This is a genomic window from Lactiplantibacillus plajomi (assembly GCF_005405405.1).
In the GTDB taxonomy this organism is placed as follows: Bacteria; Bacillota; Bacilli; order Lactobacillales; family Lactobacillaceae; genus Lactiplantibacillus; species Lactiplantibacillus plajomi.
The window spans coordinates 57,672-115,342 of record NZ_BJDZ01000002.1; the positions used below are offsets into that span (position 1 = coordinate 57,672).

A 57,671-nucleotide genomic window follows, 5' to 3' on the forward strand; every position below is an offset into this window, starting at 1 on the left:
AGAACACAAAAAGGCCGTGACTTTGGTCACAGCCTTGGGTCTTCGTCTGATAAAAAATGAAACGTGTCGTTCTTAAACTGAATTATTTAAACCCGTCCGAAAAAACGTCGCGGTTTTGAACGAAGTAGTCAATCCCGGAGTAAATAACGAAGAACAGGCAGATGTAGAGCATGATCAACGCAAACGGCACGTTGATTGCTGCAAACAAGACGTTGTTCAATAACAAGAAGATAATGGCGATCATTTGGGTCGTCGTCTTAATCTTCCCGGGCATGGCAGCCGCCATCACCTGTCCGTTATTTTCCACAATTAGCAGCCGTAAGCCGGTCACCGCCAGCTCACGGCACATAATAATGGCCACGACCCAGTCCGGCGCGGCGTTCATCCGCACCAAGATAATGAAGGCCGTCATGACCAACATCTTATCCGCCAACGGGTCAGCAAACTTACCAAAGTTGGTCACCAAGTGTTGTGAACGTGCGATTTTTCCGTCCGCTAAGTCGGTCAAGGAGGCGACCGTAAAAATAATGGCCGCAACTAGTTGGGTCACCGGAATCGTCGTCCCCGCCCACACGACCTGGCCCCATGACAGTGGTAAGACCATCACCAGGATAAATACGGGAATCAAAATAATCCGAAATACAGTTAATTTATTAGGTAAATTCAAAAGCCTACTCCTCCGAACCGTCTATTTAATGGTCAGCGTAATCGTCCGGACCTGCGACGTCGAATTCTTCGGGTTGAAGTTGAACGTCTTGCCGTTGATCGTAACCGACGTTGCAGTCGCGTTCCCAAACTGGAACTTAACGGTGGCCGCGTTACTTGGTAAGGTCAACTCGTGGGACCCGTTGGCAGTCAAAGTTCCCTGCCAAGTTTGACTGCCGTCGGTCGTAACCGATGTCCAGGCCGCCTTGGTCGACTTGATCACGACTTTATTCTTATCGGTACCGTTCGTCAAAGTATAGGCCGTATCACTATCGCCATCCGCTTTAATCGTTTGCTTCTTGGTACCCTTTTTAGCGCTAGTTGAAGCCGCTTTTTTAGAACTAGCCTTCGAACGCGCGGAACTGGACGACTGCTTTGAGCTGGATACTTCTACCGAGGTACTCGACGTGGCGGTTGCCGACGAAGAATTCGTATGCGTCCGGACCGCCATTAGCCAGATGAATAGCAGGATAATCACCACAATCGCGGTGACGATGATTGTTGGTAAATAATTTCGAACCTTACCGGCCGCAGTTGTCGGCTGTTCACGACTCGCACTGCGGGTCGGCTGAACGTCATCAACGTTTTGTACGTAAGCCTCCGCGTGCGTTTCCGGTAATTCATCGTGATATTCTTCCAGCAAGGCGTTACCATCTAAATCAACGGTATCCGCGTACTGTTTAACGAACGCGCGGACGTAGAAATCGCCCGGCAACTCGTCGAATTTTTCGTCTTCAATCGCAATTAAATAACGTTTTTGGATTTTGGTGATTTGTTGTAAATCATCAATGGTTAACCCTTTGGCGATCCGGGCGGCTTTTAAGCGTGCCCCGATTGCACCTTTTTCTTCACTATTCTCACTCATTGACCTTTTCTCCACCCTAAGTCTAGTTTCGTAATCTTACGCATCTTAGTATAGCACAGCCATTTATCGAAACGGGTGCCGTGCAACTAACTTTCAGCTTTCTTTAACTCTTCGTGTTGTGGTCGAATCTGGTACTCACTGATCGCCTGGGACTGCAAAAGCTGGTCGGCAACGGCGGCAACGTCTGCCAAGGTCAACTGCTGAATAATACCCGGTTCGTCAAATAAAGTGACCGAACCAAATAAGCGTTGGTCGTAGCGGTTCGCAATGCCTTCAAGTGAATTAGACATAAAGACGACCCGACCGATCATTTCCTTCTTCACTAACTCTAAGAGGGCGTCTTGACCGTCAAGGCTCGCGTGCCAGTTTTCCAACACGTCAATAATGGCCGCGTCAAACTGTGCCGGATCATCGCTCTCCCCACTAAAGGTCAGAAAGTTAAAGCCGGACTGTAATTCAAAGTCGTAGCCGAACGTATCATCGATAACGCCCTGGTCGTAAAGCCGTAAGTAGTTCGCCGAGGTGTCGCCAAAAAGCATTTCCAGCAAGACGTTCACGGTCGCCCGGTACTTCAAGGCTTCCGTACCGGCCTTGATTGGCGTTAACCCCTTTACGCCGACAATCGACTTAGCACGGCTGACCGGCATTTCAATTGAGCGGTACGGCATAATATCGTGGCCGTCTTCGACCGTCGCTGGGATTTTGCGCTCAATCGGTTGAAAATCTGCGAAGGTCTTTGCCGCCTGGTTTTCGGTGATCCAGGCTAAAACTTCGTCCGGATCAAGCTTACCAACGACAAATAGCGTCATGTTTTCCGGGTGATAGAACGTCCGGTACGCTGCGTAAAGGTCGTCGGCCGTAATTTTAGCAATCGAATCGGTCGTGCCGGCAATGTCGTATTGTAACGGGTGGTTCGGGTAAAGGTTACCGATCATTCCAAAATAGAGTCGCCAGCTCGGATCATCGTTATACATTTCGATTTCCTGACCGATGATTCCCTTTTCCTTATCGACCGTTTCCGGTGTGAAATACGGGTCCTGGACAAAGTCCAATAACGTCGTCAGGTTATCCTTCAAGCGCCGAGTCGCTGAGAACAAGTAACTCGTCTTCGTAAAGCTCGTAAAGGCGTTGGCACTAGCCCCGTACTCGCCAAAAGTTTGAAACGCATCGTGATCCGCTTTTTCAAACATTTTATGTTCCAAAAAGTGGGCGATTCCGTCCGGGTAGCGGTGTAATTCGTCACCGCCAGCCGGAACAAAGGTGTTGTCAATCGACCCGTAATTGGTCGTAAAGGTCGCGTAAGTTTTATGAAACCCGGCCTTTGGCAACAACGAAACGGTCAGACCGTTCGCCAGCTTGGCCTGGTAAAGGGTTTCGTTAAATTGATCGTATTTTTTTATTTGCATGTTTGCGCCCCACTCAAAAAGAATCCGTTGTTCAGGGTCACCAGCTTAGCCACCGCCATGATCTGCTCACGGGTGACCGCCTGCACGTTTGCTAACCACTCGTCATCGCTGACCGGCTGCTGCGTCAAATCATCGATTAAAGCTTGAATGGCAAACGTCCGTTGACTATCTAAACTGGACTCGAAATCGTTGATCAGCCCCAACTTTAATTGGGCAACGAGGTCGTCACTAAAGTCACCACGTTGAATGGCGGTTAACTGCTCACCGATAATTTTAACCACCTGATCGTAGTTGGCACTATCGATCCCGGCCGATACCTTAAGGACCCCCCTAAACGTGTCCAGCGCGCTGCTGGCGTAGTAAGCCAGGCTTGCCTTTTCGCGGACATTCATGAAGAGCTTCGATAATGGTGAACCGCCGAACAATTCGTTAAAAACGAGCGCGGCGTAGTAGTGCTCCCCGCGGTAAAAGACCGGTAAATCATAGCCTAAGTTCAACTTGGCCTGACTCAGCGTCTGGTATTCGGTCTGTTCAACAAAGTGCTGATTATTATGGTGATGGTAAAACGGGCGTGGGCGCGGCGTCAATCGGTCACTGAAGCCGACTGCCCGCCACTGATCCGCCACGGCCTGTTCATCCACGTCGCCGACCACGATGATGTCAATCTGATCATCAGCCAACACGGACTGGTAATACGTCCATAAATCGCGGGCGTTGAGGTCGTCTAAATCAGCAGCCGTCCCAAAACTAGGAATTTGTTGGGCCGGATCGCCCTGGAACAGGGCCACGTTCAGCTGTTGGGCCGCGTAATACTGCTTATCATCGGCCACCGACTGAATCGCGGCTTTCAAGTTGAGCACTTGGCGGTCAAAAGTTGCTTGGTCGAACTGGTGGTCACACCCTAACGGCTTAAAAATAATTGATTGTAAAAATTGAATGGCTTGCTGGGTCAACGGCTGGTCACTGGCTAAAAAGCGTTCGTTGGCCACCGTTAACGCGAGCCGTAAGTTATGCGTCGGTCCCTTGCGACTAACGCCAGCCCCAAAGGCCGCCCCGTACATTTTGGCCAGCGCATTGGCCAGCGCGCGTTGATCCGGGTACGCTTCGGAACTTGTTTCTAATAAATTGGACAGTAATGCCCGTTTCGTCACGTCTTCGCGCCGTAGTGGTGCCCGAAAATTGACGATAATTTGATTGGTTTTAAATTGACGACTCGGAACCGTCGTTAATTGAACCCCATTTGCTAACTGAGTTTGCAACCTGTTTCCTCCTTGCATATGTAATAAATAATAAGCGAAAGCCTAGTTTGGCGCAACTTTCCGTCTTAGCAATTTAAAATTTTAATAATAAATTGGTGCTTTAAGTCAAAAATTAAATTCCTATGAGGAGTGGTAGTCATTGCAAACTCGGCGTTTGTCTGCTATTCTTTTCATTATTGATAAAATTGAGGAGCGAATTAATGTGAAAGTAATTAAATTTGGTGGCAGTTCCTTAGCCAGTAGTAGCCAGTTGCAAAAAGTCTTGGCAATCGTCGAGGCCGATGACCAGCGTAAGTACGTCATCGTGTCCGCACCAGGGAAACGCTTCGATGGCGATACTAAGGTCACCGATTTGCTGATCCAGTACGCTCGTCAAACGATTCATCATCAGGATACGACCGCGATCAGCACGGCGATTTGCGACCGCTACGCTGAAATCGGCCACGGCTTTAACGTGCCCGCAGCGCAGCTCGAACCGATTTTCGCTACCATTCGCGACTTACCGAAGCAGGAATATGCGGATAACAGCTACTTAATGGCCGCGTTTAAAGCCCACGGCGAACGCCTGAACGCCCAGTTAGTGGCCGCCGTTTTCCAACAATCCGGCTTAAACGCCCGCTACCTTGACCCGCACGATGCCGGGATGGTCGTCACCGACGTTCCCGATGACGCCCAAATTATTGACAGTAGTTACGACCGGCTCGCTAAGTGGGCCGACAGCGATCAGATTCTCGTGATTCCTGGATTCTTCGCTTATAACCGTAACGGTCAAATTTGCACTTTTTCGCGTGGTGGTTCGGACATCACTGGGGCCATTGTTGCCCGCGGGGTTCACGCCGAACGCTACGAAAACTTTACCGACGTTGACGCCATTTACGCGGTCAACCCGTCGTTGGTGCCACAACCGGCGGCCATCACCGAAATGACCTTCCGGGAAATGCGAGAACTTTCCTACGCCGGCTTTTCGGTCTTCCATGACGAGGCCCTAATTCCGGCAATTCAAGGGAACATCACGGTGAACGTTAAGAACACCAACCACCCTGAGGCTCCCGGGACGTTAATCAAGTCGACCCGCCAACCTAATCCGGACTACCCGGTCACCGGGATTGCCAGTTCTTCTAGCTTTTGCTCCCTGTACCTGCGTAAATACTTACTAAATAAAGAGGTCGGTTTAGGCCGTAAGATTTTAACGATTTTAGAAAATCATCACATCAGTTACGAACACATGCCGTCCGGGATCGACGACTTAACGATCATCTTTGACGAACACCAGCTCAATCCCGACCTGGAACAAACACTGATCGATGAAATCTCCGCGGCCATCCACCCGGATGAAATTCACTTTAACCACGACTACTCGATTTTAATGTTAGTCGGTGAAAACATGCGCAACCGCGTCGGCATCATGTCACGGGCCGCAACCGCGTTAGCTGACCACAACATTAAGTTGATCATGGTCAACCAAGGTGCCAGTGAAATCTCCATCATGTTTGGGATTCACGACCGCGATGCGGACCAGGCCGTCATCGCCCTGTATAACGAATTTTTTCAAACCGCAAAGTTAATGGCTGAAAACTAAATCGTCAAAAATGGCTGTCAGAATAACATCTTCTGACAGCCATTTTTTATCGGTCAAATTATTAGTTAATGACCTTTTGATCACCAAACCACTTCTTGTTAATCTTATCGAGGGTCCCGTTAGCCTTTAACGTTTGGATGCCCTTATCGATTTTCCGCTTCATGGTCTTATCACCCTTACGCATCCCGACCGCGAAATCTTCGGACGGGAAGTTACCGACCGTTTCGGTATAGTCCGACGAGTTACTTTCGTGCTTAATGTAGTAGTTGGCGTAAACACTGTCGATGAGTAGCCCCTGAATCCGACCGGCATTTAAGTCGAGGAAGGCGTTGGTAAAAGTATCGTATTGGACCGGCGTCTTCTTGGCAATTTTATTTTTCAAAATCTTGGGGTTATCGATCAGTGACTGGTACCCCGATGATCCGGATTGGGCCCCCAGCGTTTTACCGGTCATGTCGTCAAATGAATTGATTTTATTCTTCTTTAACGAAACTAAAATTTGTTGATTTTTTAAATACGGCTTGCTGAAGGCCACGACTTTCGCCCGTTGCGGGTTCTTAGTGTAGCCATTCCAAATCAAGTCGATCGTTCCGTTACGCAATTCGGTCGCGTTCATCGACCAGTCGATCGTTTGAAAACTGATCTTAATGCCGTAAAGTTTGAAAACGGCGCGCGCCAGGTCAATATCGTAGCCGACCAATTTACCGGATTTTTCGCGGAATCCCATGGGTACGAAACTATCGTCTAAGCCAACGACGACCGTCCCGCGTTTCTTAATTTTCGACCAAGTATCCTGGGTATCGGCTTTCTGGGTGACGTTTTGACCACAGCCACTCAGGGTGGTCGTCAGGCCCATCAGCATCACGAAGATGAGTCCTAATGAAATGAGTCGTTTTCTAATTTTCAATCGCCGCACCCCCTACTTGCTCTTATTCGGTTCAACGTGGAACATTTCGTCCGCAATATTTTCCGCAAACGTCAAATCGTGGGTCACGACAATTTGCGTCATGCCGTCCGCCTTCAAGCCCAAAATCAGCTTTTCAACTTCTTGACGGAGGTTCGGGTCAAGTGCCGACGTCGGTTCGTCATAGCACAAGATGTTCGGCTTCATTGCCAAGGCGCGGGCGATGGCGACCCGTTGCTTTTGACCACCGGATAACTCGTACGGGTACTGGTCAGCGTGATCCGCTAAGGCTAAGCGGGTCAGTAGCGTGGTGGCGTCCTGCTTGGCTTCCGCCGCGGACTTTTTCAGCACCAGCGTTGGCGCTAAGGTAATGTTTTCCATCACCGTTAAGTTCGGGAAAAGTTCGAAACCTTGGAAGACCACCCCGATAACACTTTCATTCGTGCGGTTAGTGTACGGTTCAAAGGGCTGACCGTCAATGAAGAACTGGCCGCCGTTGACCTTTTCCAAACCGGTGATGCAGCGTAGTAACGTCGTTTTTCCGGCACCGGAAGGCCCCACGATGCTTAGGATTTCCCCGTCCTTAACGGTTAAATTTAAATTATTGATAATCGTTTTGTCGCCAAAGCGTTTGGTAATATTTTTAAGTTCTAACATAGTGTGACCTCCCTATTTCCAATAACTATAGTGTTTCTCGATCCGGCCGAGAATGAACGTCGTCACGGCGGTCAACAGTAAGTAGATGACGCCGACCAACACTAACGGAATCAACGTGACGTCACGGGCCGTGGCCACGTTACCAGCTCGTAACAGGTCCCCTAAGCCGATGACGTAAACTAACGATGAATCCTTAACTAAGTTGATAACTTCGTTCCCGACTGACGGCAACACGATTTTGATCACTTGCGGAATCACGATTTTACGAATCGTTTGCCCGTAGCTCAACCGTAACACCCGCGCGCTTTCGTACTGCCCGTTGTCAATTGATTGTAACCCGCCACGGAAGATTTCGGCAAAGTAAGCGGCGTAGTTCAAAATAAAGGCGAACAACGCGGCGTAGTAACGGGGGAAGACGATACCGATTAACGGTAAGCCGTAGAACACGAAAATTAATTGTAGTAGTAACGGCGTGCCCCGCATCAACCAAACGTAAAAGTGGAGTAACCACTGTAACGGTTTAATGTTGGAAATTAGACCTAACCCCACGACTAACCCCAACGGTAGCGACCCGATCAACGTCCAAATAAAAATCTTCAGCGTCATTCCGGCGCCGGAAACTAATGATGGCAAAATTTCTAAAATATAGTGCATGTGCGTTCCCTCCTAGTTTTGAGCAACAAAAAAGTCCCCTTGAGAAAAATCTCAAGAGGACGTCTACGCGCGGTGCCACCTCACTTCGCAGCAACTTCACAGTTACTGCCTCAGGGAGTTTAGTGATAAAAAAAATCGTCCTTAGGCCTACAGCCTAAGAGGACGATTTCATCGCGGTACCACCTCATGTTCATCAATGGCTCACACCATTGAACTCAACGAGTTTATCACTAAACTCCGCCGCTAACGAGGCCAACCGAAACGGCTTACTCACTTTCAGCCGTTCAACTCGCAGATGTGGTTCACTAACGCTAAGGATCGTCTTTCCACCACCGACGACTCGCTGGACAGCTTAACGTTAACTACTCTTCTGTTCCTTGTTTTTTAATGTTGTTCTCATAATAATCGAATTCTTCGTCACCGTCAAGCCCTTTTTACTTTTTGTGATGAAAAATTCCGGTGATTCGGGCCCAAACGCCGGGTTTCTGAACTTCTAAGTTCATTAACGGTACCGTTTCACCCAACAACCGCCGGGCAATGTTGCGGTAGCCTTGTGACGCCGCGTTCTTCGGGTCCAACACGATTGGTTCACCGTTGTTCGAAGTCCGAATGACGGCATCGTCATCGAAGACGATCCCCAACAAGTCAATTGACAAGTGGTGGGTAATTTCATCGATGTCCATGGTTTCACCGTCCTGCATCATCCGCCGGCGAATCCGGTTGATCACTAACTTAGGTGCTTCGGCCAGCGGGTACTGTTCAAGTAGTCCCACCACGCGGTCAGCATCGCGAATCGCCGAAATTTCCGGCGTTGATACGATAATGGCGGCATCGGCCCCCGCAATCGCGTTCATGAAGCCCTGTTCGATCCCCGCGGGGCAGTCTAACAAGACGTAGTCAAAGTCGGGCTTTAATTCTTCCACTAACGCCCGGACTTGGTCCGGTTGCAGTGAATCTTTGTCGGCATTTTGCGCTGCCGGTAACAGGAACAATAAGTCGTCAAAGCGCTTGTCCTTGACTAGTGCTTGCCGTAATTGCGCCCGCCCACGCGTCACGTCCACAATATCGTACAGGATACGGTTATCCAAGCCCAAGATGACGTCTAAGTTACGTAAACCGATATCTAAATCGACTAAACAAACCTTTTTCCCCATTAGGGCCAACGCCGTTCCTAAATTGGCCGTGGTGGTTGTTTTACCAACACCACCCTTGCCAGAAGTGATGACAATTGCTTTTCCCATCAAATATGTCCTCCATTCCGAGTAAATAACTTCGGTCGTACCCGTTTTAACTGATTCAAGGGCTGGAAGTCTAACGCCTGAATATCATTAATATACACCACGTTAGTCCCAGCCACCGTTTTGTCGGGATCCACAAGTTCTAACAATTCACCGACCCGCACCCGCGGGACCGTGGCTAAAGCACTGACAATAACAGCGTCATTATGATCCGGATAGCCAGCTTCCAAAATACCAGCAACTTCGCCCATCACAAAAATACTACCGGTTGCGCGCAAAACGCCGCCCTCGTGAATTTTGCCGAAAAAGAGCACGTCACCCGTAATGGAAACGACCTGGCCGTTCCGGATAATTTGATTAACTAAGTGGACCGTACTGCGTTCGATCATCGCCACCGCGTCCGCGGCCAAAATGACGTCCGCAGCCAGCTTATGAATGCTGAACAGCGGATAGCGCTGGACCAACTGGGTCACCCGTTGCGTCTGTTCCGCCGTCAACAGGCGACTCTGCGTATCCATATCAAAGGAAATGCGCTTATCAGTCGTATTATCCGCTTGGAGTCGGTCCAGCAAAGTTTTTAAATCAACCATAATGGTCTCGAAACTAGCCGCCTGTCGAAAGACCAGTTCGTAACCGTCGTTGCTTGCTTTTAATACCACACTTTGCTGCATGTTAGAATTCCTTTCTGCCAACTAATTGACGCTGAAGTATAATCGCCGGACCGGGTAGTATAAAATAACGAAGATTGCCAAGTTCAACGCAATCGTTGGTCCCAGCGTGTAAACGGCGAAATCCGCTAACCCACTGTTGACCACGTCACATAATGAATACCAGGTATAAGCGAAGGCTTCAACGATTGTCAAATTAATAATATACACCATCAGGAGGGTCAAAAAGTTCAAATCCAACCACGGCTTAACTTGCCGGCAAAGGTAGACGATCAACGGTAAACTGATCAGGTAAACCCCGATAATTCCAGTGTAGTACCAGTCAAAGACTAAACCGACAAACGCCGCCCAAATTCCAGTCGCCAAGTCGTCACGGTCATCCAAGAAGACGGCGAAGACTAACCATAGTAGAACCAAGTGTAACACGCTGGTATATGGGTAGGTGAACAGCCGCCCCGCAAAAACGTTCGACAACGAGCCGTCAAGAAACAGGGCCACGAATAACCCGATTGGAAAAATGATTTTTAAACGTGAGTATCGCACCGTTGCGCCCCCTTACTGTTCGGCAACCGTCACGACCGTCAAATCGCTTAGGTCCGCCGCGGGTGTAATTTCAACTTCGGAAGCCAGACCGTAATCGTCGGTCTTAATGGCGGCGACCGTCCCCACGTAAAGGCCCTTCGGAATCGTGCCGCCCAAACCAGACGTCACGACCTTGTCACCCTTCTTAACCTTAACGTTTGAAGTCACCGACCCCATTTCTAACTGATTACTGCCCTTATCGTAGCCAGAAATGATACCGTTGACCGTCTTACCCGCCTTGTTCGTAATTTGAATGGCAAAGCGGTTGGCCGTTGAACTCGTACTGGAGATCAATTCAACCTTTGCGTTCGTTTGGTTAACTTCCACGATGCGGCCAATCAAGCCGGACTGCGACATCACCGGCATATTCTTCTTGATGCCGGCCGTCGCCCCCTTCGAAATCACGATTTGATTCATCCAGGAAGACGGGGTCCGGGTCAAGACGTTAGCCGTCACGCTCGTATAGTCCGACAAGGAATCGTTTAATTTTAATTCCTTACGCAGCTGCTTATTTTCCGCACTCATCGTTTGGGCGTTGACCTTCGCTTGGGCTAACTGATCAACTTGTTTCTTTAACTTCTTATTCTCTTGGTAAGTATTCAGTAGATCTGAAACCGAATTGGTGGCACTTTGTAAGCCGTTCGTCGGCCAAGCCACGACCCGGTCCACCGCCCCCGCCACGTCATTTCCAAATTGCTGGATGAGTGGTGGCGTTGACTTACGATCCCGAATCGCTACCGAGACACTGACCAAACCAAAACTGATGATTAAAACCACGATCGTAATAACCAGTTTTCGGTTAGAAAAAAACTTTTGCATAATGGACCCCCGGTCGAAAATTCAAAGTTTCAACAATAAATAAGCGGGAAGTCATCTTCCCGCTCACCTGTTATCGCTTTTTCATAACATCGATGCTTTTAAGTGATTCACCGGTTCCGACCGCAACGCAATCGAGCGGTTCGTTGGCGATGAACACGGGAACTTTCGTTTCGTCCGCAATCACTTCGGAAAGGTTCTTCAAAAGCGCCCCGCCACCGGTCAACACGATCCCGTGATCGATAACGTCGGCAGCGATTTCTGGGGAAGTTTCTTCCAAGGTTTCCTTAATCGCTGAAATGACTTCGGCCACAATTTCTTGAATGGCTTCGGCCACGTCCACGGCTGAGATTTCAACCGTCTTCGGTAACCCTGAAAGTAAGTCGCGTCCGCGAATCGTTGAACTTTCAATGTCTTTTGCCGCTTCCACTGAAGCTGAACCAACGTCGATCTTCAATTGTTCCGCGGTTCGTTCCCCAATCAGCAAGTTAAACTTCTGGCGAACGTGGTAAATAATCGAATCGTCGATTTTGTCACCGGCCATCCGAATTGAACGGCTCGAGACGATCCCACCCAGTGAAATCGTCGCAACGTCGGTGGTCCCACCACCAATGTCAACGACCATGCTCCCGGTTGGATCCATAACGGGCAACCCGGCACCGATGGCCGCTGCAAATGGTTCTTCAATGACGTAGGCGTCACGCGCACCGGCTACCCGGGTTGCATCAATGACGGCCCGCTTTTCAACTTCGGTCACACCACTAGGTACGCAAACCATCACGTACGGCTTGCCGTTTGACCGGCCTAATGTCTTCTGAATAAAATACTTCATCATCGCAACGGTGGTATCGTAGTCGGCGATGACCCCGTCTTTCATTGGGCGGATTGCCACAATGCTTGCTGGTGTACGTCCAATCATATCGCGAGCGTCTGAACCAACCGATACGATTTCACCAGTCTTCGTGTTCTTCGCAACCACGGATGGTTCTCGTAATACGATGCCCTTGCCATCAACGTAAACTATCGTGTTGGCCGTACCGAGATCGATCCCGATATTCTTTGTCCCAAATCCGAACACTACATTCATCCCTTCATTAAATACAAATTTATTTTTTTATTTAGTCATAATAGTAAGTATTATAGCATAATCGCCCAGCATAAAAAATCTGCTTGACCCCTAGCATACCGTAATTTGTTAAAAAATACAGTCCCACTATTCAACTTAGATAAAATTTAACAAAAAACGCGGTTCGGACAGATGAACATCCGTCCTAACCCCGTTATTTTACCACATTCTACTCAGAATCCGTATTACAATTTATTAAGCCCTGCTCCGCAAAGCTAAAGTAATCGTTTGCACCGATAACAAAACTATCTAACAAAGGAATCCCCACGATTTCACCGGCCATTTGCAGGCGCTTGGTGAAGGCCACGTCCTTCTTGCTAGGCGTCACGTCGCCGCTCGGATGGTTATGGGCAATCACGATTCGGGCGGTTGCCGTACTGAGTGCGTCCTGTAAGATCTCGCGCGGGTGGGCCGGGCAACTATTGAGGGTCCCCTGGAAAACGACTCGCCGGCGAATGATCTGGTTCTTGGTGTCTAAGCACAGCAATAATAACCGTTCCTGCTCAAACGTGGCAAAGTCGTTGGCCAACCCGGTCCCAATCTGTTCACTACCATAGATTTGCCCCAGCACGATTCGGGAACGGTGCGGTAGTAACTGGCCGCACCGCAGGGCAATCAGCAACCCGTTCCAAAGCGGATCCTTGGCGCTTTGATCTAACCAGCGGTGCGCCTCACCGGGCGGAAAGGCCCGTTCAAACGCCTGGGCCGCCGCTTGGACCGCGTCTTTTGCCAGAAAGGTCGCAAAGTATTGTTCAGTCAATTCATGAATCCGGGTCATCGGCAAGTTTTGTTCGGATAAACACGTCATTTTAACCACCCCTTCAGCTAATAATTGCGTAAACGGGGTGGCGCGCCATTTTATTTTTCCGCTTTAAAGTACGCCCGCACCTCGGAGATGAAGTACAGTGAGCCGGTCAATAACAGTACGTCCTCACTCGACATTTCATTCGTCGCTTGGAGTAACGCTTCCTGCCAAGACCCAAATTGTTCCGCTTGCCGGCCCCGCGGTAGTTCGGTTTCGAGTTGCTGGGGGTCAGTCGCCGGCCGCTTGGTGTTAGGACCCGTGAACTGGGTTAATAATAACCGCACGTTGGGAAGTTGAGCTAACGTTTTGATCATTTGACCGTGTTGCTTATCCGCCAAGACCGCAAAGATGATGAACACCGTTTGTTGATTAAAGCGTTCCTGGATGGTCTTAGCTAACTCGGTCACCGCCGGTTCGTTGTGGGCACCGTCAATCATAATCAACGGTTCCGCGTTCAGCCGTTCGAAACGTCCCGGCCACTGAACGTTGGCTAGGGCCTGCTTAACGTCCCGGTTTTGGACCGGGACCTGGGTCTGCTGGTGCCAATCCAAGTAGGCTGCTAGCGCGACCGCCGCGTTAGCCACTTGGTAGTCGCCCAGCAACGGCGTCGTCAAATCCTTAAAATGGTGGCGCTCGTCGTCGTAATTAAAGCGTTCCTGCCAACCTTGGGGCGCTAATAACCGCGTCGCGAAGTCCCGTCCCAGGGTCCGCAATTCGGCGTGCTGGTCAGCCGCCGTTTTTACCATGACCGCTTGGGCTTCATCCGGTAAGTCACCAACCACGACCGGCACCCCGGGCTTAATAATACCGGCCTTTTGGGTCGCGATGGCGGTCAGGGTATTTCCCAATAACTGCATGTGGTCGTAGCCGATTGTCGTTATGACACTGACTTGCGGTGTCCAAACGTTGGTCGAGTCAAACAAGCCACCGAGTCCGACTTCAATCACCGCCACGTCAATGTCGGCGTAGGCAAAGTAGTAAAACATCATCGCCGTAATAATCTCAAATTCAGTTGGCCCGCCTTCCGGTAACAGCTTGTCGAGCTTGGCCACTACCGGCCGAACCACTGCCACTAACTCAACGAGCTCGTCGTCACTAATTGGTTGGCCGTCCACGCTGATGCGTTCATTGAACCGCACAATAAACGGCGAGGTAAAGGTGCCGACCGTCAGCCCATCCGCCATCAACAGCTCCCGCAGATCCGCCACCGTCGAACCCTTGCCGTTCGTCCCCGCCACGTGAATACCGTGAACTTGTAGCTGCGGATCGCCCAGTTCGGCTAAAAACCGCCGCATCCGGGTTAACGTTGGAATCTTCTTAAACTTGGTGCGGCCGTGGATAAACGCCAGGGCCGCTTCGTACGCCGTGCTCACCATCAATTCCTCCCTTTGCAAAAAGAAGCTGTGACCAACGTCACGGCTTCTTTTAAGTTTCCATCCAATAATCGTCAAAAGGTGCGCTAAAAGTCAGCTAGCACCGCGCAATGCCGTCGGGCCAACCATCCAAGCTAAGGCTGATTGACCTGACACCGTTAACGCTCACCAACGACGCGCCCTTGTGACTAAGCTTGTGCTTGAATATCAGCTAACCGTTGTTTCGTTGCGGCCAGCTTCGATTCGTTATCCGCTAACTTTTCCTTTTCGCTGTTAACGACCGCTTCCGGTGCGTTGGCAACGAAGCGTTCGTTACCTAGCTTCTTGGTAGCACGCGCGACTTCGCTTTCGAACTTCGCCCGTTCCTTTTCCAACTTCTTAACTTCGTCGTTCAAATCAACTAATTCGGCTAACGGAATGTAAACTTCCGCGTCGCTGATCACCTGGGTCATCGATAACTTCGGTGCGGTCACGTCCGCGCCAATCGACAAGGTCTTCGGGTGGGCGAACCGTTGAATGTAATCTTCGTTGGTCTTAAAGACCGTTTGCAACCGCTGGCTGTCGGTCTTGATCAGTAAGTCGACCGCTGACGACATCTTAGCGTTGGCTTCCGCCCGAATACTCCGAACGGCAGTGATCAATTCGATCAGTGACGCCATGTCGCTTTCAGCGGCGGCATCGTCAAATTCTGGGTGGTCGACTGGGTAGTCGGCAACGACCAGCGATTTTCCAACGTGTGGCATTGATAACCAAATCTTTTCGGTTACGAACGGCATGATTGGGTGCAATAAGCGTAAGGTTTGATCAAGAACGTACGCCAACACGTTTTGCGTGTTCTGCTTAGCGTGAGCGTCGTCGCCCGTCAAGATTTCCTTACTCATTTCAATGTACCAGTCACAGAAGTCGTTCCAGATAAAGTTATACAGGGCCCGACCAGCTTCACCGAAGTCAAACTTATCAAAGGTGGTAGTGACCTGCTTAACCGTTGCGTTCAAGCGGCTCAAAATCCACTTGTCAGCGAGCGTCCATTCCGACTTGGCAGGTAAGCTTGGTTGCGTCATTTCACCTAAGTTCATGATAACGTAGCGACTAGCGTTCCAAATCTTATTAATAAAGTTCCAGGCCGCGTCCATCTTCGTGTAACTGAAACGGACGTCTTGGCCGGCAGTTGAGCCGTTCGATAAGAACCACCGCAACGCGTCGGCCCCGTATTTTTGAATAACGTCCATCGGGTCAATCCCGTTGCCTAGGGACTTACTCATCTTGCGGCCCTGTTCGTCACGGATCAACCCGTGTAGTAGGACGTGCTTAAACGGCCGTTTACCGGTAAATTCAAGGCTTTGGAACATCATCCGTGATACCCAGAAGAAGATGATGTCGTAACCGGTGACCAACGTGTCGGTTGGGAAGTAGCGCTTAAAGTCGGCGGCGTCTTCGTCCGGCCAACCCATCGTTGAAAATGGCCACAGGGCGCTTGAGAACCAGGTATCCAAAACGTCCGGATCCTGTTCCCAATTTTCAATGTCCTTCGGTGGTTCAACGTCAACGTAAGTTTCGCCGGTCTTCTTGTTATACCAGGCTGGGATCTGATGGCCCCACCAGAGTTGCCGCGAAATGACCCAGTCGTGGACGTTTTCCATCCACTGGTTGAAGGTTTCTTCAAACCGTTCTGGGACGAAGTCAACCTTGCCGTCAGTTTGTTGATTCTTCAAAGCTTGTTCGGCGAGTGGCTTCATCTTGACGAACCACTGCGTTGACAAGCGGGCTTCAACTTGAACCCCGGTCCGTTCCGAATGACCAACACTGTGGACGATTGGGTCAATCTTGATCATCAAGTCCTGATCCTGCAAGTCCTTGACCATCGCTTTACGAGCAGCGAACCGGTCTAAGCCTTCGTACTTACCCGCGCGGGCGTTCATCGTCGCGTCTTCGTTCATCGTGTTGATGCGTTCCAAGTCGTGGCGGTTCCCAACCTTAAAGTCGTTCGGGTCGTGGGCCGGCGTAATCTTAACCATCCCGGTCCCGAATTCAGGGTCAACGTAGGCGTCGGCAATGATCGGAATCTCACGGTTAGCCAGCGGTAAAATCACCTTTTGGCCGACTAATTCCTTGTAACGGTCGTCGCTTGGATTAACGGCAACCGCGGTGTCACCCATCATAGTTTCCGGCCGGGTCGTTGCGATTTCAATGTAGTGCTGACCGTTAAACGTGAAGTTCTTATCGGCGAACGGGTACTTAACGTGGTAGAAGGCCCCCTGGTCATCCTTATGAATCACTTCGATATCGGATAACGCGGTCCGCGCCTGTGGATCCCAGTTGATGATGTATTCGCCACGGTAAATCAAGCCCTTCTTGTAAAGGGTGACGAACACCTTCTTAACGGCGTCGGATAATCCTTTATCCATCGTGAACCGTTCGCGTGAGTAGTCGAGTGACAAGCCCAACTTTGCCCACTGTTGCTTAATGATCGACGCGTATTCGTCCTTCCAGTCCCAAACTTGTTGGATGAACTTTTCGCGGCCCAAATCGTAGCGACTGATGCCCTGTTCGCGTAGCTTGGCTTCAACTTTCGCCTGAGTAGCGATCCCGGCGTGGTCCATCCCGGGTAACCAGAGCGTATCAAAGCCCTGCATCCGTTTTTGACGAATGATAATATCTTGCAAGGTCGTGTCCCACGCGTGACCGAGGTGTAATTTCCCGGTAACGTTCGGTGGCGGTAACACGATTGAATACGGCTTAGCTTGCTTATCGCCCGAAGGCTTAAATAAATCTTGGTCTAACCAGGTTTGATAACGACCCTTTTCAACGGCGGTCGGGTCAAACTTAGTTGGCATATCAGTGGTTGGTTCTGACATATGGACACGTCCTTTCGGTGGCGATACAAAAAAGTCCACTCGTCCTAAGAGTTAGGACGAATGGACTTCGCGGTACCACCTAATTTTAAAGCTAGTACCGAAGTACCGCTTTACAACTTAAACATCATTGTTAACGAACGGTGTATCCCGTCCGGTCACCCCTACTGTCGTTCAAGGTGACAGCTCGCAAGCTACCTTCGCTTCAAGTGCGCCGAAAACTTTCCAGTCCCGTTTTCTTCCTGTGGACGCGGCTTGAAGCTACTCTCTTGCTCATTGCTGAATAGCCCTATTGTAATGAATTTACCTGGGCACGTCAATCATTATTCAAATTGTTTGAGGGCGTCCAGGGCCGCCACGTAGTTTGGTTCGTGGCTGAGGTCCGGCACGATTTCATGATAAACGACCTTACCGGCGGCGTCGACCACGTAAATCGCTCGCGTCAAGGTTCCGTTATTCGGTAAGTATAAGTTAGTGGCGTAGCCGAACGACAATTCCTCGTCAGAAACGACCGTTAAGTTCTTAACGCCTTCCTTAGCGCACCAGCCCGCTTGATCCGCCACCGAATTATTAGAAACGGCTAGGAACTGAACGTGCGGGTACTGGTCAGCTTGTTGGTTAAACTTGCGGGTTTGAATCGAGCAGACCCGCGTATCGATATCGGGCATCACGCTGATCAACACCGGTTTGCCCAGTAGGTCCTTGGTCTTCAACTTCTGATTATGGGTCGTGAATACCTTAAACTTCGGTAACGCGGCGCCATCTGTAAGTGGTTCACCAACTAAATCTAACTTCTGATCATGAAATAATACTTGCACAGCAAACACCCCTTCGATAACTTAAATCCAGCTAATCAATTGCTCTTTGATGAGTATGATTTAAACTTACCGCAATCCGGCGACGGTCGCAAATAATTTTCCTGACTTTGGACCGATTAACGGTTAAAATCGCACCCGGGCGTGGTGCCGGGCCAGCGCCAGTGCCAGTTTAGTCGGCTGGTGCTGGCAATCCCGCAACCAGCGGGCCGCTGGCGTTTGTTCCGGGTGAGCCAGGCGACTGCGAACGACCCAACTGGCGGTCTGAAACGCCGGCACCCCCAACTGGACGACCAGCTGATCAAATTGTGCTAACAACCAGCGGCCCTCCGCCAACTGTGCCGTTTCGGCTGTGGGTCGTTCAAGGGCAACTTGGCGGTTCAGTTGCTCACCGTAGTGGATGGCCGCCGCTACGTTTTGCGGGGCCGGTAAACTTAACATCAATAAAATAAAACCGTGCAAAAAATCGAGTTGCACCTGGTCGACCCCCAGTGGATCAAACGGATTGAGGTCAAAGTTTCGTAGTTCGAGGTAGTCGATGCCGGTAGCGGCTAAATCCGTGACCGCGTGACCACCGCGCAAGCTTACCTGGCCGTAAAAGGCCTTTTCCGCGCCCAGTTGCCCGGTCGCAACCAGGTGCTTGAGGTCGGTAACGTAAGCCGCCACCGAGCAATACGAAACCTGAAGCCGGCTTAAATTCGTGTAACCAAAGGGACTGTTCCGAATACTGCGCACTGGCTCGGCTGGTCCGGTGTGCGTTAACAAGCGCGGCCAACGCGTCGGACTGGCCCCGAAAGCGTAGGTCAGTAACCACCGGTAACGCAAATAATTTTGGGCAACGTGCAAATAAAGTTGGTTCTGGAACTCGCGCCGGTTCATCGGGCCCGCCTGCTGAGCAAACAATTGGTCTAATAACGCCGCACTAAAACCAACGTTGACGTGCAAGCCACTGATCATTTGCCGGCGACGGCCGCCGCGCCTAGCCAGTTGCTGACGGTACGCGAACGCTTGCGGACTCAACTTGGCAATCACAATGGCTTCACTCGCCCGCGGTAACGTGGGCGGCATACTCAGCGGCCAAATTAGTTCCGTCGGTCTTAACTGGCTACTGACGCCGTGTTGAATCCGTGCCAACGCGGCTAAGGCAGCGTTCGTACTCGTCATTGTGGGGGTGACTAGTTCTAACTGGGTCTCAGCAAAGTCGCGGGTAAGTCCGCGAACCGGTCGGGGCACGGCCGTTGCTAAGTCGCGCCGCGCCAGTTGCCCCGTGGACGTCACCCGTTGCCCTTCACGCTCGATTCCAATTGTTAACCCAGTCACCGGTGTGCGGTGTGCCGCCCTCAATAAAGCTGCCTGATAATCCGTACTCGTCACCCCCGATAAATAACATGCCGTTATCTTAGCATATTCCGGCAGCCAACCGAACCTCCAAGCCCACGTAAATTTCAGTGGCTTACCAACCCAAAAAACGCCGCTCCCAGAATTAGTCCGGGAACGGCGCCACTAAAGCTTAATTCAGCTAAATTTTATAGTAATTCGGCGAAGACGTCTTCCTGGGAGTTCATGTAATTTTCGCCCGGTTTGATTTCCGTCATCTTAACGCCGGCTAACGCCCGTTGCATTAAACCGTCAACGTCGATGCGTTGTTCATAGGCGCGTGCCCGGTCCAGTTTCGGGTGGGTCTTCGGTGCCGGTGGCGCAAAGATCGTACAGCAGTCTTCGAACGGCATGATCGACAAGTCGTACGTATCAATGTCTTCCGCAATCTTAATGATTTCGGTTTTATCCATCGAAATGACTGGCCGTAAGACCGGCAAGCTGGTGACGTCGTTAATCGCCACCATGCTGTCCATCGTCTGCGACGCCACTTGACCAAGTGATTCCCCGTTGAAAATGGCCTTACCGTTGCGTTTACGGGTCATCGCGTCCATCAAGCGCATCATTAAGCGCCGTTGAACCGTCATCAGATACCCTTCCGGCACCTTCTCCTTGATTTCTTCTTGGATTTCGGTGAACGGAATCTGAATGAACTTCACACTACCGGAGAAGCTGGCGAGGGTTGATGCCAACTGCTTGGCCTTAGCCAACGCCTGTTCACTGGTATATGGCGGACTGAAGAAGTGCACCATTTCCATATTAACGCCGCGCTTCATCCCGAGGTAGCCGGCAACCGGTGAGTCAATCCCGCCGGAAAGCATCAACATCCCCTTACCAGCCGTACCAACCGGTAACCCGCCGGCACCCTGGATCGTTTCGGAAGACAGGAAAATCCCGTTCATCCGGACTTCAACGCGTAAGACGATGTCTGGTTGCTTCATTTTGACTTTAATACCAGGAACGTGGTCTAAGATTTGGCCCCCGACCATGTCGTTAATTTCGTTCGTATCGTATTCGAACTTGTGGTCCGAACGACGGGTGTTGATCTTAAAAGTCATTCCCGCTTTGAACTGAGCCTTAACCATTTCAATGGACGTGGCGTAAACCGCGTCCATGTCTTGGTCGACCCGAATACTTGGTGAGAAATTTTGAATCCCAAAGACCAGCTTCAAGCGGTCCATGACTTTACTCGAATCCTCACCATTCAACATAATGTGCATCCGGTCACGGTTAGCGTGAACCTTCAACTCGGGAAAATCGTGCAAAGCTTTGCGAACGTTACGGCCCAAACTGTCGATAAAGTTCCGCCGGTTTTTCCCTTTGGTCGACAGTTCGCCGTAACGCACCATGATTTCAGTGTATTGCATGAAAGGTCATTCCTTCTTTCTTAAAAGCTGCCGTCATTAAGCGTCCGCATTAATTTTTGAAAACTTCTGGTAAAGGTCGTCAAAAACTTTAATAAATTGGTCGGCTTCAGCCAGGGTGTTGTTTTCATCCAAACTGATCCGCACCGCGCTGGTCGCCACGTTTTCTTGAATGTGCATCGCCATCAAGGTGCTGGACGCCAAGTGTTTCTTTGATGAGCAGGCACTGGTCGTCGAAATAAAGATGTCGCGGTCTTCAAAGGCGTGGACGATGGTCTCACCGCGAACACCGTTGATCGTAAAACACAGGATGTGCGGCGCAAAGCCGGCATTCGTTTGGCTAAAAATCGTGACCTTCGGGAAGGTCTTGATGTGGTCGTAAATCCGCTGCTTAATTGCGCGTTCACGCGCCACCTTATCCGCTTCATCGGTTAAGAGTAGCCGTAATGCCTTGGCCATCCCCGCAATCGCCGGTAAGTTCTCGGTCCCCGAACGGGCGTTACTTTCCTGACCACCACCAGTCATCAGTGGTGCTAACTTGCGGCCTTGACGGGCGTAAATAAAGCCGATGCCGCGCGGGGCGTGGAATTTGTGGCCGGAAAAGGTGACAAAGTCGACCCGGTCGTTCATGATCATGTCCTGAATACCCTTACCGATGCCCTGGACAGCGTCGATGTGAAAGTGGATTTTCGGGTACTGCTTCAACACGTCAGCAACTTCTAGCAACGGTTGGATCGTCCCGATTTCATTATTGACCGCCATCGTGGAAACCAGGATGGTGTCGGGCCGAATCGCCGCCTTTAAATCCGCCGCGCTAATGCGCCCCTCGGCGTCGACCGGCAAGTAGGTGACCTCGTAGCCGAGCGTCTTTAACTGTTCCATTGAATTATGGATTGCCGGGTGTTCGACCGCGGTCGTGATTAGGTGCTTACCAAACGACCGTTTTTCCATCGCCGTCCCCTTCACGACCCAGTTATCACCCTCGGTCCCCCCAGAGGTGAAGAAGATTTCGTTGGGTTTGGCCCCAATCAAAGTGGCAATTTGTTGCCGCGATTGTTCCAGCAAATGGTAGGCGTTTTCGCCGAACCGGTGCAAACTGGACGGGTTACCCCAAATTTGCTGGGAAACCTTCGTATACGTATCTAGTACGGCCGGTGCCGCTTGGGTGGTCGCACTATTGTCAAAATAAATCATTTCTGTGCCTTCACTTTCTAACAAAGCAGTGCCACGCACTTACTTCCAATAAGAATTCTTTGCAATTATACCAAATAATACCTACGAAACAAGTTCTTTTGTTCGCCGGCAATCAAAAACAGCCCTTCAAGCGACCCGCTCGAGGGACTGTTTTAAAACAACCGGTCAGCCTTCCTGCTTAACCCGTTCCGCCTGTTTTTGGGCGTAATAACTGTCTTCAATGCGTTTATAAGCGCCCTGATCGACCTTATCGATCGCGGTGGCAATCGTCTCTAAACTCCCGGCGTAATCGAACTTTTCGTTGAAGAGCCGTTGAGCCGCTTCACTGGCTTGCTTAACGTCTTCGTTATTGGTCTTATAACGGTTCGCATATTGCAACAGCTGTTCAGCCATCAACGCGGCGTCGGTCAGATCAGCGGTCTTTTCCTTCAAGGTCGCCATGTCGGCCTGAATAACAATCAGTTGCTTGGTGATATCGTCCATGTTGATGACCAACTTATTAATATCGTGGTCCAACCGTTCAATTTCTTTCGACACCACTTGGAAATAATCCAGGTAATCCTTTGGCAAGCCCGGCAGGTTCAAATTCTCAACCTGCCGCTTAACGGCGTGAATTTCGAAGTCAAAGCGTTGCAAGGTCTCGTGGGCCTTGGATTCTTCAGCCGTCAAGTTAGCTACGCCGTCGTTAATGGCTACCTGTTCTTCTTCGATTCCCTTTAACTGCTTATCTTGGTCTTCGAAGTGGGCGGCGATTTCACTGTAAACCGCCTGCTTGCTAGTCAGGGCCGTCGTATCTTCCTGATAAACCGACTCGATGCCCTTCAACTGTTCATTCAGTTCACGGGTCCGTTCGACTTCGTGGTCGTTCAAAGTGTAACTCTGTGCCAGCCGATCCAGTTCGATTTGGAGGCGGTGATTTTGATTAGTCGCATGGGTCAGAAACTGGCTAATCTCATCGCGCCGCTTATCCACGACCTGCTTAGCATCCAGTTCAACTTGCATCACGTCGTAGAGGTGGTCGATCCGCTTTTCAATCGCGTGGTTGCCATTTTCAGCGTCGGAAACCTTCAACTCACCCAACAAGTTGATGTTATCATCAATGGCTTGCCGCAGCGCCGTAATTTCCGGCTTGATCGAGTCAATTGGGAAATGGAAGTGCTGGTCGACCAATTGTTGGTAGCCACTAGCCAGTTCGTCCAGTTGGTCGGGAAAGCCACTGACTAAATCCTTATAAATCGGTGGGACCCGGTCAATATCCATCTCAAGTGAGCCGGTATCGTGGTGTAACTGGTCGAGCACCTTTTCAGCCGCGTCGTGGTCGCCCGACTTAGCGAGTTGTGAAAACTGGTCGAAGTCGCTTTCCAAGTTGGATAAACGGTCCTCCAACTTATCAATGCTCGGGCCAAACGAGAAGTTTTGTGACAATAACGTCTTGCGTAAACTCTGGTACTTCTTTTCAAGGCTGGCAACCGCTTGCCGGTGGGCCTCATCCGCATCGTCCAAGGCTTGTAACCCCTGGCGGATTTCGCCTTCCTTAGCCTCGATGGCCGTTAATTGGTCGGCCACCTGCTTAAGCCCCTGCTTAGCTGCCAGAAATTTAACGTTATGGGCGGCCGTACTAATCGTAGTTAACTGTTCACTAACGGCGGGTAATTGATCAGCCTCAACTTGGTGACCCTCAGTTTGCAACGCTTCCAGCTTGGCCAACGAACCGCCCGTTAGGCCTAACTGTTCTATTTTTTCGAAATCGGTTGTCTGCATTTGTTGAACTAACGCTTCGTGTTGCTCAGTCAATTGGCGGACTTGTTTATCTATGTATACCTGAAAGCCCTTGACCGCGGCGTAAATCACAATTGCAACAACCACAATGCCGATTGCTACTTGCATATGAATACCCCTTACCTTAATTTATTCCGTTTTAATTGCGGTACGCGTTCACCCTGTCGAACAGCGACCTTGCATTTTTCTGAAAATCCAATTAAAATCTACCTTAAATTATAACATAGTCATAACTGGCTAACAGTATCAATTTATGAAGTTTATAGGAGGATTTTCACTATGGCAACCACCGCACCATCATTGATGAATCAACAACTCGACGCGCTCCTGTACCAAGAAACAAACCTCGTGGCGAACTTAGCCAACGCCAGTGCCCTACTCAACAGTACCTACGACGATTTGAACTGGGCTGGCTTTTACCTTTATAACGAGACGACCGGTGAACTGGACCTGGGACCGTTTCAAGGTAAGGTTGCCTGCATGCACATTAAGGTCGGCGCCGGCGTGGTCGGGACCGCTTACGACACCCAAACTAACCAGCGGGTCCAAGACGTTCACCAATTCCCCGGCCACATTGCCTGCGACAGCGCCAGCAACTCGGAAATCGTGATCCCAATTACTAAGGATGGTCGTAAAATCGGGGTGCTCGACGTTGATTCACCGTCATTGGACCGTTTCAGTGCCGAAAATGAAGCCGAATTAAGCGAATTCGTGGCAATTCTCACCAATCACATTGACTAACTAGCTGGTTCCATGTTATGCTACTCTTTGTGTAAAATAACGCAGCAGTGAGTGGGTAAGCTCGTCAACAGATTGGTGCCACCCAGTGGTCAGTTAGTAACCTGCGGCTGCAATGGTGAACCCTGCAGTCCGATCTGAACGAATATCGAACTTACATCGGCCTTATTTTACTCCAACTAAATATATTGGAGGAAACAATTTATGTCTCGTTATACAGGTCCAAGTTGGAAAGTTTCCCGTCGTTTGGGAATGTCCCTTTCCGGTACTGGTAAAGAATTAGCTCGTCGCCCTTACGCACCTGGTGATCATGGCCAAGGCCGTCGCGGTAAGCTTTCAGAGTACGGTACGCAATTACGCGAAAAGCAAAAGTTACGGATGATGTACGGTTTATCCGAACGTCAATTTGCCAACTTATTTATCAAAGCTGGTAAGATTCGCGAAGGTAAGCACGGTGTTAACTTCATGATCTTACTTGAATGTCGTTTGGATAACATGGTTTACCGTTTAGGTTTAGCCACGACTCGTCGTCAAGCACGTCAATTAGTTAACCATGGTCACATCACCGTTGATGGCAAGCGCGTTGACATTCCTTCATACGAAGTTAGTGTTGGCCAAGTTATCTCCGTTCGTGAAAAGTCCAAGAAGTTAACGGTTATCACTGAAGCCGTTGAAGCCGTTGTTGCACGTCCTAACTTCGTGCAATTCGACGCTGACAAGCTTGAAGGTTCATTAATTCGTTTACCAGAACGTGAAGAACTTGAAGCCGACATCGACGAATCACTGATCGTTGAATACTACAACAAACTTTAATTAGGTTAATCGGATCGCTTCGTTGCGATTTCAACCTTAAAACCGCGACCCAAGGCAACTTGGATCGCGGTTTTTTTGACGTTATTTTGGCTGACGGACGGCCGCCATTAATGGCTGGTAAACTGGTACTAACTCGTTTAAGGTTGCCGTAAGGACGGTCGCCCACTCCGCGGGATGGTCGAACTGCGGGTCATCAACGGCCCAACTACGTCCCACTACCAGTTCACTGTGCTTATAGCGTTGAAACTTCGCCAGTGCCGCCTGGACGTTGTTCGCGGTTGCGGCCCGCGTTAGCGGTTGACCGTGGTTGGTCGCTAGTTGTAACTCCGGTGCAACCGGTGTGAAAATTGTTGTTAAGTCGGCTGGCGTGAGCGCCGCTTGAACCTTGGGCTTACACTCGTCTAACACGTCGAGGTACAAAAATAAGCGGTCAGGCCACAACCCGAGTTCGAAGTGCGGCCAACCCTTATACCCACGCTGATTATGGCTAAACGCGACCCAGGTATCGACCGGTGGGTTCTTAAAGCGCCGCAAGTGCTTAGCCACGTGGGCGTAAAACGGCTGGCCAGTCACCGCCGTTAATTCGGTAACCAACTGCGGTGCCAGCGCCTCGAACTTCGGGTCGATCACCGTTTTAATCAAGTGCATCCGGCCCGCCAACGTTGGGTCGTTAAAAATATCAAAGTCGCTCCGGGTAAACATCTAAATTCCCCCTTTTACTTGGTTCTAACCATACGCTAATCCCCCGCCGCCGTAAAGTCAGCTGCCACGGATATTCATCGCTATTCACCGGCGAACATGCTACAATGAATGAATAGTCAAAGAAAGGATGTTAGACAATGGCTACTAATGAACAAGAACCGGTCGACCGTATTCAGACCGCCATGCACGGGACGCCAAAGCTGCATCCCGACGAACAGCGTAAGTACCTCGGGACTTTTCGTGAACGCGTCGAAGTTGCGGTCACCGTCTACCAGCTCAAGCGGGCGCACTACGTTGATGAACTTAAACGGGCGTTTGCTGAGCACCCCGAAGATAAACTCTACATCAACGGTAACCTGGACCAGGATTTCATCGGGCCCTACATTAAAGCAGCTAGTCAAGCGGGGATTCAGTTCACCATCAAGACCGATGACATTTACCGCACCGATGATGAGAACTACGCCCTGGTCCTAACCGCCGATCACGCCGTTAACCGCGACGTCATCGACATTCAAAAACGGTATCAGACCCAAGCTGCGCCGAAACAGGACGCGCCGCACGGCCTACTTAATAAACTAAAACACTTATTTTAATAAAAAAACCTCGGTGTAACTAAAAAGAGTGTGACAAAAGTCGGTTAGCTGGTGAGCATAACGGCGTGAGTCAAATAATCCTGGGCTTGGATTGTTTGACTTACGGGGTTAAGCGGAGCCAGTTGACTTTTGGCGCACGTTTCGACTATCATTATTCCGAAACGTAAAGCAGCTGTGACGCTTGTCACAGCTGCTTTACGCTTCCATCCAATAATTGTTGTCCCGTCGGCCAAAAGTCAGCCCCCATTTTTTAGGCATGTCTTAGCTAGCGGGCGCGTATCAACCCAATCAGGCTCATCGTAAGCATTGCAACCACGACCACACCAATGATTACCGCTGACACCATCGGAACCGTTAAAATGCTGAGTAACAGCAACACCCCACTGCCGACTAACAAGTAGGCAAAGCGGTACTTCCAATATTGCCAGGCTTCGGGGTGTAAGTTGAAGCCGCGGTGCATCCGCTGGTAGGCGGTTGCCGAAACCGTTGGCAAGTAGTTGCCCATTGCGATAAAGACCACGCCAACCATGCTAATACTGATTCGCCAAATATCGACCAGGTGACCCAAATTATAAGCAATCGTCATAGTGTAGGTCACGACCGCAATCAGGGGAACGATCCAGATGACCACCCGTTCAAAGCGCGGCGCCGCCCCCTTGTGTTTGGCGTTCAGGTGGGTCATCGTCACCGAAAAGAGCTGAATGGCAATCATCAGTAGCGGTAAGCCAAAGACCGCCACCGGTTTCGTCATGAAGCCGTCCGGATGGAGGTCCGAACCACCAAAATGGGTCGCCATTAAATTCGGTAGCGCCCGGTAATTCCAAATCCCATAAACCATTGGCAATAAAATCACCACGTAACTTAACCAAGCTTGCACTTTAATCTTCATCCTGACTGCCTCCCATCGCACCCATCCGGTAAATCCAAGTCAACATCTCTTCAAACACACTGGTATTCAGTTCGTAATACACAAAGTTTTTTTCCTTAGTCGTATTAACTAATCCTGCAGCTTTCAATAATTTTAAATGGTACGACACGGTCGCCTGACTCAGTTGAAAGGCCGCCGCAATCTCCCCCGCCGACTGCCGGTGGCTTTTCAACCCCTCTAAAATTTGGCGGCGTACCGGGTCGGCAATTGCTTTAAACGTCTGGTTCAACGCCATCCACCGTCACCTCAATCTATTTAGAGCTTTATCTAAATAGATTATACCACCTTTTCAGCTTTAATCCACTCTATTTAGATTTTTTTCGAAATAGGGTTCCAAAAAAGTGACCGGTATTACCGGTCGCTTTTACTAATTAGTTATCAGAATCCTCGGGGTCCGCAAACAGCGCCGTCAATAAATCGTCGGCGACCGGCTGGGCATCGCCAAAGGACGGAAAGGCGTGCGGATAAAGTGCCGGGGTGGCGTGAACACCTAAGAAGACCGCCATTTCGGGATGGTCAGCCGTCAGCTCCGCGTAAAGGTTCGGCATCACAACGTCAAATCCCGCAACCCGTAGACCGAGCGTCCCCGCCAACTTTTCAACCGCCTGAACGTACGACGGGTGCACTTCGGTCGTGACGTCCAACAAGTCCGCTCCGTTGGTAAAGGTCGCGTCTTCGCGCAGCAACACCTGACTGCCGCGCCCGACGACCGTCTCCAAGTCCATCTGGTAGGCCGCCAACCGGTAACGCTCGATTGTCCCGAGCTTAATGGTCGTCTGTGGGTGGCTTCCCGCGTCACCCCGTAACGGGCGGCCGTTTTTGCGGTCTAGCAAAGTTTGAATCGGCGTACGGCCATCACCCACCACGTTGGCAGGAATCCGCTCAGCTACCGCGCGGACCTTGCCGTCGATGACTAAGAACCGGTAACTAGCCCCAACGATGACTTCTTCGGCCATCACCGCGCGGGTCTGTTCGAAGAGCTGGTGAACGACCCGTTCGAATAACTCGCGTTTCGGCATGATTCGAAACACCGCGACAATGTCCGGTTCATCGGCCGCTTTCAACACGATGCCACCTTCCTGCGCGAAACGGTCGTAATCATCGATCAGCTGGTTAGCCGTATGGTAAGTCTGCGATGCTGGAACTTGCACGCCGTGTTCGGCCAGCAATTGTTTGGCCGCTGCCTTATGCGGCAAGGCACTGGTTAGCGCCTGAGGGTTCAAATCGGTGCCACTACCTGCAACTAACAAGCGGGTCGTCTGCCCAGCCGTCAGCCGTAAAATATTCGCCCGTGTATCAACCACGTTCACCCGAATGCCACGGGCCAGCGCCCGTTCCACCACTAGTTGACTGGATAAGTCCAGCGCACTGAATCCGGGAAGCTGGAACGGCGTTGCCGTGGCATCCGCCTGAAAACCAGCGGCCTGTTGATTAGCCCAGGCCAAGGGATCCGGCGCCATGGCCACCGTTGCACTCAGCGTCCGTTTCGGGTCTGCGACCCGTTTCTTCAAGGTATCGATCAGCGTGGCGTTGCGTTCCGGCAAACCGTTTGCGGTCACAAAGTGGCGTAACGCGCCCAGCACTTGTTCAGCCGGCACCGCTTGGGCACTAGCCGTCGTCGGGTTTTCACTGGTGACCTGTTCCAGCAATTGACGCGCCTGTTGGTTCACTTGGGGCACCATTTTGGCCGGTAACGCCGGCATCATGGCAAAGTAACTCGCCAACAAGCGGATAAATTCAACCGCCTTTTGATCAACCCCGACCGCACTGTTGGGATCCAAGTCGAGGCCTTGGAATTCCAAGTAGTACACACCGTTAGTCGCGAGGTCGGCTAACGCCCCGTTGCCCCGAAAGCGGACCGGGCCGGCAAAGTCATCGGTGGCCATTAACTGGCCGGCGGTGACTGCCTGCTCTAAGCTGGTCACGTAACTGGCTAAGGTGCTGTAATCCGCACTGACCTGTCCGTACCGGCCGCTCGTCCCGTGAACGCTGCTCCGTTGCCGCTTGGAACGCCGGTCGGTAAAGTTCAAAGCCGGCGTCGCCCCAAAGAGGTATTGGATCAACCAGTTCATCCGTACCAGTCCCTGGGCAACTTTCACGTATAGCGCGTTGCGAAAGGCCACGTAACTGGCATACTGCCGGTGAAAAGTCTCCGTAAATAGGCGTAATAACAACTGTTCGTTAAAACTCAGGTTGACGTGCACCCCGCTGGTCATGAGTTGCCGCACGTTATACTTGCGGGCCTGCGCGCGCCGGTATTTCAAGTCGTCAGCGTCACTGGCAGTCAGCGCAATTTCACTTAACTTTGCGGGTAACACCGGGTTACTCGATAACGGCCACAGTAAGTCGCCTGCCGGTAACGCCCGCCGCGCCGTTGCGTTCAGCCCGGTTAAGTAGGCCATCAGCGCACTGACATCGCGCATCGCCGGGGTCGTTAGTTTCACTTGCGACTGCGCGAAACCGGCCCGTAATTGTCGGTTAGCGGAACGGGTCCAGGCTGCCGGAACCGCCTGCGTCGATAGTTGACCGTCCGAGGCGACCCGTTGCATCGTCACTTCCAACCCTAAATTTGAATGGCTGACGAGTGGTACCAAGTGGCTCGTCTTAATTGCTTTTCCAATTGCATCTAATTCCATTTAGATCAATCCAATCGTTTATTTCTACTGACTTCGGTCCTGAACCAATCGTTCGGTGTCCAGTTACTCTAAATGCTATAATAGTTTAGACCAATTTTGCAAGGGGGAGATACTCAGGATGCAACAACCATTAGCTTACCGGATGCGCCCGAAGACGATTGAAGACGTGGTCGGCCAACAACAACTTGTCGGTCCCGGTAAAATCATTGCCCGGATGGTCAAGGCCAAGCGCCTGTCATCGATGATCTTATACGGCCCACCCGGCACTGGTAAAACCAGCATTGCGAGTGCCATTGCCGGTTCGACCAAGTACGCCTTCCGGATGTTAAACGCCGCGACTGATAGTAAAAAGCAGTTGCAGATCGTCGCCGAAGAAGCCAAGATGAGCGGGACCGTTATCCTACTCTTAGACGAAATTCACCGGTTGGATAAAACCAAACAAGATTTTTTACTGCCCCACTTAGAAAGTGGCCGCATCATTTTAATCGGGGCCACCACCGAAAATCCGTACATTAGCATTAATCCGGCCATCCGTAGCCGGACCCAGATTTTCCAAGTGTTCCCACTGACCGCTGCCGATATCGAACGGGCCGTCAAACGTGCACTGAAAGACTCAACTAACGGCTTGGGTCAGTACGCGGTCCAATTAGACGATGGCGCCCTGCACCACCTCTGCACCGCAACCGGAGGCGACCTGCGCAGTGCCCTGAACGGTTTAGAGCTAGCGGTACTCTCGTCAACGCCGGACGCGGCGGGGAAGGTTCACATCACCCAGCCCGTTATTGAGGAGTGCTTACAAAAAAAGGCGTTATCCGCCGACAAGGACGGTGACGCCCACTACGACGTCATCTCGGCCTTTCAAAAGTCGATTCGCGGTTCCGACGCTAACGCCGCCTTACACTACTTAGCTCGGCTAGTTGAAGCCGGCGACCTCAAAAGCATCATGCGGCGCTTAATGGTGATTGCCTACGAAGACGTTGGCTTAGCTAACCCGGCCGCTTGCGCCCACACGGTGGCGGCGGTTCAGGCTGCTGACCAACTCGGCTTTCCGGAAGCCCGGATTCCGTTGGCCGACGCCGTCATCGAATTAGCGTTGTCCCCTAAGTCCAACTCGGGCATCAGCGCAGTGGACGCCGCCCTAGCCACCGTCCGGCAGGGCCACTTCGGCGATATCCCGGCCAACTTAAAGGATGCCCACTACCAGGGAGCGGCTAAATTAGGCCACGGGGTCGGTTACGACTTCCCCCACGACCACCCTGGCGACTGGGTCGCCCAGCAGTACTTGCCCGATCCAATCAAGCACGCGACCTATTACCAACCGAAAACGAACGGTCGCTACGAAAAAGCGCTGGCCGAACAATACGAGAAATTATTAAAGGCCAATGCCGGTAACCGCTAACAAACGGTCACTAACGGCAATAATTGCAACTTTTATTTTAATATGCTAGACTATAAGTCGAAATTACTAAGGTGTACGCATTGCCCTAAAAAAAGTGTTGCCGAACAAGTAATATCACTTTGGGACGAGTGTTAGCTAGTTATCATAACAAGCCTTTTCCTTTGGTAGTTAGAGGACTAGTCAGCTCATCCCACCTGCGTTGAAGCGGGTCAATACTGAAGGGCGGTTAACGGCACTACTAGTTTTTCCGGAAGGTAACTTCCGTCGGTCAGGATGCGTCCTGGCCGTTTTTTTATCCGCTCTGCGGACTAGGAGGAATTTTCTTGATTCAGTTATTATTGATCGTCTACACCCTAATCGCGGCCTGGGTCAGCTACTACTTATTGACCCACCAAGCACGCCGTTTCCTAATTTTCGACCCGACCCGTAATCCGGCCGTCAAGACGACCGCCCGCGTCGGTGGCAGTTGCATGTTGCTGGTAGCAATCGGTAGCGCCGTCACCATCTTTACCCAGAGTACCGTTTGGATTGCCATCGTACTAGCAGCCGGCTGTTTAGTGATGATGGCAATCGGCCTGGTTCTCTTGAGTTTTATGCAAATCTGAAAGAAAACGCTTTTTATTTGTTTCGAAAACCTTTACAATAAAGGTATAAAGTATTGAGGGGTGAGAATCATGTTACAACAATACCTACACATTTTAGTTCCCGTTGACGGTTCTTACGAAGCAGAGTTAGCGTTCAAGAAAGCCGTTGCCGTTGCAAAGCGGAACGGCCCGTTAGCATCCGTCCACATGGTCCACGTTGTGGATACCCGTGCTTTTCAGAACATTTCCAGTTTTGACACCACGATGGTTGAACAGGTGACCGATACCGCCCAGAAGACTTTGGATAAATACGTTGCCGAAGCCCACGAAGCCGGCTTGGATAACGTCGACTATTCCATTGAATACGGGGCACCCAAGACGATCATTGCGCGTGACGTGCCTAAAGACCTGAACATCGACTTAATCATGATTGGGGCCACCGGTTTGAACGCCGTTGAACGGCTGTTGATTGGTTCGGTGACGGAATACGTGACCCGGATGGCGGTTTGTGACGTGCTCGTTGTGCGGACCGACTTGGAAAACAAACCGGCACCAAAACCTAAGAAGAAATAATCGTTTAAAACTAACTAAAAATCAGCTGAGTGACGAAGCGTTCGTCGTTCAGCTGATTTTTTTAGCTTAAAATTTGCTCATAAAGGGCCCGCCCCAAGTCGCTCATGGCATTAATTTGGGCCTCCCGTTGACCGGCCTCGGCTAGCACCACCACGATAATGGTCCCGCGCTGATTTTGAATGATGGCCGCGTCGTTTTGAACACCGTACGTGTCAAATTCACCGGTTTTATTATAAACGGTGGCCGCGGCCGGTAACGCGTGCGGTAACTTCGTGTGGTTGGCCGTTTGTTTTAAAATTGCTAGCATCGCGCGACTCGCCCGCGCCGAAACCAGCTGGTGATTGGCTAGCCGGCGTAACAGGCTGGCAACGTCGCTGACCGAGGTGACGTTATCGTGACCGGCTTTTAAGGCTGCCGTATCCATCAAATAGCGGTTTAGCTTCGTTTGTCGTAACCCCAGCGCCTTAATCTCGGCGTTGACGGCGTCCAAGCCGCCGACCGCGTGAATCATAATGTTGGACGCCGCATTGTCACTGACCGTAATCATTCGCTGCGTCACGTCACGGTAAGTTAGCCGGGTGCCGGCTGGTAAGCTTTGCAAGGTGCCGGAACCACCGACCTGGTCACTGGTTTTGAGGACGTAGTGTTGGTCCAAATCCAGCTTGCCCGCCGCGACCCGTTGATAAACGGTTGCCAAAATGTACAGTTTGATCACACTGGCCGCGCGCTGGGGCTGATTATGCCAGATGACCGCCGGCTGGCCACTGAGCGGCATGACCGCAACCGCGGTTTTACCGCTCAGCCCGCCCATAGTCGTAGTCACGGTCTTTTGAACGGCAGCTTTAGAAAATGGCAATGTGGTTGCCGCTTTACGGCTTGCTGACTGCGTGGTCACAGCTGATTGTCGGCGTTGATGTACCGTCCGCTTACCCGAATGACGGCTCACAGCCTGCCGATTGCTAACTGGGGATGGCGCCTGTCGATGCCGCCACCCCCAACCACTGACGGCCGCCACCAAGACGACCCCCAATCCAATCAACCAATAACGCTGCTTTTTCATGCTGCTCACGTCCCCTCAACTAATAGTCTTAGTATAGGCGTTGTTTCGGAGCGGCTCAATAGCCATAAAAAAATCTGGCCACGGTTTTCACCGTCACCAGATCAATTCATGCTAACCAGTCAACTTAATTAGGCCTCATTGGCAACCTTTAACGGTGCAATGTGGTAAGCGGCCATCTCTTTAATAATTTTTTGCGTCAACGCTTCGTTATGGGTCACCAGACTCAACGCGTACGCCACGTAGTAATGGTCGTGGGCCGACTGAACGTTATTTAAAACGACTTCGTTAGCCGCCTTTTGCGCGTATAACCGGTCTAACAAGTATAACGACTGACTATCTTGGGCCTTCTTCAACGCTAAGTCAATTAACTCGAGTGCCTCCTCAGGGAAATTGATCTTAGCGTATAGTTGCGCCGCCGAAGCGTAAATCAAAATTTCGTTTTGTAAGTAATCGTCGTCGCCCATTGGCACCGCCTGCGCGTCCATTGAATGGAGCGTGGCGACCGCCTGCTTGACAAAGATTTCTGCTTTATCGTAAGACTGCTTGCGTTCATAAGCTAAGCCGGTACCCAACGTGGCCAGAATGGCAAACATGTCATGACTGGACTTCACGAACTGGTTCAACAACATGCCGAAGTTAAAGATTGCCTCGTCAGCGTTGTCATTTAAGACCAACTGCAAGTAGCCTTCGTAGTAGTAATACTGCTTTTTATCGTTGTTACTGCGTAATTGCTTAGGCCGAATTTTGTCGAAGACTTCCTGGGCCTGCTCAAGTTCCGTATGGCGAATCAAAGAATCAATTTTTTTAAACGTCCGGTATAACTGGTCATCATTTTCAATGATAACTTCTGATAACCGAATACCGAGCCGGTTACATATTTTCATCATGATTTTCATACTTGGAATCTTGCTCTTCTTCTCAATCAAACTGATGGTAGCTTGGGTACAAATACCTTCCGCAAGTTCCTTTTGCGACATGCCTTTGCGCTTCCGAAACTGCCGTACTTTTTCGCCTAATATTCTCATGATAACCCCTCTTTATCTATTGCCTTAAACACTAACTCTTAATTCAACTCACCGGTTCGCACGACCCCACTCGCACGCGAACCGTCGCTAAGCACCTAATCAATCCTTGAAGAGAACGTTTAAATGGTTGAACACCATCTAATTGGGCCATACCAATTACACATATAATTATATTCAGATAATACAATTGACGCAAGACATAACTGTAATTCTTATTTAATATTAAGTTATAGCATGCCGTATAACCGCGGTCATTTATTAATTATCATATCAAGCCGTTTGTTAACCAACTTTATTTAAGGTTAGTTTGCACGTTATCGGTTAATGAAAAGCAACCAATCGGCGTGAAAATCAGCCGGTTAGTTTCAAGCCCGCCACTTCGTATTCGTAATGGAACTAGTTGTTAAACCCTTAATAATTAATCAGGCTTCTAACAATTACCTCAGCTTATTATAACCAAGCTAGACACCAGTTCAGTAATTGATAAAAATAGTAATGTGAGCTGATCGCCGGGACCTGTCCCGAGCGGTTGGTGATCAGACCATCGGCCCCCAGCACCGTTAAGCGTTGCTGGTCCACTAGCCGGTCGACCGTCCAAAAATAAACCGGTTTGCCCGCACGGTGGGCCGCGTTGACCTGCTCACGGCTGGCCGTTAACCCTTGTAAAGAATAGAAGTCAGCAACACTGTGACTGAAATCCGTTAGGTAAAACGGGGTGACAAAGCCGACCCGCACGCGGGCGTCCCGACGCTTAGCCGCCATGATGATCCGGTAGTCCAGTGAATGAACGGCACTACCACGCTGACGAATTTGGTGACCGTAACGGGCAATGAAGGCCCCGGTCAGCTGCTCGGCGTTGGCCACCGCTTTAATTTCAATCAATAACGGTTGGCGTAGCCGTTTAGCAACCGTTGCGTAATCACTAAACGGGCTGAGCTGCCCGCGTCGCCCGTTTTCCCGCAGTGACAACCCACTCAACTGGTTCAAGCGGTAATCGGCGACCGCACCGGAACGCCCCGCCAACGCTTGCAAATTCGGGTCGTGCATCACGACCCAGTGATTATCGGCGGTCGGTTGAATATCCATCTCCACCATCGCCGGTGCGGTCGTCCGCACCGTTTGTTTCAGGGCACTGGTCGTATTTTGAACCCCGTCGTTACCATTAACGCCACGGTGCGCAATCACGGCCGCAACGTGTCCCGGTCCGGGTCGTCCCCACCAGCCGGCAAAGCTAATCGCCGCAATTAGTAACACGACCCGCCCCCAAATACTCGTTCGTGGCAGCTGAGGCCAACCACGGTGCCAGCACCAACTCAACGCACACCAGGTCGCCACTTGGAGACCCGTCATGGCAATGATCAACATGCCGAAGCCAGCTGCTGGCCACCAGCTTTCAACTAGCCAGGTGACCGCCAACCAACCACTCGCAAGGATAACCGCCGCTACTACGACCCAGCTGTAACGGATAAATCGGCGAACAACCGGCCACCACGCCGTCTGCCATCCCTGACGCCAGTACCCGCGCCAGCTGGTTGGTCGGTGCAATTGCTGCCATAGGGCTGGTAACCACTTCAACGAGTAGCCCCATAGCCCCAGCCACAGCACGCTAACGACCGGGAGCCACTGGTAGCGACTCATAAAGAGGGCGTTTTGAAACGCCGCCGGTAGCCGCAAACTAACTTGCAAGGTGGCCAAATAACCACACCACCCCAGCGGTAACCAAATCAAGGCGGTCAGATTGACGAGCGCCCAGATCAGGCCGCGTTGACGCCAGCGCCAGTACCGCGCACCACTAACTTCCGCTAACCACGGTAACCAGCCACTTAGCAGGAGCAGCCCCAATAAACTTAGCGGACCGGCAACCGTTAAGCCGGCGACTTTAACTACCAATGCTAACAACAAGCCGCAGCACCAGGCTCGCGTCCAACGCTTTTGTCTGTCTCCACTAATGAAACCACCCCCTAATAAAAAATGGCTGCGATGAATACCACCATCACAGCCACCCACTTAATTTTAATTATTCGGCGTCCAAGGCCACAAAATCGTAGTGAATCTTGGATTGCCGGGCAAATTCTTCAAACCCGAGCTTGATCAACCGGTCAATCAGCTCACTGTAACCAATCCCGGAAACTTCCCAAAGTTTCGGGTAAAGGCTAATGTTCGTGAAGCCCGGTAAGGTGTTGATTTCACCCAAATACGGTTCACCGTCTTCGGAAACGAGGAAGTCGACGCGGGCCATGCCTTTTAAGCCTAATGCTTTGAACGCCCCGAGTGACATCTCTTGAATCCGTTTCGTTAAGTCGGCTGGTAAATCAACTGGCAACTCGAAGGTCACCCCGCTCGCGTCCACAAACTTATTGTTGTAGTCGTAGAACGTGTCGGTCTTCGGTACGTCGATTGCGCCGAGCTTCGACGCCTGTGGGTCTTCATTACCGAGAATCGAGCATTCCACTTCACGCGGATTGTCGATCGATTGTTCGACCAAAATCTTGAAGTCATACTTAAAGGCGTCCGCTAAGCCGTCCAAGTATTCCTGTTCATTTTCAGCCTTATGAATCCCCACCGACGACCCTTGGTTAGCCGGCTTGATAAAGAGGTGCTCGCCGACCTTTTCCCGCAAATAGGCGTAGGTCATCTGGTCACGATTTTCTGGCGTGACCACGACGTAGGCCGTATTTTGAATGTGGTGATGGGTCAAAATTTGTTTGGTAATGTCCTTGTCAAAGCTAGCTGCCGAGGCCAGTACGCCACTACCAACGTACGGTTTCTTTAATAACTTAAAGAGCCCCTGCAACGTTCCGTCTTCCCCGAGGTTCCCGTGAACAACGGGGTAAAAAATATCAATATCCTTAGCAAGTGCCAAGTTCTTGATGGGTGCTAACGGATCACTCATGTCCATCTTCGGCATTTCTTCAGCAACAACGTCGTCTTCTGGTTCACCATCGAATACGCGCCGGGTGGCCGCATCACTGAGCACGATGCCGTCCTTTGTTAAAAGAAACAGGTCGATATCGTACTTAGATTTGTCCATGGCGTCGTAAATGTTATGGGCGGAGCGCTTCGAAACGTCGTGTTCCGAAGAATTCCCACCAAACAACAGGCCAACGTGGATCTTTTTTTGTGTCTCCATGATTTTGTTCATCCTATCAAGATTTATTTCATACTACGGCTTAATTAATTTTACAATATCTGTCCACAATTGGAAACATTTTTGCAACCAATTATCACAAAGTTAAGCATCAAACGGGCCAGTCACGACCAACTTACCTAACATTTGCCCACTTTCAACGATTCGGTGGGCTTCCCGCAAGTTGGCCGCGTTAAGCCCGGTCAAGACCCGCTTCGTCGTGGCGACTAATACGCCGGCATCCGCTAACGCCGCGACCCGCGCAAGAATCGTCCCCTGGGTAGCCATCGTTGGCAACTGGTAGTTGGCCTTGGTAAACATGAATTCCCAAGCGAAGTTCAAGCTCTTCGGTTTGAGTAACGCCATCGGCAACGGTTGCTGGTTGGTTACAACCGCCACAATCGTCCCTAATGGCCGGACTAACGGCGTCACCAACGGTAAGTAAATGTCGGTCGAATGGAACAAAATGGCGTGATCGACCGCCGTTAAACCGTTGGCCGCCAGCTGCTCACCAAGGTCATCATGATAATCCAGCACGACGTCCGCGCCCAAGTCGCGCACCCAGGCCTTGGTCTTGGCCTGGCCGGCAGTCGTGACGACCGTTAAGCCGGCCCACTTTGCCAGTTGAATGGCAATCGAACCAACACCACCGGCCCCGTTGATAATCAACACTGACTGGCCCACATTGGCCCCAGCGGCCGGGGTCAACGGTAGCTTTTCAAACAACGCTTCCCAGGCCGTTAACGCGGTCAACGGGAGGCCGGCTGCGTCGGTCATCGACCAGTTTTTTGGCGCTAAGGCGACTAACCGTTCATCGACCAGCTGGTACTGGGCATTACTTCCCGGCCGGTCAACCGCCCCGGCGTAGTAAATAATGTCGTCCGGCATGATCGTCGTCACGGTTTCACCAACGGCTAGCACCTTTGCAACCGCGTCAAAGCCGAGGATTCGCGGCGTAGCGGTCTTAGCCTGTCCCTGCCGTTGCTTGGTATCAATCGGGTTGACCGAAGTCGCGAGTACCTCAACTAACAAGTCCCGACCAGTCGGTTGCGCCACGTCGATCGTGACGTCCCGTAAACTCTCTGCCTGGTCAATGGCCAACCCCTGATAAACCCCGATTGCCTTTGCTTGCATTCCAATTACTTCCCTTCAACGTTAAAAAATACTAACCTAAAAATTCCAACTCATCGTCTAAGTAGTCGACCACCATGGTTGGAAAGTCGTCGTGCAACGCCATTGCTTCTAACAAGCGGTTGCGGTTAAAGACCTTGGTCCAGGCCGCTTCGGTCGTTGGGACCGACTGCATCACCATCGTACGGTGCCAATCCTTAAATGCTAATAACAAGTAGTCACTATACAGTTCGTCCTTATTGGTGATTGCCGCCAGGTAGGTTGATAACCGCTCCGGCTCGCCAAAAATCAGCGGCGTATCCAGCCGTTGGTACTGGCTAATCAACGCTGCCAGTAACAGGAGCTTATCCGCACGGGCCAACTGCCGTTCCGCGACTAGTTCGTCCAACAGATTACCGATGTGGGTGTAAGAGTGCGCCCACCCGTGATCACCAACGAAACCGCGGGTATCCCGTTCCAACAATAAGTAGACCGTAAATTGAGTGACTAATACTTGACGACGGGCACTGGTCATAAAGGTCATCCCCGCGTGGTCGGCGTACAGTAACACGGACAGTAACAGCACGGCAAACGAACGCAGAAAAACGGCGTCGTTTTCCGGCTCATTGATGTGGGCAAACAGTACGTCGTCACGGACTAACTGGTCAAAAATCTGACCGAGTTGATCGATCGTCAGCAATTGTTGTTGCAAGGCTTCGTTCAGTAAATAGTAACAGCCACGGTCGCGAATTTCCGGATTCAGTGATCCTAAGTGGCTCAATAAGTGGGTCAGTTGCTGTTCACTGATGGCCGTTAGCGACCCGTCCGCTAAGCCGTTACGTAACTCCTGCACTAAGTCGAGTACGTCGTCGTCCTCCGGTACGTTGACCGGCGTACTGGGTGCCGCCGGAACTTGTTCGATTACGGCCGCCAACTGCCGGGTCAGTGATTGATAAACTTTGCCGGCGCGAAGATCCTGCCTAATTTTAAACACCGCAGCTTTAACCTGCGCCAATTGATTTGCTTGCATAGTAACCTCTTCATCTCGAATTTAACTTCTATTTTAGCATGCCGCGCGCATCGCTGCCCACGGCCGACGCCTTTTTTCTGAAATAAAAAACTGACCACCGAAGTCGGCGATCAGTTCGTCAGGCACTCGGCCTAATCAATCGGTTCTGGTTGCGGTAATTCGTCCACTTTTGACTTAATGAAATTAGCTGAACGCTGGAGCGCCGCCCGTTCTTTTTCCGTTAATTCCAGGTGGATCAAGGACTCAATCCCGTTTTTACCCACAACGGCCGGCATCCCGACGTAGGTTCCAAATTCAGGGTCAAACGCCGAAACTGGGCAGGCTAACTGAGCGTCCGCGCTCACAGCTTCGGCTAAGCGGACCCCGCAAGTCGCAATTGCGAAGTTGGTATAGTGTTTCCCAGCCATCACGGCAAAGGCCCCTTGACGGGCATCTTCTTCCAACTGGTTCAAGTCCAAATCAGGATAAGCGCTAATTGGCTGTCCGTTAACACTGACCGTCGACCAGGCAACGAACTGGGAATTTCCGTGTTCGCCGTAAACGTAGCCGGCGACGTTTTTACCGTTAGTTTTCAACGCCTGCCCTACGTACTTTTGCATCCGGGCCGTATCGAGGAAGGTCCCGGTCCCAAAGACGCGTTCACGTGGAAAACCGGTCATCCGTTGTAAGTAGTCGGTCATGACATCGCACGGGTTCATAATATCGATGAGGATGCCCTTGAAACCCGAGGCCACGATCTTCGGTGCAATGTCGCGCACAATGGCTTGGTTAGAATCGTATTCACCAAAGCGCCCCTTACTACTCGCCATATCGATGGCCTTGATGTTGCCGGTCGCAATAATCAGCACCTCGGCATCGGCCAGTGCGGCGTAGTCGTTTAAAATGATTTTCGTCGTTGAACTTAAACGCGCGGACGCGTCGTCCAAATCTAATTTTTGGGCAGTCGCTAACGCTTCGTTTTGATCAATCAAGACCAGTTCATCAACGGTTCCCCGTTGAACCAACGTGTAAGCCACCGTGGCACCGACCTGACCTAATCCAATAACACCGTATTTACGCATCTTTGCAGACCCCATTCTGTAGTTTATTTGACCCCGCTAGCGTACCCTGTTAAGGGCGGAAAGTCAAGCGGGGCGCGGTCTCATGCGTTTTTAATCAAATTGTTAGCCGACCTTTTTCAACCAGCGGCGTAAGCGCTCGTCGACAACCCAATCAAAGATTGCCGCCAACAGGAGCGTTGCCCCAACGACGAAGCCCAAGTACCCCAGCGGGTGCTCGGCTAAGCCCCAGCGCTGGCCAACCATCATCGGCAACCGTTGCAGGATGTAAATCGAAAATAGCGCAGGGCCACCTAAGTAGGCTAAGAGCGGATTCACGAACCGGAGTTTCATCGCCAGTAACACCCACCCGCTGACAAACGCTAACGCGGCCAGTTGGTAAGTGGCGAGGTGTAACCAGCCGGTCATGCGCGAACAGCCGTAGTAGCTGATCACAAATATTAGCCCGGTCCCGACCAAACTCACCCAGTAACGCGACCAGCGCCGTGCAAGCCAGCCTTCAATCACCGAATGTCGGTAACCGTACCAGAGTCCGGCCGGATAACTCAAACTGACGACCGCGTAGTAGCTTGGTAAATAGCGGGTTGCAAGCACGCTGTATACCAGCGTGGCGAGCGTCACCAGACCGATTGCCAGCCGAATACGCCTGCCACTGATTTTGACCGCCGCGTAAGTTAGCAAGTACATCAACAATATGGTAAAAACGTACCAGCCACTGTTGCCAACGGTCGCCAGACCCAAGTACGCGGCGGCAATTCGTGACAACGGGTAAGTGTGACCAAGCCATAACCCAACGATTAAGAATAACGTCACCGCTACCGCAAACTTCAGCCAAACAAATAGCACCCGCTGTACCGGTAGGTGGTTGACATAGCCGCTCCCCCGCTTTTGCAACTGCACCATAATGCCGTAGCCCGAAAAGGCCAGGAAGGTCGTGACGATCAGCTCGCCCTTTGTCGCCATCCAAACCGCGGTCCAGCGCATCATCGTACCGTTGGCGGGTAAGTAAGTGACGAAGTGGCTGAATAACACCAGCAAAATAAACCAGCCGTTAATGGTCTTAGTCGTCTGATGATCTAGGGTCGCCCCCCGCGCTGGTTGCCACCCCGGTCGGACGCTGACCAATAACAGTAAGCCCAGTAAAATTAATATCAAATCCACCGAATTTTCCCTACTTTCCAAAGCAAAAGCGCCCGCCACTCACGCGGCGAACGCTTTTAACCGGCCCGTTGTTAGTTATCAGAAACCGGCATGATGGCACCCTTGTACTTATTCTTGATCCATTGTTGCGTGGACTTCGACGTTAAGGCCTTCATTAACTTCTTAATGGCTGGTTTCTTCTGGTCGCCCTTGCGAACCGCCACAATGTTGGCGTACGGCGAGTCAGATTTTTCTAAGGCAATCGCATCCTTATTCGGGTTCAACTTCGCCTGAACCGCGTAGTTCGCGTTAATTACGACCGCGTCACCCTCGTTGTTCTTATAAAATTGCGGCATTAACTTAGCTTCGTAAGAGTGCTTGAACTTCAAGTGGCGTTTGTTGGTCTTAATATCGTTAAAGGTCGCTGAGGTCAGGTCGGTGCCCTTCTTGATCGTAATCAGGCCGGCATCCTTGAACAGCGTCAGTACCCGGCCGTAGTCGGCCACGTTACTACTTACCAAGACGGTAGCGCCGTCCTTTAAGTCTTTCAAGCTCTTAACCTTTTTCGAGAATACGCCAATGGGTTCCAAGTGAACGGAGCCAGCTGAGACCAACGTCCCGTCATTTTGCTTATTCCAGTTCTTCAAGAACGGCGTGTGTTGGAAGTAGTTAGCGTCCAGTTCCTTATTCTTCAACGCCTTGTTAGGGAGGACGTAGTCTTGAAAGACTTTAATTTTCAAGTCGACGCCTTCCTTTTTCAATTGTGGTTGCACGTGCTTCAAAATTTCCGCGTGCGGCACGGACGACGCGCCGACCGTAATCGTCGTCGCATTGCTTGATGATTTCCCACAGCCAACCAGTAACAACGCGCTGGCGGCGATTGCAAGTAACCCAATTAACCCTTTTTTCTTCATGGTTATCATTTCCTCCTAAATAACGTGACGTCCCTTTGATAAATACTAGCTACGTTTATCGATATGCCGGACCGCCAGATCACCAATCAATTGGAAAATAAAGACGATGATCACGATGATGACGGTGGCAATTAACGTAATGGCATTGTTGTTGGATTGGAACCCGTCCTGGTAAGCTAAGTTCCCCAGCCCACCGGCACCGATGGCCCCGGCCATCGCGGTGTAGCCAATCAAACTAATTGTCGTGACGGTAATCCCCGAAACTAACGCCGGCATGCTTTCCGGTAATAAGACCTTCCGAATAATTTGCCAGCGGTTGGCCCCCATGGACTCCGCCGCTTCAATAACACCGTGGTCGAGTTCGTGGAAAGCCAGTTCGACCATCCGCGCGTAAAACGGGGCGGCCGAAATAATTAACGATGGCAGCGCCGCGCGCGGTCCGATAATCGTCCCGACCAACTTTTGCGTGATCGGTAATAATAGCACAATCAAAATAATAAATGGAATTGACCGGAAAACGTTGACGAACAACGCCACGATCCAATTCAACGCTTTAACCAACGGATTTTCGCTGTTAGTCGTTTCGAAGAGCAGTAACCCCAGCGCAATCCCTAAAATCGCCACAACGATCATTGAAGCAATCGTTAGCCAAATCGTTTCCCAAGTTGCTGATAACATGTTCGCCCAGTCAACGTTTGAAAATTGAAAATACGAACCTAACCCTTGATCATTCACGAGTCAAAACCTCCGTTTCCACGCGCATTTTTTCTAAATACCCCAAGGCGCCGTCAATCTTGGCGCGGTCGCCGGTCAGTTGAACGTACAACGAACCGATGGCACCTTCCTGCGTCTGGTGAATCCCACCTTCGATAATGTTTAAATCCAGTGGGAACTGCTTCAACATCTCGGAAACGATTGGGAGTTGCGCCTGGTCGCCGTGGAAAGTCAAACGGACAATCGTGCCGTTCGGGTACTTTTCCAGCAACTGATCGACAACAACGGTCGTTTCGTTCAACGACGGCGTAACTTCTTCGTTCACGAAGCGCTTAGTAACGGCTTGCTGGGGGCGCTTGAAGACGTCCAATACCGGTCCCTGTTCAACGATCTTTCCGCTTTCCATCACCGCCACGTGGTCGGCAATTTTACGAATCACGTGCATTTCGTGGGTGATTAACACGATCGTCAGGTGCAGTTTCTGGTTAATTGACAGCAACAGGTCCAAAACTTCATCGGTCGTTTGCGGGTCCAACGCACTGGTAGCTTCGTCCGATAACAGGATCTGCGGGTCGTTTGCTAACGCCCGGGCAATCCCGACCCGTTGCTTTTGGCCGCCGGATAGTTCGGATGGATAGGCTGTTTCCCGTCCGGATAAGCCGACGAGTTCGGCTAAGTGGTGGGCCTTCTTTTCGGCCTCGGCCTTACTCTGACCGGCAATTTCGAGTGGAAACATGATGTTTTGTAACACGGTTCGTGACCATAACAAGTTAAAATGTTGGAAGATCATCCCAATTTTATGCCGTTGTTCACGTAACGGTGCCCCGCTTAACGCGGAAATCTCCACCCCGTCAATATTGACCGAACCGCTGGTGGGCGTTTCTAGCCCGTTCAGCATCCGAACCAGGGTACTCTTACCGGCACCGGAATAACCGACGATACCGTAAATATGACCATCTTCAATTTTCAAGTTAACGTCTTGAACCGCGTGAACCGGCCCTTGCTTAGCTTGAAACGTTTTAGTCACATCTTTAAATTCAATCAATGCGCTTCCTCCTTACACAATAAAAAACTTCCCGTCTTGCGGATAATTACACCTAATTATCAACAGGACGAGAAGCTTGCCTCGTGGTACCACCCATTTTCACAACCAGCTCACGCCAATTGTCTCAAGAGTTTCAAAAAAACTCCGCACGTTAATGGGTGCGACCCAAACGTAGCTTGCCCGAAGGCTCACCACGTTCCATTGTTCCAAGACCATCTTCCGCTTCACGGGTCGTTTCCTTTCACCAACCAGAAACTCTCTGCGCACCCGTTGCCACGTACTCATCTTATCAAAATGATAAATTTTTTAATCAATTACTAATCTTAATTACGGTACTGAGTATACCCGACCGCCAATCGGCTTGTCAAGCACTAGCGATTATTCCACATCAATCAACCAAGCAACGCCGTCCGCTGATGAATTTAAGGCGTCGTAGCCCTTTGCTAAAGCCGGGTTAACCGCATAAACGGTCCCGCTGATTGGCGCATTAAATTCAGAAACGGCCTTGGTCGCTTCTACGCTAAGAAACGGATCCTTTTGACTAACCTTATCGCCGACTGCTGGTAACTCGGCGTACTTGATTTCACCCAGTGCTTCGTGGGCAGCCTTGGTCAGACCAATTCGCGTCCGACCATCAACGTCTTTCGTCCAAAAATAAGTTACATCTTCATTCATAGTAAACACCAAACTTTCTCAAATTTTAGTCGCTATTCAAAGCGGTCGTTCCGACTAAACATGTAGGACTTATAGTGGAACCGCATCGACATGATCAGCCCAATCCCGGCCATGTTCGCAATCAGCGCCGACCCCCCTTGACTGATAAATGGCAAGGGAATCCCGGTCATTGGTAACAGGCCGATACTCATCCCAATGTTTTCAAACACGTGGAAGAGGATCATCATAATGACCCCGGTCGAGATGTACGCGTAAAACTCGTTCTTCGTATCGAAGGTGACCCGAATCATTTGGTAAATCAACAAGAAGTACAACAAAATGACGATCGCCGAGCCAATAAAGCCGAAGTTCTCACCAATCACGGAGAAAATCATATCGGATTCACGCACCGGCACGGTCACGTGCGACACGTTGAAGCCGCGGCCGGTAATTTGACCCGAGCCAATCGCCTTCATGCTTTGCCAAACTTGGTAAGCATTGTTCGAGGTATCGGTCGACGGGTTCAGCCAAGTATCGATTCGCGCGAACTGGTACTGCTTAAAGCCAATTGCTTCCAAAATATGACGACCACTATTCGAAATCACGAGGTACAACGCCGTGCCGGCAATCGCAAATACGATCCCGAAAGTCGGCGCCAGTAACCGCCACGTAATGCCGGAAACCAGAATCACGCCCCCCAGGATGGCAAAGAACACCAACATGGTCCCGAAGTCGTTTTGTAACTTCAGTAAAATTGCGACCGGAATCATGTAGGCAATCAGCTTACCGATCAATAACCAGTCACTGTTAGTCGTGTGGGTCGGGTACTCGGTGTTATGCATCGTCACGACCCGCCCCATCATCAAGATGAACGCCGGTTTCATGACTTCTGACGGTTGTAGCGTCAAGCCGCCGACCGAGAACCAACTTTTGGCCCCGGTACTTTCATAAAGCGACGGGCTGTACAAGAAGAGCACGGCAACCAGCAGGAATATCCCGAACCAGTAAGCCAGCGGTGCAAACCGCCAGAGTTGTTCCGAATCAAACTGCATCACGATAACGGCAATCGCCGTCCCGATTACGAACCACATCACCTGCGAAATCACTTGCTTGATCACGCTAACCTGGCTGGAGTCGTGGGCGGCGGCAACGTAAATCGATGCCAAGCCAATCAAGCCCAACATCATTACTGAGAAAATGATCCCCCAGTCAATTCTTGAATCTTCGTCTTGGTTCCGAAGTCTTGATTCTTCTGCCACAATTAACGCTCCTTAATTCTAACTCTCAAGATAAGCTATATTATACAACAACCTGGCACCGAATCGTCGGGACCAGGTTGAAGGTTTACTAAAAATTAGCCTTTGTGCAGGTGGTAAGCTGACAAGATTTCTTGTAAGCATTCATCAAATGATTTGCTGTGTGCAAACGGGGCACGGTCACTAGCCATTTCGGCTTGGTAACGGTCGCCGTCTTGAATCACTTGGCCGATCATCTGCTTACCGATCAGCACGTCCGTTACGGTCTGGTTATTAACCTTCGTTTCGTTCAACGTAACGGAGATGGCCTTATCTTTTTTTGACACGAGCTTTATCCTCTCTAAATAACGGGTTGCGACGTAAAGTGAACTTCTCCGGTACCGGGTCTAAGCCACCCTTAACCAATGGCTGACACCGTAACACCCGGGCGAGCCCCATCAGCGCACCCTTCCCCCAACCGAACCGTTGAATCGCCTCAAGTGCGTAATTCGAGCAAGTTGGTTGGTAACGACAGTGCGCTGGCGAAAACGCTGAAAAGGCTCGTTGGTAAAAGTGAATAAACCCAATCAGTAACCGTTTCATTCGCTACTTTTTCTTCTTCGTCGACTTTTGCATGTGTTCCAGTAAGATCCCGGCACCCTGGGCAACGTTGTTCAACGGGTGTTCCGCAACGACTACCGGCACCTTCAAGTTCTCACTGATCAATTGGTCTAAGCCACTTAACAGTGCACCCCCACCGGTCAGCGTAATCCCGCGATCAATAATGTCGGCGGCGATTTCCGGCGGCAAGGTTTCCATCACGTGGTGCGCGGTGCTGACAATTTGCATCAACGTTTCGTGGATAGCTTCCTCGACCTGGTTCGAGTCGATTTCAATCGACCGCGGCATCCCGGTCACGGTATCGCGTCCGCGAACTTGCATGGTCTTATCGGCTTCGCCGTCCTGTTTGAAGACTTGCGCGATTTCGATCTTAACCCGTTCGGCACTGCGTTCACCGATCAACAGGTGGTGGTTATCCTTCACGTAGTTGGCGATGTCCTGGTTCATGCGGTCACCGGCCATTCGTAGTGAGCTGCTGGCAACGATGTCCCCTAATGATAGGACGGCAATGTCACTCGTCCCACCACCAATGTCGATGACCATGTTACCGCGCGGTTGGAAGATATCCATCCCGGCACCCACGGCTGCGACTTTCGGTTCCACTTCCAAGTAAACCTGCTTACCACCAGATTTTTCCGCGGCCTGTAAAATGGCCTTACGTTCAATCTCGGTCGTATTCGTTGGGGTACAGATCATGATACTTGGCCGCGACATGACACCGCGAACGTTTAATTTTTTAATAAAGTAGGATAGCATTTCTTCCGTGACGTCAAAGTCCGAAATCACACCGTCTTTCAATGGCCGGATTGCCCGAATGTTACTAGGCGTTTTCCCAACCATTTGGTAGGCTTCCGACCCGACCGCCAAAACTTGATTCGTGTTGGTATCGATGGCAACGACTGACGGTTCGTTCAGCACAATGCCCTTCCCCGATACGTAAATCAAAACATTGGCAGTACCCAAGTCAATACCAATATCTAAAGCCATGTTTTTGCTCCTCTCAAACTTCCAATATACAACTTGTCATTATACCATACTCAATTGTTGATGAGAAACGTTGTGGCTAATCGTCCCGGCGTTGCGACCACTGATCGACGGTCAACGAGTAGATTGCTTCGTCACGGTAACGACCGTTGATCAGGATGTTTTCCGGCAACGTGGCGTCTAAGTGGTACTGCCGCCGTTCGGCCACTGCTCGGCTCGCCCGGTTATCGACGTCGGCCGCCAGTTGAACCTTATGCAAGTCCAATTCCGTAAAGGCAATCTCTTCTAACCGTTCTAAGGCCTTGGTCATAACGCCGCGACCGGTGTAGGCTTGGCCCAACCAATATCCGATCTCACCGCGGTGGTTGACCTGACTAATCCCGTGAATGTCGATCATGCCGGCAACTTCACCATCCACGATAATGGTGGCCAAGAAAACGTCACCGTGTGCCTGCTTGGTCAGCATGCTCTCAATGAACTGCCGTTCGCCTTCGACACTGGTCATCGAATCTAACCAGGCCATCCACGGCCGTAAGTGCTCACGGTTGCGATCGACTAAGTCGAATAACGGTTCAGCGTCGGCCACCTCGGTCGGTTTTAAAGAAATGTGTTTATCGATAATATTAATGAACATGGGAGCCTCCAAAATAGTCTTAATTCGTCGTTTAATTGTAGCTAACAATTAATTTGCATTCAGTGGTGCTAGTTTCATTGGCCTACCCATTCCGGTGACCAAAAAACCTTCAAAATTGAGTTTATCGCATTTTGAAGGTTTTGTAAGCAACTTATTAACTTTTTTATTCCACCGCTTCGTTTGTGTAAGTACCGTGCGTCGGCAAAACCGTTTCGTCCGGCGCCTTGACCCGCTTAATGTGGGCACCCAACTTCGCCAGTTTACGGTGGAAGTTGAAGTAACCACGGTCTAAGTATTTCAAGTTAGTGACTTCGGTGTACCCGCGGGCAACTAACCCGGCAATCACGAGTGCGGCCGCAGCCCGTAAATCGGTTGCCGCAACTTGGGCGCCACAGAAATCAGTTGGTCCGTACATGATGACCGAACGACCGTCGATCTTAAAGTCGGCGTTCATCCGCCGTAACTCTTCGAGGTGCATGAAGCGGTTCTCGAAGACCGTTTCGGTCAGCAAACTGGTCCCCTGCGCACACAGTTGTAAAATCGTCATTTGTGGTTGCATATCGGTTGGAAACCCGGGATGCGGTAACGTCTTAACTGAAGTCGGCTTTAATTGATCCGGGCCAATCACCCGAATCCCGGCGTCTTCTTCGATCACTTGTACGCCCATTTCCCGCATTTTGGAAATCAACGGTTTATTATGTTCCGCAATGGCGTCTTCAATCAACACGTTACCACGGGTGACCGCCGCCGCAACCATAAAGGTCCCCGCTTCGATACGGTCCTGCACAACACTATGGTCGCAGCCGTGCATACTCGGCACCCCTTCGATGCGGAGCGTTTCGGTCCCGGCCCCAGTGATGCGGGCCCCCATCTGGTTCAAAATGTTGGCGAGGTCCACGATTTCGGGTTCGCGGGCCACGTTTTCCATAACCGTTTCCCCTTCCGCCAGGGTCGCCGCCATCATAATGTTCTGGGTCGCCCCGACACTCGGAAAGTCTAAGTAAATCTGCGCACCGTGTAACTTACTGGCACTCGCTTCAACGTAGCCGTCGTGGCGTTCAATCGTCGCACCCAAAGCACTCAGGCCCTTTAAGTGCAAGTCGATTGGCCGCGTCCCGATGGCGCAACCGCCGGGCATAGCCACCTTGGCATGACCTAAGCGCGCCAACAGCGGTCCCATCACAACGATTGACGCCCGCATCTTGGAAACGTACTGGAACGGTGCTTCGTACGACAACTGGTCACTCGCATCAATTGTGATTTGCTTATTAATTTCGTCAAAATCTACTTTACAATTTAAAAACCGTAAGACATTATTCATTGTGAACACGTCCGATAAAATCGGTACGTTGGTTAAGCGGGTTTGCCCGCTGCTTGCTAAGAGACCGGCAGCTAAGATCGGTAAGACCGCGTTTTTGGCACCTTCAATGTGCACGTTACCCGTCAAACGTTGACCGCCATGAACAATAATTTCCTCCATGGATAACCCTCCATCATCGCGCGATAATTTCATAATCAGTAACAAATTGATTTGGGTACCGTAATCGGACCCAAATCATTCAAAGCCAACCATTCACCCGCTAATACCTTAATAATCAACGGTTCTAAACGTTGGGTTCTTAATCATCATAACATAGAACCAGAATGAATAAATATTACATTTTACAATTTCGTTACATTTTCATCACAATTGTTGTTTGCTTATGCTTGGTTAACTAATTAGGCCGCTAAACGGAAAGTGAGCCATCAGACTTACCGGATGCGAGGGCAACGGCTTGCATATTTTAGCACTGATTTGTGAAAGAATTTACAATATGTTAGACCACAAAAAAACATCAGTTTCTAAGAAACTGATGTTTTGCTTGCTAGGATTTACGTTAACGATGGGCAACGTGCAGTCGGTTCACCGCCCGCCGCAATGCGACTTGGGCCCGCGCTAGCTCAGCATCATCGTGCTTTTGTTGCGCTTCTTGAATCCGACTTTCCGCCCGCTTCCGCGCGTTTTCAGCCCGGGCAACGTCGATATCATTTTGACGTTCAGCACTATCGGCAACGATGGTTGCGACGTTATCACTGAATTCTACGAAACCGCCGTTAACGGCAATTTCATCGTCTTCCTGATCGGTTTCGAGTTGCTTGATCCGAACTTCATCGATCGCGAGTGACGCAATCACGGGAATGTGGTTAGGTAAAATCCCCAGTTCACCATTGATCGTGCGAACGACCAACATCGGTGTTTTATTTTCGTAGACCTGACCGTCGGGAGTTACGATGCTAACGGTGATTGATTTTGCATTGTCAGCCATGTAAATCCCTCCTAATCAGTGACCATCGATTTCGCTTTTTCAACGACATCTTCGATCTTACCTACCTGACGGAAGGCGTCTTCTGGAAGGTCGTCATACTTACCTTCAAGGATGTCCTTGAACCCCTTGACGGTATCTTCGATTGGCACGTACGAACCTGGTTGGCCCGTAAAGTTTTCCGCAACGAAGAAGTTTTGTGACAAGAAGAATTGAATCCGCCGTGCACGCGCAACAGTCGTCTTTTCTTCGTCAGATAATTCGTCCATCCCTAAAATTGAGATGATATCTTGCAATTCACGGTACCGTTGCAAAACACGTTGAACTTCGGTCGCAACTTCGTAGTGTTCCTGACCAACGATTGCTGGATCAAGGGCAATTGATGAAGAGGCCAACGGGTCAACGGCGGGATAAATCCCTTGTTCTGTCAACGAACGTTCCAAGTTGGTCGTGGCGTCCAAGTGGGCGAAAGTCGTAGCCGGCGCCGGGTCGGTATAGTCATCGGCAGGCACGTAAACGGCCTGAATTGACGTAACCGAACCCTTCTTGGTCGACGTGATTCGTTCTTGTAACTGACCCATTTCAGTGGCCAACGTTGGTTGGTAACCAACGGCTGACGGAATCCGACCCAGTAAGGCGGAAACTTCAGAACCAGCTTGGGTGAACCGGAAGATGTTATCGATAAATAACAGCACATCTTGGCCGGCAACGTCCCGGAAGTATTCCGCAATCGTCAATCCGGTCAAGGCAACCCGCATCCGGGCACCCGGCGGTTCGTTCATTTGTCCGTAAACCATGGCGGTGTTCTTTAAAACCCCGGACCCCTTCATTTCGAAGTAAAGGTCGTTACCTTCACGGGTCCGTTCACCAACCCCGGTGAAGACGGAAATCCCGTTATGTTCTTGGGCAATGTTATGAATTAATTCCTGGATTAAAACGGTCTTACCAACACCGGCACCACCGAATAACCCAATCTTCCCACCACGAACGTATGGCGCGAGCAGGTCAATAACCTTGATCCCGGTTTCCAATACTTCCGTACTAGTTGTTAATTCATCATATTTAGGCGCATCCCGGTGAATCGGCATCCGTTCAGCGTCCGGTCCGAATTCTGAACCACCATCAATGGTTTCTCCTAAAACGTTAAATACCCGGCCTAACGTCTCCTTACCAACTGGAACGGTAATTGAAGAACCAGTGTCTTCAACGGCCATCCCGCGGCGTAAACCGTCCGTACCGTCCATCGCAACGGTCCGAACGACCCCGTCACCTAATTCCAACGAAACTTCAACCGTTAAGGTCTCATCGTTGTCCTTATGAATGAGCAGGGCGTTATTAATGTCCGGTAACTTGTCGTTTAGAGAGAATTCAACGTCGACAACGGGTCCAATAACTTGTACAACTTTACCTGTACTCATTAGTCGTTAATTCCTCCCACTATTCTTGTGCAACCAAGCCACCAGTAATTTCCGTAATTTCGGTCGTAATAGCAGCTTGACGCGCACGGTTATATTTCAGATTTAAACTATCGATTAAATCGCCAGCGTTATCTGATGCAGACTTCATCGCCGTAGACGACGAAGCGTGTTCAGCAGTTTTGGCATCCAAGATGGCACCATAAACGAGGCTTTCGGCGTATTGCGGTAGAACCGCGGATAAAATGGCGTCTTCCGACGGTTCCATTTCGTATTCGGGACCAACGTCCACCCGCGTATCCTTCGCTTTACGGTTATCCTTTTCACTTTGTGCAAAAGTTTCTTCGGAAATCGGCAACATCTTAATTGCCCGGAATCCGGAAGAAAGCCGGTTGATAAAGTGATTATAGAAAACGTAAAGTTCGTCAAAAACTTCGTTATGGTACATCGAGGTAACTGTCTTCACAATTTCACGAACCTCTTTAAAAGTCGGCACGTCGGAAACGCCACGGTATTCGTAAGCGACGTTCATGCCGTTCTTCTTATAAAAGTCCGCACCGGTTCCGCCAACGGCAAGAACCACGGCGTTATCGGTGTTCAACCCGTGTTCGCTCATAAAGTCGTTCGTCTGACGTAAGACGTTACTATTATAGCTTCCCACGAGGCCCCGGTCAGAGGTGATCACCAATAAACCGCTCTTCTTGACGGGCCGTTGGGCCAACAATTCACTCACGGAAATCGTGTTGGAATTGCTGTTGGTCACTCCGGCACCGGAAGTCATCAGATGAGCCTTGGCAAGATGGGACACAATGCTTTCAACTTTCGACGCGTACACTTGATACGTCCCGGTATGCTTTTGAATCTGGTTCAACTTAGCCGTTGAAACCATTTGCATTGCGGACGTAATCTGGTGGGTCTTCTTCGTTGAGTCAATGCGTCGCTTCACATCCATTAATGATTCTGCCATGCACTACTCACCATCCTTTTCAGCCATTAATTACTTCGCAGTTGCAGCGGTTGGCTGAAACTGTGCTGCAAATTCATCCAACGCCCCGTTGAGCTTGTCAGTGTCTGGCAACTTACCAGTTGACGTAACGGCGTCAAAGAGGTCCTGATGATTAGCATGCAGGAATTCAAATAATTCAGATTGATAACGCGCAATGTCGGCCACGGCGACCTTATCAACGTAACCGTTGGTCAGGGCGTAGAGGATCATCACTTGTTCTTCAACCTTTAATGGTGAATGAACGGGTTGCTTCAGTACTTCCACGATTCGTTGTCCACGGTTCAACTTTGCCTGCGTTGCCGCGTCCAAGTCGGAACCAAATTGTGAGAACGATTCGAGTTCGTGGTATGAAGCTAAGTCCAACCGCAACGTCCCGGCAACCGACTTCATCGCCTTGATTTGGGCGTCACCACCAACCCGAGAAACTGAAGCCCCGGCATCGATTGCGGGCCGAACCCCAGAATAGAAGGAATCACTATCCAAGAAGATTTGTCCGTCGGTGATCGAAATCACGTTGGTTGGAATGTAAGCCGAAATGTCCCCGGCTTGGGTTTCAATAATCGGCAAGGCCGTCATCGAACCGCCACCCAACTCGTCACTCAACTTAGCGGCCCGTTCGAGCAACCGTGAGTGTAAGTAGAAGACGTCACCAGGATAAGCTTCACGACCCGGAGGACGACGAAGAATCAATGAAAGTTCACGATAAGCCGTTGCTTGTTTTGAAAGGTCATCGTAGACGATCAAAACGTGCTTGCCGTTGAACATGAATTCTTCACCAATCGCCGCGCCGGCGTAGGGTGCCAAGTAAAGTAATGGAGCTGGTTCAGAAGGACCGGCCGTAACGACGATGGTATAATCCATCGCGCCTAACTTCTTCAAGGTTTCAACCTGTGCCCGCACCGTTGAGTCTTTTTGCCCAATGGCAACGTAAACACAAATCATATCCTGATCTTTTTGGTTCAAAATGGCATCGATAGCAACCGACGTCTTACCGGTTTTACGGTCACCGATAATCAATTCACGTTGTCCCCGACCAATTGGAACCAAGGCGTCAATGGCTTTGATCCCAGTTTGTAACGGTTCACTAACGGATTGACGTTGCATGATACCAGGTGCTTTATGTTCGATTGGCCGTGTATTCGTGGTCTTGATTTCACCAAGACCGTCAACTGGTTGACCTAACGGGTTAACGACCCGCCCAATCATGGCGTCCCCAACGGGAACTTCCATGATGCGGCCCGTCCGTTTAACAGTATCGCCTTCACGAATACCATCAAAATCCCCTAAAACAACGATACCAACATCGTTGCTTTCGAGGTTTTGGACCATTCCGTAAACCCCGTTACTGAATTCGAGCAATTCGCCTTGGAGGGCGTTGTCGAGTCCGTGTGCCCGGGCAATCCCATCACCAACGTAGGTGACCGTACCCGTTTCAGCAACTGAGAGTTCAGTCTGGTAACTTTCTAATTGTTGTTTGATTAGAGCACTGATTTCTTCAGATTTAATGCTCATAAAAGTTTCACCTCTTCGTAAACTAATTGTTGATGAGTGCTCGTCTTAAATTCGTCAATTGCAGCGCAACGCTGCCGTCAAACGTTTGGTTGTTCGACTTTACAATTACGCCACCAATAATCGCTTCGTCCACTTTACGGGTCAAAACGACTTTGGACGCACCAACGCGCTTGGCGAACGCCGCTGCAATGGCATCAGCTTGCTCATCTGACAACTTGACCGCAGACGTTACTTCGGCATGCACTATCTTGCGACTTTCATCGAAACGTGCTTCAAACGCGTCGACAATGTCGACTAAGTTCGACATGCGGCCGTAATCATACAACATTTGAATAAAGTTTTTAATGTATTCTGAAGCGTGGTCAGTCAAAGTTGACAACGTTGTCTGCTTTTGATCAACCGGAAGCAAGGCTCCTGAGAGGATCTCTGCCAATTGCGGGTTGTCGACAAAGACTTGCCGTAATTGTTTTAATTCAGCCAGGAATGCTTCGGTCTGATCCTTTTCGGTTGCAAGCTCAAAGAGGGCCTTTGAGTAGCGGTTTGCAATCGTAAGTTTATCAAGACTCATGCTTTCCCAACCCTTCAATGTACGAATTAATTAATGCCTGTTGACCTTCCGGATCCAACTGCTTCTTAATGATCTTCGTCGCAATTTGAATCGAAATGTCCGCAACGTCGGATTGGACGTTCTTTAAGGCATCTTGACGCTCCTGTTCAATATCCTTACGTGCGTTTTGCTTATATTGCGTTGCTTCGGTTTGGGCCTTCGCAACAATGGTTGTGCGTTGCTTTTCCCCGCTTTGCTTAGCGTCAGCAACAATGTCACTGGCTTCAGCGCGCGAGTGCGATAAGGCTTCCTGACGTTTTTCAGCGAGTTCGGCCGCTTCTTGCCGCGACTTCTGCGCCGAATCAATGTCATTAGCAATCTTATCCGCCCGTTCCGCCATCATTTTGGAAACGGGATTCCACGCAACCTTTGCGATGACCGCCATCAAAACAATAAAACTAATGGCAACGAACAGCATATCACCAAGGTATAGACCGGATGCACCGATAATTAAATGCGAGAGCATCTAATGACACCTCCTTCTTTCATTTTTTAAAATGAACGTATTGTCCGTGATTACTTGTTCATAACCATCAAGGCAACAACGAAGGAAATGATTGGCATTGATTCGATCAACCCAACACCGATGAACATGTTAGTCCGTAATTGTCCAGATAATTCTGGTTGACGGGCCATCCCTTCAAGCATCTTAGAAATAACCAAACCGTTACCAATACCAGCACCTAAAGCGGCACCAAACATCGCAATACCTGCAGCAATTGCTCCCATAATCTGTGTATCCTCCTTAAAATTAAAAACAAGAAATTTGTTATTCCTCAGGCGAAACCTTTTGAGAAATATAAACTGAAGTCAAGGTGACAAACACGAATGCTTGCACACTCCCGATAAATACTGAGAATCCTTGCCAAAGAAATTCAATTGGGAAGGCGTAGACGTAACTAAACCAACCACCACTGCCGGTTGCAAGACCCGCAACCTTATTCAACAGCATTTCACCAGCGAAAATATTCCCGAACAACCGCAGTCCTAACGTTAGGAAGTCGGTAAACTGTTCAAAAATATTAATCGGTAAGAACACGAGGAACGGTGCTGTATAACTCTTTAAGTAGCCCTTCATCCCGTTCTTTTGGACCCCGGCAGCGTGCGCGAGCGCCACTGTCATAAACGATAATGTCAAGGTCACGATTGGATCGGCCGTTGGACTCTTCAAATAAGTAAATTCACCGACTTGAACGTGAATAAACAAACCAAGTTGGTTAGCCACAAAGATGAAGAGGAACAGCGTAAACGCGTACAAGCCAAAGTGACTTGCATCGCTACCCTTAATTGATCCCTTAACAATGCCATTCGTGAACTCGATGAGCCACTCCAGCACATTTTGTCCACCCTTGGGTTTAAGCGCAATGTGACGTGACAATAAGAAAACAAATAGGAAAACAATCACACACGTCAGTAATACCGATAAGTCGTTCGCGATATTGAACGTTAACCCAAGGAATTTGACCGTAGGAACTGGATCACCCACTGAATAT

At 50.5% G+C, this 57,671-nt stretch carries 57 protein-coding genes and 2 other annotated features; of the genes, 7 read left to right on the plus strand and 50 right to left on the minus strand.

From position 1 onward, the window contains the following. Positions 1-82 precede the first annotated feature (82 nt). The 4 genes from pgsA to yfmF form a co-directional block, all read right to left on the minus strand. Positions 83-667 carry a CDP-diacylglycerol--glycerol-3-phosphate 3-phosphatidyltransferase gene (gene pgsA, locus FFM82_RS01000; RefSeq protein ID WP_137644004.1) on the minus strand — a complete coding sequence of 195 codons (585 nt, stop codon included), beginning with the start codon at positions 665-667 and terminating at the stop codon, positions 83-85. A 21-nt stretch (positions 668-688) separates the two neighbouring features. Further along, positions 689-1,570, minus strand: a complete 882-nt coding sequence (locus FFM82_RS01005; protein ID WP_137644005.1) for a helix-turn-helix domain-containing protein — start codon at positions 1,568-1,570, stop codon at positions 689-691. Positions 1,571-1,656: 86 nt separating this feature from the next. Next, positions 1,657-2,976, minus strand: coding sequence for an EF-P 5-aminopentanol modification-associated protein YfmH (yfmH, locus tag FFM82_RS01010; protein WP_137644006.1), 1,320 nt, complete (start codon positions 2,974-2,976; stop codon positions 1,657-1,659). After that, positions 2,967-4,235, minus strand: a complete 1,269-nt coding sequence (gene yfmF, locus FFM82_RS01015) for an EF-P 5-aminopentanol modification-associated protein YfmF (protein WP_225425570.1) — start codon at positions 4,233-4,235, stop codon at positions 2,967-2,969. Before yfmF ends, yfmH begins: the two co-directional genes overlap by 10 nt. Before the next feature lie 202 nt (positions 4,236-4,437). Here yfmF and FFM82_RS01020 point away from each other — a divergent pair, with 202 nt between their 5' ends. Beyond that, on the plus strand, positions 4,438-5,814 hold the full coding sequence (locus tag FFM82_RS01020) for an aspartate kinase (RefSeq protein ID WP_137644008.1): 1,377 nt from the start codon (positions 4,438-4,440) through the stop codon (positions 5,812-5,814). A 61-nt stretch (positions 5,815-5,875) separates the two neighbouring features. Here FFM82_RS01020 and FFM82_RS01025 read toward each other — a convergent pair whose 3' ends face one another. From FFM82_RS01025 to ezrA, 16 genes are all read right to left on the minus strand, one after another. Then, positions 5,876-6,715, minus strand: coding sequence for an amino acid ABC transporter substrate-binding protein (locus FFM82_RS01025; protein WP_137644080.1), 840 nt, complete (start codon positions 6,713-6,715; stop codon positions 5,876-5,878). Between the two features lie 18 nt (positions 6,716-6,733). Beyond that, positions 6,734-7,375 carry an amino acid ABC transporter ATP-binding protein gene (locus tag FFM82_RS01030; protein WP_137644009.1) on the minus strand — a complete coding sequence of 214 codons (642 nt, stop codon included), beginning with the start codon at positions 7,373-7,375 and terminating at the stop codon, positions 6,734-6,736. Positions 7,376-7,387: 12 nt separating this feature from the next. Further along, positions 7,388-8,029 carry an amino acid ABC transporter permease gene (locus FFM82_RS01035; protein ID WP_137644010.1) on the minus strand — a complete coding sequence of 214 codons (642 nt, stop codon included), beginning with the start codon at positions 8,027-8,029 and terminating at the stop codon, positions 7,388-7,390. 155 nt (positions 8,030-8,184) lie between these two features. Next, positions 8,185-8,416, minus strand: a binding site (T-box leader). 47 nt (positions 8,417-8,463) lie between these two features. Continuing rightward, positions 8,464-9,270, minus strand: a complete 807-nt coding sequence (minD, locus tag FFM82_RS01040) for a septum site-determining protein MinD (protein ID WP_137644011.1) — start codon at positions 9,268-9,270, stop codon at positions 8,464-8,466. After that, a complete protein-coding gene (locus FFM82_RS01045) occupies positions 9,270-9,938 on the minus strand; it encodes a septum site-determining protein MinC (RefSeq protein ID WP_137644012.1) in 669 nt (222 codons plus the stop codon). Before FFM82_RS01045 ends, minD begins: the two co-directional genes overlap by 1 nt. Positions 9,939-9,959: 21 nt before the next feature. Next, positions 9,960-10,478: a rod shape-determining protein MreD gene (gene mreD / locus FFM82_RS01050; protein ID WP_137644013.1), complete on the minus strand. Its 519-nt coding sequence runs from the start codon at positions 10,476-10,478 to the stop codon at positions 9,960-9,962. A 12-nt stretch (positions 10,479-10,490) separates the two neighbouring features. Beyond that, positions 10,491-11,336 (minus strand): rod shape-determining protein MreC, encoded by an 846-nt coding sequence (gene mreC / locus FFM82_RS01055; protein ID WP_137644014.1) that lies wholly within the window; start codon positions 11,334-11,336, stop codon positions 10,491-10,493. Positions 11,337-11,406: 70 nt separating this feature from the next. Continuing rightward, entirely contained in the window at positions 11,407-12,411 is a 1,005-nt protein-coding gene (locus FFM82_RS01060) for a rod shape-determining protein (protein WP_137644015.1), read from the minus strand. A 217-nt stretch (positions 12,412-12,628) separates the two neighbouring features. Next, on the minus strand, positions 12,629-13,267 hold the full coding sequence (locus FFM82_RS01065; RefSeq protein ID WP_137644016.1) for a JAB domain-containing protein: 639 nt from the start codon (positions 13,265-13,267) through the stop codon (positions 12,629-12,631). Between the two features lie 50 nt (positions 13,268-13,317). Further along, the gene (locus tag FFM82_RS01070) at positions 13,318-14,640 is read right to left on the minus strand and encodes a bifunctional folylpolyglutamate synthase/dihydrofolate synthase (RefSeq protein ID WP_137644017.1); all 1,323 of its coding nucleotides are present in this window, start codon (positions 14,638-14,640) and stop codon (positions 13,318-13,320) included. A gap of 185 nt (positions 14,641-14,825) precedes the next feature. Then, positions 14,826-17,492 (minus strand): valine--tRNA ligase, encoded by a 2,667-nt coding sequence (locus FFM82_RS01075; protein ID WP_137644018.1) that lies wholly within the window; start codon positions 17,490-17,492, stop codon positions 14,826-14,828. A 49-nt stretch (positions 17,493-17,541) separates the two neighbouring features. Beyond that, positions 17,542-17,775 (minus strand) — a binding site (T-box leader). A gap of 37 nt (positions 17,776-17,812) precedes the next feature. Then, the gene (locus FFM82_RS01080; protein WP_137644019.1) at positions 17,813-18,307 is read right to left on the minus strand and encodes a peroxiredoxin; all 495 of its coding nucleotides are present in this window, start codon (positions 18,305-18,307) and stop codon (positions 17,813-17,815) included. Positions 18,308-18,430: 123 nt separating this feature from the next. Further along, positions 18,431-19,678, minus strand: a complete 1,248-nt coding sequence (locus FFM82_RS01085) for a glutamate--cysteine ligase (protein WP_225425572.1) — start codon at positions 19,676-19,678, stop codon at positions 18,431-18,433. 152 nt (positions 19,679-19,830) lie between these two features. Next, positions 19,831-21,048 (minus strand): tRNA uracil 4-sulfurtransferase ThiI, encoded by a 1,218-nt coding sequence (thiI, locus tag FFM82_RS01090; RefSeq protein ID WP_137644021.1) that lies wholly within the window; start codon positions 21,046-21,048, stop codon positions 19,831-19,833. Between the two features lie 36 nt (positions 21,049-21,084). Then, positions 21,085-22,239, minus strand: a complete 1,155-nt coding sequence (locus FFM82_RS01095) for a cysteine desulfurase family protein (RefSeq protein WP_137644022.1) — start codon at positions 22,237-22,239, stop codon at positions 21,085-21,087. A gap of 165 nt (positions 22,240-22,404) precedes the next feature. Continuing rightward, entirely contained in the window at positions 22,405-24,126 is a 1,722-nt protein-coding gene (gene ezrA, locus FFM82_RS01100; protein WP_137644023.1) for a septation ring formation regulator EzrA, read from the minus strand. A 171-nt stretch (positions 24,127-24,297) separates the two neighbouring features. Between ezrA and msrC the strand changes: the two genes are divergently transcribed. Together msrC and rpsD are read left to right on the plus strand one after the other, a co-directional pair. Continuing rightward, positions 24,298-24,759: a free L-methionine (R)-S-oxide reductase MsrC gene (gene msrC, locus FFM82_RS01105; RefSeq protein WP_137644024.1), complete on the plus strand. Its 462-nt coding sequence runs from the start codon at positions 24,298-24,300 to the stop codon at positions 24,757-24,759. Between the two features lie 201 nt (positions 24,760-24,960). Further along, on the plus strand, positions 24,961-25,569 hold the full coding sequence (gene rpsD / locus FFM82_RS01110) for a 30S ribosomal protein S4 (RefSeq protein WP_137644025.1): 609 nt from the start codon (positions 24,961-24,963) through the stop codon (positions 25,567-25,569). A gap of 81 nt (positions 25,570-25,650) precedes the next feature. Here rpsD and FFM82_RS01115 read toward each other — a convergent pair whose 3' ends face one another. Then, a complete protein-coding gene (locus FFM82_RS01115; RefSeq protein ID WP_137644026.1) occupies positions 25,651-26,271 on the minus strand; it encodes a DUF1054 family protein in 621 nt (206 codons plus the stop codon). Between the two features lie 137 nt (positions 26,272-26,408). Here FFM82_RS01115 and FFM82_RS01120 point away from each other — a divergent pair, with 137 nt between their 5' ends. Next, complete coding sequence (locus tag FFM82_RS01120) at positions 26,409-26,864, plus strand: YueI family protein (protein ID WP_137644027.1); 456 nt, start codon at positions 26,409-26,411, stop codon at positions 26,862-26,864. A gap of 265 nt (positions 26,865-27,129) precedes the next feature. On the opposite strand, the gene FFM82_RS01125 is transcribed toward FFM82_RS01120, so the two are convergent. The 3 genes from FFM82_RS01125 to gshAB form a co-directional block, all read right to left on the minus strand. Further along, entirely contained in the window at positions 27,130-27,753 is a 624-nt protein-coding gene (locus FFM82_RS01125) for a DUF1648 domain-containing protein (RefSeq protein WP_137644028.1), read from the minus strand. Further along, the gene (locus FFM82_RS01130) at positions 27,743-28,027 is read right to left on the minus strand and encodes an autorepressor SdpR family transcription factor (RefSeq protein ID WP_137644029.1); all 285 of its coding nucleotides are present in this window, start codon (positions 28,025-28,027) and stop codon (positions 27,743-27,745) included. Before FFM82_RS01130 ends, FFM82_RS01125 begins: the two co-directional genes overlap by 11 nt. 136 nt (positions 28,028-28,163) lie before the next feature. Beyond that, the gene (gene gshAB / locus FFM82_RS01135; protein WP_137644030.1) at positions 28,164-30,428 is read right to left on the minus strand and encodes a bifunctional glutamate--cysteine ligase GshA/glutathione synthetase GshB; all 2,265 of its coding nucleotides are present in this window, start codon (positions 30,426-30,428) and stop codon (positions 28,164-28,166) included. A 118-nt stretch (positions 30,429-30,546) separates the two neighbouring features. On the opposite strand from gshAB, the gene FFM82_RS01140 reads away from it, so the two are divergent. The 3 genes from FFM82_RS01140 (at position 30,547) to FFM82_RS01150 (ending at position 32,984) form a co-directional block, all read left to right on the plus strand. Further along, positions 30,547-31,827 carry a replication-associated recombination protein A gene (locus tag FFM82_RS01140; protein ID WP_137644031.1) on the plus strand — a complete coding sequence of 427 codons (1,281 nt, stop codon included), beginning with the start codon at positions 30,547-30,549 and terminating at the stop codon, positions 31,825-31,827. Positions 31,828-32,150: 323 nt separating this feature from the next. Continuing rightward, positions 32,151-32,432, plus strand: a complete 282-nt coding sequence (locus FFM82_RS01145) for a hypothetical protein (protein ID WP_137644032.1) — start codon at positions 32,151-32,153, stop codon at positions 32,430-32,432. Between the two features lie 69 nt (positions 32,433-32,501). Then, complete coding sequence (locus FFM82_RS01150; protein ID WP_137644033.1) at positions 32,502-32,984, plus strand: universal stress protein; 483 nt, start codon at positions 32,502-32,504, stop codon at positions 32,982-32,984. A gap of 61 nt (positions 32,985-33,045) precedes the next feature. On the opposite strand, the gene FFM82_RS01155 is transcribed toward FFM82_RS01150, so the two are convergent. The 26 genes from FFM82_RS01155 to atpB all read right to left on the minus strand — a co-directional run bounded on the left by FFM82_RS01155 (position 33,046) and on the right by atpB (position 57,664). After that, positions 33,046-34,044, minus strand: coding sequence for a serine hydrolase (locus FFM82_RS01155; RefSeq protein ID WP_137644034.1), 999 nt, complete (start codon positions 34,042-34,044; stop codon positions 33,046-33,048). 128 nt (positions 34,045-34,172) lie between these two features. Continuing rightward, positions 34,173-35,069 carry a helix-turn-helix transcriptional regulator gene (locus tag FFM82_RS01160; protein ID WP_137644035.1) on the minus strand — a complete coding sequence of 299 codons (897 nt, stop codon included), beginning with the start codon at positions 35,067-35,069 and terminating at the stop codon, positions 34,173-34,175. A gap of 450 nt (positions 35,070-35,519) precedes the next feature. Then, entirely contained in the window at positions 35,520-36,968 is a 1,449-nt protein-coding gene (locus tag FFM82_RS01165; RefSeq protein ID WP_225425573.1) for a glycerophosphodiester phosphodiesterase, read from the minus strand. 118 nt (positions 36,969-37,086) lie between these two features. Next, complete coding sequence (locus tag FFM82_RS01170; protein ID WP_137644036.1) at positions 37,087-38,199, minus strand: D-alanine--D-alanine ligase family protein; 1,113 nt, start codon at positions 38,197-38,199, stop codon at positions 37,087-37,089. Between the two features lie 102 nt (positions 38,200-38,301). After that, positions 38,302-39,330 carry a zinc-binding alcohol dehydrogenase family protein gene (locus FFM82_RS01175; protein ID WP_137644037.1) on the minus strand — a complete coding sequence of 343 codons (1,029 nt, stop codon included), beginning with the start codon at positions 39,328-39,330 and terminating at the stop codon, positions 38,302-38,304. A 31-nt stretch (positions 39,331-39,361) separates the two neighbouring features. Further along, complete coding sequence (locus tag FFM82_RS01180; protein ID WP_137644038.1) at positions 39,362-40,336, minus strand: DUF2785 domain-containing protein; 975 nt, start codon at positions 40,334-40,336, stop codon at positions 39,362-39,364. 131 nt (positions 40,337-40,467) lie between these two features. Beyond that, entirely contained in the window at positions 40,468-41,397 is a 930-nt protein-coding gene (locus FFM82_RS01185; protein ID WP_137644039.1) for an L-lactate dehydrogenase, read from the minus strand. 102 nt (positions 41,398-41,499) lie between these two features. Continuing rightward, entirely contained in the window at positions 41,500-42,555 is a 1,056-nt protein-coding gene (locus FFM82_RS01190) for a hypothetical protein (RefSeq protein ID WP_137644040.1), read from the minus strand. 71 nt (positions 42,556-42,626) lie between these two features. Beyond that, entirely contained in the window at positions 42,627-43,448 is an 822-nt protein-coding gene (locus tag FFM82_RS01195; protein WP_137644041.1) for a MetQ/NlpA family ABC transporter substrate-binding protein, read from the minus strand. 45 nt (positions 43,449-43,493) lie between these two features. Further along, on the minus strand, positions 43,494-44,183 hold the full coding sequence (locus FFM82_RS01200; protein ID WP_137644042.1) for a methionine ABC transporter permease: 690 nt from the start codon (positions 44,181-44,183) through the stop codon (positions 43,494-43,496). Continuing rightward, on the minus strand, positions 44,176-45,207 hold the full coding sequence (locus FFM82_RS01205; protein WP_137644043.1) for a methionine ABC transporter ATP-binding protein: 1,032 nt from the start codon (positions 45,205-45,207) through the stop codon (positions 44,176-44,178). The genes FFM82_RS01200 and FFM82_RS01205 overlap by 8 nt, the downstream gene beginning before the upstream one ends. Before the next feature lie 378 nt (positions 45,208-45,585). Beyond that, positions 45,586-45,882 carry a glycine cleavage system H family protein gene (locus FFM82_RS01210; protein WP_137644044.1) on the minus strand — a complete coding sequence of 99 codons (297 nt, stop codon included), beginning with the start codon at positions 45,880-45,882 and terminating at the stop codon, positions 45,586-45,588. A 32-nt stretch (positions 45,883-45,914) separates the two neighbouring features. Next, positions 45,915-47,120 carry an FtsW/RodA/SpoVE family cell cycle protein gene (locus FFM82_RS01215; protein ID WP_137644045.1) on the minus strand — a complete coding sequence of 402 codons (1,206 nt, stop codon included), beginning with the start codon at positions 47,118-47,120 and terminating at the stop codon, positions 45,915-45,917. Between the two features lie 95 nt (positions 47,121-47,215). Beyond that, positions 47,216-47,443 (minus strand): DUF2969 domain-containing protein, encoded by a 228-nt coding sequence (locus tag FFM82_RS01220; RefSeq protein ID WP_137644046.1) that lies wholly within the window; start codon positions 47,441-47,443, stop codon positions 47,216-47,218. Then, on the minus strand, positions 47,427-47,699 hold the full coding sequence (gene yidD / locus FFM82_RS01225; protein WP_137644047.1) for a membrane protein insertion efficiency factor YidD: 273 nt from the start codon (positions 47,697-47,699) through the stop codon (positions 47,427-47,429). Before yidD ends, FFM82_RS01220 begins: the two co-directional genes overlap by 17 nt. Before the next feature lie 3 nt (positions 47,700-47,702). Beyond that, positions 47,703-48,704 carry a rod shape-determining protein gene (locus FFM82_RS01230; protein WP_137644048.1) on the minus strand — a complete coding sequence of 334 codons (1,002 nt, stop codon included), beginning with the start codon at positions 48,702-48,704 and terminating at the stop codon, positions 47,703-47,705. A gap of 76 nt (positions 48,705-48,780) precedes the next feature. Next, positions 48,781-49,335, minus strand: a complete 555-nt coding sequence (locus FFM82_RS01235; protein ID WP_137644049.1) for a GNAT family N-acetyltransferase — start codon at positions 49,333-49,335, stop codon at positions 48,781-48,783. Between the two features lie 163 nt (positions 49,336-49,498). Beyond that, positions 49,499-50,815 (minus strand): UDP-N-acetylglucosamine 1-carboxyvinyltransferase, encoded by a 1,317-nt coding sequence (gene murA, locus FFM82_RS01240; RefSeq protein ID WP_137644050.1) that lies wholly within the window; start codon positions 50,813-50,815, stop codon positions 49,499-49,501. A gap of 397 nt (positions 50,816-51,212) precedes the next feature. Next, positions 51,213-51,641, minus strand: a complete 429-nt coding sequence (locus tag FFM82_RS01245; protein WP_137644051.1) for a F0F1 ATP synthase subunit epsilon — start codon at positions 51,639-51,641, stop codon at positions 51,213-51,215. Positions 51,642-51,652: 11 nt separating this feature from the next. Next, positions 51,653-53,056 carry a F0F1 ATP synthase subunit beta gene (atpD, locus tag FFM82_RS01250; RefSeq protein ID WP_137644052.1) on the minus strand — a complete coding sequence of 468 codons (1,404 nt, stop codon included), beginning with the start codon at positions 53,054-53,056 and terminating at the stop codon, positions 51,653-51,655. A 19-nt stretch (positions 53,057-53,075) separates the two neighbouring features. Continuing rightward, a complete protein-coding gene (locus FFM82_RS01255; protein ID WP_137644053.1) occupies positions 53,076-54,020 on the minus strand; it encodes a F0F1 ATP synthase subunit gamma in 945 nt (314 codons plus the stop codon). Between the two features lie 30 nt (positions 54,021-54,050). Next, positions 54,051-55,571 (minus strand): F0F1 ATP synthase subunit alpha, encoded by a 1,521-nt coding sequence (atpA, locus tag FFM82_RS01260; protein ID WP_137644054.1) that lies wholly within the window; start codon positions 55,569-55,571, stop codon positions 54,051-54,053. Between the two features lie 22 nt (positions 55,572-55,593). Then, complete coding sequence (atpH, locus tag FFM82_RS01265; RefSeq protein WP_137644055.1) at positions 55,594-56,139, minus strand: ATP synthase F1 subunit delta; 546 nt, start codon at positions 56,137-56,139, stop codon at positions 55,594-55,596. Next, positions 56,129-56,644 carry a F0F1 ATP synthase subunit B gene (gene atpF / locus FFM82_RS01270; protein WP_137644056.1) on the minus strand — a complete coding sequence of 172 codons (516 nt, stop codon included), beginning with the start codon at positions 56,642-56,644 and terminating at the stop codon, positions 56,129-56,131. The genes atpH and atpF overlap by 11 nt, the downstream gene beginning before the upstream one ends. Positions 56,645-56,694: 50 nt before the next feature. Continuing rightward, positions 56,695-56,907 (minus strand): F0F1 ATP synthase subunit C, encoded by a 213-nt coding sequence (atpE, locus tag FFM82_RS01275; protein ID WP_003639224.1) that lies wholly within the window; start codon positions 56,905-56,907, stop codon positions 56,695-56,697. 40 nt (positions 56,908-56,947) lie between these two features. Next, on the minus strand, positions 56,948-57,664 hold the full coding sequence (gene atpB / locus FFM82_RS01280; protein ID WP_137644057.1) for a F0F1 ATP synthase subunit A: 717 nt from the start codon (positions 57,662-57,664) through the stop codon (positions 56,948-56,950). Positions 57,665-57,671 lie beyond the last annotated feature (7 nt).

Excerpts from the sequence above, each read along its gene's own strand:
- FFM82_RS01005 (WP_137644005.1), bottom strand. The coding sequence starts at position 1,570 with ATGAGTGAGAATAGTGAAGAAAAAGGTGCAATCGGGGCACGCTTAAAA.
- yfmH (WP_137644006.1), bottom strand. The coding sequence starts at position 2,976 with ATGCAAATAAAAAAATACGATCAATTTAACGAAACCCTTTACCAGGCC.
- FFM82_RS01030 (WP_137644009.1), bottom strand. The coding sequence starts at position 7,375 with ATGTTAGAACTTAAAAATATTACCAAACGCTTTGGCGACAAAACGATT.
- FFM82_RS01035 (WP_137644010.1), bottom strand. The coding sequence starts at position 8,029 with ATGCACTATATTTTAGAAATTTTGCCATCATTAGTTTCCGGCGCCGGA.
- minD (WP_137644011.1), bottom strand. The coding sequence starts at position 9,270 with ATGGGAAAAGCAATTGTCATCACTTCTGGCAAGGGTGGTGTTGGTAAA.
- FFM82_RS01045 (WP_137644012.1), bottom strand. The coding sequence starts at position 9,938 with ATGCAGCAAAGTGTGGTATTAAAAGCAAGCAACGACGGTTACGAACTG.
- mreC (WP_137644014.1), bottom strand. The coding sequence starts at position 11,336 with ATGCAAAAGTTTTTTTCTAACCGAAAACTGGTTATTACGATCGTGGTT.
- FFM82_RS01065 (WP_137644016.1), bottom strand. The coding sequence starts at position 13,267 with ATGACGTGTTTATCCGAACAAAACTTGCCGATGACCCGGATTCATGAA.
- FFM82_RS01070 (WP_137644017.1), bottom strand. The coding sequence starts at position 14,640 with ATGGTGAGCACGGCGTACGAAGCGGCCCTGGCGTTTATCCACGGCCGC.
- FFM82_RS01075 (WP_137644018.1), bottom strand. The coding sequence starts at position 17,492 with ATGTCAGAACCAACCACTGATATGCCAACTAAGTTTGACCCGACCGCC.
- thiI (WP_137644021.1), bottom strand. The coding sequence starts at position 21,048 with ATGCAATACACTGAAATCATGGTGCGTTACGGCGAACTGTCGACCAAA.
- FFM82_RS01095 (WP_137644022.1), bottom strand. The coding sequence starts at position 22,239 with ATGATTTATTTTGACAATAGTGCGACCACCCAAGCGGCACCGGCCGTA.
- ezrA (WP_137644023.1), bottom strand. The coding sequence starts at position 24,126 with ATGCAAGTAGCAATCGGCATTGTGGTTGTTGCAATTGTGATTTACGCC.
- msrC (WP_137644024.1), top strand. The coding sequence starts at position 24,298 with ATGGCAACCACCGCACCATCATTGATGAATCAACAACTCGACGCGCTC.
- rpsD (WP_137644025.1), top strand. The coding sequence starts at position 24,961 with ATGTCTCGTTATACAGGTCCAAGTTGGAAAGTTTCCCGTCGTTTGGGA.
- FFM82_RS01115 (WP_137644026.1), bottom strand. The coding sequence starts at position 26,271 with ATGTTTACCCGGAGCGACTTTGATATTTTTAACGACCCAACGTTGGCG.
- FFM82_RS01120 (WP_137644027.1), top strand. The coding sequence starts at position 26,409 with ATGGCTACTAATGAACAAGAACCGGTCGACCGTATTCAGACCGCCATG.
- FFM82_RS01125 (WP_137644028.1), bottom strand. The coding sequence starts at position 27,753 with ATGAAGATTAAAGTGCAAGCTTGGTTAAGTTACGTGGTGATTTTATTG.
- FFM82_RS01130 (WP_137644029.1), bottom strand. The coding sequence starts at position 28,027 with ATGGCGTTGAACCAGACGTTTAAAGCAATTGCCGACCCGGTACGCCGC.
- gshAB (WP_137644030.1), bottom strand. The coding sequence starts at position 30,428 with ATGGAATTAGATGCAATTGGAAAAGCAATTAAGACGAGCCACTTGGTA.
- FFM82_RS01140 (WP_137644031.1), top strand. The coding sequence starts at position 30,547 with ATGCAACAACCATTAGCTTACCGGATGCGCCCGAAGACGATTGAAGAC.
- FFM82_RS01150 (WP_137644033.1), top strand. The coding sequence starts at position 32,502 with ATGTTACAACAATACCTACACATTTTAGTTCCCGTTGACGGTTCTTAC.
- FFM82_RS01155 (WP_137644034.1), bottom strand. The coding sequence starts at position 34,044 with ATGAAAAAGCAGCGTTATTGGTTGATTGGATTGGGGGTCGTCTTGGTG.
- FFM82_RS01160 (WP_137644035.1), bottom strand. The coding sequence starts at position 35,069 with ATGAGAATATTAGGCGAAAAAGTACGGCAGTTTCGGAAGCGCAAAGGC.
- FFM82_RS01170 (WP_137644036.1), bottom strand. The coding sequence starts at position 38,199 with ATGGAGACACAAAAAAAGATCCACGTTGGCCTGTTGTTTGGTGGGAAT.
- FFM82_RS01175 (WP_137644037.1), bottom strand. The coding sequence starts at position 39,330 with ATGCAAGCAAAGGCAATCGGGGTTTATCAGGGGTTGGCCATTGACCAG.
- FFM82_RS01180 (WP_137644038.1), bottom strand. The coding sequence starts at position 40,336 with ATGCAAGCAAATCAATTGGCGCAGGTTAAAGCTGCGGTGTTTAAAATT.
- FFM82_RS01185 (WP_137644039.1), bottom strand. The coding sequence starts at position 41,397 with ATGCGTAAATACGGTGTTATTGGATTAGGTCAGGTCGGTGCCACGGTG.
- FFM82_RS01195 (WP_137644041.1), bottom strand. The coding sequence starts at position 43,448 with ATGAAGAAAAAAGGGTTAATTGGGTTACTTGCAATCGCCGCCAGCGCG.
- FFM82_RS01210 (WP_137644044.1), bottom strand. The coding sequence starts at position 45,882 with ATGAATGAAGATGTAACTTATTTTTGGACGAAAGACGTTGATGGTCGG.
- yidD (WP_137644047.1), bottom strand. The coding sequence starts at position 47,699 with ATGAAACGGTTACTGATTGGGTTTATTCACTTTTACCAACGAGCCTTT.
- FFM82_RS01230 (WP_137644048.1), bottom strand. The coding sequence starts at position 48,704 with ATGGCTTTAGATATTGGTATTGACTTGGGTACTGCCAATGTTTTGATT.
- FFM82_RS01235 (WP_137644049.1), bottom strand. The coding sequence starts at position 49,335 with ATGTTCATTAATATTATCGATAAACACATTTCTTTAAAACCGACCGAG.
- murA (WP_137644050.1), bottom strand. The coding sequence starts at position 50,815 with ATGGAGGAAATTATTGTTCATGGCGGTCAACGTTTGACGGGTAACGTG.
- FFM82_RS01245 (WP_137644051.1), bottom strand. The coding sequence starts at position 51,641 with ATGGCTGACAATGCAAAATCAATCACCGTTAGCATCGTAACTCCCGAC.
- atpD (WP_137644052.1), bottom strand. The coding sequence starts at position 53,056 with ATGAGTACAGGTAAAGTTGTACAAGTTATTGGACCCGTTGTCGACGTT.
- FFM82_RS01255 (WP_137644053.1), bottom strand. The coding sequence starts at position 54,020 with ATGGCAGAATCATTAATGGATGTGAAGCGACGCATTGACTCAACGAAG.
- atpA (WP_137644054.1), bottom strand. The coding sequence starts at position 55,571 with ATGAGCATTAAATCTGAAGAAATCAGTGCTCTAATCAAACAACAATTA.
- atpH (WP_137644055.1), bottom strand. The coding sequence starts at position 56,139 with ATGAGTCTTGATAAACTTACGATTGCAAACCGCTACTCAAAGGCCCTC.
- atpF (WP_137644056.1), bottom strand. The coding sequence starts at position 56,644 with ATGCTCTCGCATTTAATTATCGGTGCATCCGGTCTATACCTTGGTGAT.
- atpE (WP_003639224.1), bottom strand. The coding sequence starts at position 56,907 with ATGGGAGCAATTGCTGCAGGTATTGCGATGTTTGGTGCCGCTTTAGGT.